47 protein-coding genes are annotated in these 57155 nt (G+C 44.7%); 23 read left to right on the top strand and 24 right to left on the bottom strand.

Annotated features, from left to right (window positions below; translation table 11 throughout):
- The 5 genes from MKHDV_RS16870 to MKHDV_RS16850 form a co-directional block, all read left to right on the top strand.
- A partial coding sequence (locus MKHDV_RS16870) for a WbqC family protein (RefSeq protein ID WP_160717389.1) occupies positions 1 to 575 on the top strand: 575 nt, incomplete at its 5' end.
- Positions 562 to 1608: a pseudaminic acid synthase gene (gene pseI / locus MKHDV_RS16865; protein WP_254060506.1), complete on the top strand. Its 1047-nt coding sequence runs from the start codon at positions 562 to 564 to the stop codon at positions 1606 to 1608. The genes MKHDV_RS16870 and pseI, both read left to right, overlap by 14 nt.
- A 14-nt stretch (positions 1609 to 1622) precedes the next feature.
- Positions 1623 to 3014, top strand: a complete 1392-nt coding sequence (locus MKHDV_RS16860; protein WP_160717385.1) for a hypothetical protein — start codon at positions 1623 to 1625, stop codon at positions 3012 to 3014.
- A gap of 47 nt (positions 3015 to 3061) precedes the next feature.
- The gene (locus MKHDV_RS16855; protein WP_216846954.1) at positions 3062 to 4297 is read left to right on the top strand and encodes a lipopolysaccharide biosynthesis protein; all 1236 of its coding nucleotides are present in this window, start codon (positions 3062 to 3064) and stop codon (positions 4295 to 4297) included.
- Between the two features lie 90 nt (positions 4298 to 4387).
- On the top strand, positions 4388 to 5563 hold the full coding sequence (locus tag MKHDV_RS16850; RefSeq protein WP_160717381.1) for an O-antigen ligase family protein: 1176 nt from the start codon (positions 4388 to 4390) through the stop codon (positions 5561 to 5563).
- A 621-nt stretch (positions 5564 to 6184) separates the two neighbouring features.
- Here the strand turns inward: MKHDV_RS16850 and MKHDV_RS16845 are convergent.
- The 6 genes from MKHDV_RS16845 to MKHDV_RS16820 form a co-directional block, all read right to left on the bottom strand.
- Positions 6185 to 7297, bottom strand: a complete 1113-nt coding sequence (locus MKHDV_RS16845; RefSeq protein WP_160717379.1) for a glycosyltransferase — start codon at positions 7295 to 7297, stop codon at positions 6185 to 6187.
- A 3-nt stretch (positions 7298 to 7300) separates the two neighbouring features.
- Complete coding sequence (locus tag MKHDV_RS16840) at positions 7301 to 8365, bottom strand: glycosyltransferase family 1 protein (RefSeq protein WP_160717377.1); 1065 nt, start codon at positions 8363 to 8365, stop codon at positions 7301 to 7303.
- 151 nt (positions 8366 to 8516) lie between these two features.
- Positions 8517 to 9494 (bottom strand): exopolysaccharide biosynthesis polyprenyl glycosylphosphotransferase, encoded by a 978-nt coding sequence (locus MKHDV_RS16835; protein WP_160717375.1) that lies wholly within the window; start codon positions 9492 to 9494, stop codon positions 8517 to 8519.
- A gap of 972 nt (positions 9495 to 10466) precedes the next feature.
- On the bottom strand, positions 10467 to 10667 hold the full coding sequence (locus tag MKHDV_RS16830) for a hypothetical protein (protein WP_160717373.1): 201 nt from the start codon (positions 10665 to 10667) through the stop codon (positions 10467 to 10469).
- A gap of 212 nt (positions 10668 to 10879) precedes the next feature.
- Positions 10880 to 12226: a sigma-54 dependent transcriptional regulator gene (locus MKHDV_RS16825; protein ID WP_254060505.1), complete on the bottom strand. Its 1347-nt coding sequence runs from the start codon at positions 12224 to 12226 to the stop codon at positions 10880 to 10882.
- A gap of 42 nt (positions 12227 to 12268) precedes the next feature.
- Positions 12269 to 14158: a PocR ligand-binding domain-containing protein gene (locus tag MKHDV_RS16820; RefSeq protein ID WP_160717371.1), complete on the bottom strand. Its 1890-nt coding sequence runs from the start codon at positions 14156 to 14158 to the stop codon at positions 12269 to 12271.
- 363 nt (positions 14159 to 14521) lie between these two features.
- On the opposite strand from MKHDV_RS16820, the gene MKHDV_RS16815 reads away from it, so the two are divergent.
- Genes MKHDV_RS16815 through MKHDV_RS16805 form a run of 3 tightly spaced genes read left to right on the top strand, consistent with a single transcriptional unit; the run spans position 14522 to position 18353 of the window.
- Positions 14522 to 14923, top strand: coding sequence for a heme-binding protein (locus MKHDV_RS16815; protein WP_160717369.1), 402 nt, complete (start codon positions 14522 to 14524; stop codon positions 14921 to 14923).
- Between the two features lie 24 nt (positions 14924 to 14947).
- Positions 14948 to 17335 (top strand): glycyl radical protein, encoded by a 2388-nt coding sequence (locus MKHDV_RS16810; protein WP_160717367.1) that lies wholly within the window; start codon positions 14948 to 14950, stop codon positions 17333 to 17335.
- A gap of 52 nt (positions 17336 to 17387) precedes the next feature.
- Positions 17388 to 18353 (top strand): glycyl-radical enzyme activating protein, encoded by a 966-nt coding sequence (locus MKHDV_RS16805; RefSeq protein ID WP_160717365.1) that lies wholly within the window; start codon positions 17388 to 17390, stop codon positions 18351 to 18353.
- A 102-nt stretch (positions 18354 to 18455) separates the two neighbouring features.
- Here the strand turns inward: MKHDV_RS16805 and cutC are convergent, their stop codons facing one another.
- The 4 genes from cutC to MKHDV_RS16785 form a co-directional block, all read right to left on the bottom strand.
- The gene (gene cutC / locus MKHDV_RS16800) at positions 18456 to 20900 is read right to left on the bottom strand and encodes a choline trimethylamine-lyase (RefSeq protein ID WP_216846953.1); all 2445 of its coding nucleotides are present in this window, start codon (positions 20898 to 20900) and stop codon (positions 18456 to 18458) included.
- Between the two features lie 265 nt (positions 20901 to 21165).
- The gene (locus MKHDV_RS16795) at positions 21166 to 21693 is read right to left on the bottom strand and encodes a MerR family transcriptional regulator (protein ID WP_160717361.1); all 528 of its coding nucleotides are present in this window, start codon (positions 21691 to 21693) and stop codon (positions 21166 to 21168) included.
- Positions 21694 to 21837: 144 nt separating this feature from the next.
- Positions 21838 to 22464, bottom strand: a complete 627-nt coding sequence (locus tag MKHDV_RS16790; RefSeq protein WP_216846952.1) for a hypothetical protein — start codon at positions 22462 to 22464, stop codon at positions 21838 to 21840.
- Positions 22465 to 22775: 311 nt separating this feature from the next.
- Positions 22776 to 23615, bottom strand: a complete 840-nt coding sequence (locus MKHDV_RS16785; RefSeq protein WP_160717359.1) for a substrate-binding domain-containing protein — start codon at positions 23613 to 23615, stop codon at positions 22776 to 22778.
- 207 nt (positions 23616 to 23822) lie between these two features.
- Here MKHDV_RS16785 and MKHDV_RS16780 point away from each other — a divergent pair, with 207 nt between their 5' ends.
- Positions 23823 to 25460: an L-serine ammonia-lyase, iron-sulfur-dependent, subunit alpha gene (locus MKHDV_RS16780; protein WP_160717357.1), complete on the top strand. Its 1638-nt coding sequence runs from the start codon at positions 23823 to 23825 to the stop codon at positions 25458 to 25460.
- A gap of 263 nt (positions 25461 to 25723) precedes the next feature.
- On the opposite strand, the gene MKHDV_RS16775 is transcribed toward MKHDV_RS16780, so the two are convergent.
- Genes MKHDV_RS16775 through MKHDV_RS16765 form a run of 3 tightly spaced genes read right to left on the bottom strand, consistent with a single transcriptional unit; the run spans position 25724 to position 28620 of the window.
- The gene (locus tag MKHDV_RS16775; protein ID WP_160717355.1) at positions 25724 to 27202 is read right to left on the bottom strand and encodes a tripartite tricarboxylate transporter permease; all 1479 of its coding nucleotides are present in this window, start codon (positions 27200 to 27202) and stop codon (positions 25724 to 25726) included.
- 11 nt (positions 27203 to 27213) lie between these two features.
- Positions 27214 to 27672, bottom strand: coding sequence for a tripartite tricarboxylate transporter TctB family protein (locus MKHDV_RS16770; RefSeq protein ID WP_160717353.1), 459 nt, complete (start codon positions 27670 to 27672; stop codon positions 27214 to 27216).
- Positions 27673 to 27678: 6 nt separating this feature from the next.
- On the bottom strand, positions 27679 to 28620 hold the full coding sequence (locus MKHDV_RS16765) for a tripartite tricarboxylate transporter substrate binding protein (RefSeq protein ID WP_160717351.1): 942 nt from the start codon (positions 28618 to 28620) through the stop codon (positions 27679 to 27681).
- A gap of 585 nt (positions 28621 to 29205) precedes the next feature.
- Here MKHDV_RS16765 and MKHDV_RS16760 point away from each other — a divergent pair.
- From MKHDV_RS16760 to MKHDV_RS16700, 13 genes are all read left to right on the top strand, one after another.
- Positions 29206 to 30558, top strand: a complete 1353-nt coding sequence (locus MKHDV_RS16760; RefSeq protein ID WP_160717349.1) for an ABC transporter substrate-binding protein — start codon at positions 29206 to 29208, stop codon at positions 30556 to 30558.
- The gene (locus MKHDV_RS16755; protein WP_216846951.1) at positions 30489 to 32954 is read left to right on the top strand and encodes an ATP-binding protein; all 2466 of its coding nucleotides are present in this window, start codon (positions 30489 to 30491) and stop codon (positions 32952 to 32954) included. Before MKHDV_RS16760 ends, MKHDV_RS16755 begins: the two co-directional genes overlap by 70 nt.
- A 2-nt stretch (positions 32955 to 32956) precedes the next feature.
- The gene (locus tag MKHDV_RS16750; RefSeq protein ID WP_160717345.1) at positions 32957 to 34306 is read left to right on the top strand and encodes a sigma-54 dependent transcriptional regulator; all 1350 of its coding nucleotides are present in this window, start codon (positions 32957 to 32959) and stop codon (positions 34304 to 34306) included.
- A gap of 1598 nt (positions 34307 to 35904) precedes the next feature.
- On the top strand, positions 35905 to 36222 hold the full coding sequence (locus MKHDV_RS19010; RefSeq protein ID WP_254060504.1) for a hypothetical protein: 318 nt from the start codon (positions 35905 to 35907) through the stop codon (positions 36220 to 36222).
- Positions 36185 to 36481, top strand: coding sequence for a RimK/LysX family protein (locus MKHDV_RS19005; RefSeq protein ID WP_371416040.1), 297 nt, complete (start codon positions 36185 to 36187; stop codon positions 36479 to 36481). Before MKHDV_RS19010 ends, MKHDV_RS19005 begins: the two co-directional genes overlap by 38 nt.
- A gap of 60 nt (positions 36482 to 36541) precedes the next feature.
- Complete coding sequence (locus tag MKHDV_RS16735) at positions 36542 to 38107, top strand: UUP1 family membrane protein (protein ID WP_160717341.1); 1566 nt, start codon at positions 36542 to 36544, stop codon at positions 38105 to 38107.
- Positions 38108 to 38110: 3 nt separating this feature from the next.
- A complete protein-coding gene (locus tag MKHDV_RS16730) occupies positions 38111 to 39052 on the top strand; it encodes an alpha-L-glutamate ligase-like protein (RefSeq protein ID WP_160717339.1) in 942 nt (313 codons plus the stop codon).
- Positions 39027 to 39884, top strand: coding sequence for a hypothetical protein (locus MKHDV_RS16725; RefSeq protein WP_216846950.1), 858 nt, complete (start codon positions 39027 to 39029; stop codon positions 39882 to 39884). The genes MKHDV_RS16730 and MKHDV_RS16725 overlap by 26 nt, the downstream gene beginning before the upstream one ends.
- 140 nt (positions 39885 to 40024) lie before the next feature.
- On the top strand, positions 40025 to 41320 hold the full coding sequence (locus MKHDV_RS16720) for an amino acid permease (protein WP_160717335.1): 1296 nt from the start codon (positions 40025 to 40027) through the stop codon (positions 41318 to 41320).
- Between the two features lie 40 nt (positions 41321 to 41360).
- The gene (locus tag MKHDV_RS16715; protein WP_160717333.1) at positions 41361 to 43664 is read left to right on the top strand and encodes an Orn/Lys/Arg decarboxylase N-terminal domain-containing protein; all 2304 of its coding nucleotides are present in this window, start codon (positions 41361 to 41363) and stop codon (positions 43662 to 43664) included.
- Between the two features lie 220 nt (positions 43665 to 43884).
- Complete coding sequence (locus MKHDV_RS16710) at positions 43885 to 44376, top strand: aldehyde dehydrogenase family protein (protein WP_160717331.1); 492 nt, start codon at positions 43885 to 43887, stop codon at positions 44374 to 44376.
- Between the two features lie 31 nt (positions 44377 to 44407).
- The gene (locus MKHDV_RS16705; RefSeq protein ID WP_160717329.1) at positions 44408 to 45313 is read left to right on the top strand and encodes an aldehyde dehydrogenase family protein; all 906 of its coding nucleotides are present in this window, start codon (positions 44408 to 44410) and stop codon (positions 45311 to 45313) included.
- Positions 45314 to 45344: 31 nt separating this feature from the next.
- Complete coding sequence (locus tag MKHDV_RS16700; RefSeq protein WP_160717327.1) at positions 45345 to 46580, top strand: iron-containing alcohol dehydrogenase; 1236 nt, start codon at positions 45345 to 45347, stop codon at positions 46578 to 46580.
- 94 nt (positions 46581 to 46674) lie between these two features.
- Here the strand turns inward: MKHDV_RS16700 and phnN are convergent, their stop codons facing one another.
- The 9 genes from phnN to phnG all read right to left on the bottom strand — a co-directional run bounded on the left by phnN (position 46675) and on the right by phnG (position 54291).
- A complete protein-coding gene (gene phnN / locus MKHDV_RS16695; RefSeq protein ID WP_160717325.1) occupies positions 46675 to 47256 on the bottom strand; it encodes a phosphonate metabolism protein/1,5-bisphosphokinase (PRPP-forming) PhnN in 582 nt (193 codons plus the stop codon).
- A gap of 1 nt (position 47257) precedes the next feature.
- Positions 47258 to 47962: a DUF1045 domain-containing protein gene (locus tag MKHDV_RS16690; RefSeq protein WP_160717323.1), complete on the bottom strand. Its 705-nt coding sequence runs from the start codon at positions 47960 to 47962 to the stop codon at positions 47258 to 47260.
- A 64-nt stretch (positions 47963 to 48026) separates the two neighbouring features.
- Complete coding sequence (locus MKHDV_RS16685) at positions 48027 to 49193, bottom strand: alpha-D-ribose 1-methylphosphonate 5-triphosphate diphosphatase (RefSeq protein ID WP_160717321.1); 1167 nt, start codon at positions 49191 to 49193, stop codon at positions 48027 to 48029.
- Entirely contained in the window at positions 49190 to 49888 is a 699-nt protein-coding gene (gene phnL, locus MKHDV_RS16680; protein WP_160717319.1) for a phosphonate C-P lyase system protein PhnL, read from the bottom strand. Before phnL ends, MKHDV_RS16685 begins: the two co-directional genes overlap by 4 nt.
- A 172-nt stretch (positions 49889 to 50060) precedes the next feature.
- Positions 50061 to 50912, bottom strand: a complete 852-nt coding sequence (gene phnK, locus MKHDV_RS16675) for a phosphonate C-P lyase system protein PhnK (RefSeq protein WP_160717317.1) — start codon at positions 50910 to 50912, stop codon at positions 50061 to 50063.
- The gene (locus tag MKHDV_RS16670) at positions 50905 to 51849 is read right to left on the bottom strand and encodes an alpha-D-ribose 1-methylphosphonate 5-phosphate C-P-lyase PhnJ (protein ID WP_256370015.1); all 945 of its coding nucleotides are present in this window, start codon (positions 51847 to 51849) and stop codon (positions 50905 to 50907) included. The genes phnK and MKHDV_RS16670 overlap by 8 nt, the downstream gene beginning before the upstream one ends.
- 108 nt (positions 51850 to 51957) lie before the next feature.
- The gene (locus tag MKHDV_RS16665) at positions 51958 to 53238 is read right to left on the bottom strand and encodes a carbon-phosphorus lyase complex subunit PhnI (RefSeq protein ID WP_160717315.1); all 1281 of its coding nucleotides are present in this window, start codon (positions 53236 to 53238) and stop codon (positions 51958 to 51960) included.
- Positions 53229 to 53840: a phosphonate C-P lyase system protein PhnH gene (phnH, locus tag MKHDV_RS16660; protein ID WP_160717313.1), complete on the bottom strand. Its 612-nt coding sequence runs from the start codon at positions 53838 to 53840 to the stop codon at positions 53229 to 53231. The genes MKHDV_RS16665 and phnH overlap by 10 nt, the downstream gene beginning before the upstream one ends.
- Position 53841: 1 nt before the next feature.
- Positions 53842 to 54291 (bottom strand): phosphonate C-P lyase system protein PhnG, encoded by a 450-nt coding sequence (phnG, locus tag MKHDV_RS16655; RefSeq protein WP_160717311.1) that lies wholly within the window; start codon positions 54289 to 54291, stop codon positions 53842 to 53844.
- A gap of 132 nt (positions 54292 to 54423) precedes the next feature.
- On the opposite strand from phnG, the gene phnF reads away from it, so the two are divergent.
- A complete protein-coding gene (gene phnF, locus MKHDV_RS16650; protein ID WP_160717309.1) occupies positions 54424 to 55179 on the top strand; it encodes a phosphonate metabolism transcriptional regulator PhnF in 756 nt (251 codons plus the stop codon).
- A 34-nt stretch (positions 55180 to 55213) separates the two neighbouring features.
- On the opposite strand, the gene phnE is transcribed toward phnF, so the two are convergent.
- Both phnE and phnD read right to left on the bottom strand, forming a co-directional pair.
- On the bottom strand, positions 55214 to 56311 hold the full coding sequence (phnE, locus tag MKHDV_RS16645; protein ID WP_160717307.1) for a phosphonate ABC transporter, permease protein PhnE: 1098 nt from the start codon (positions 56309 to 56311) through the stop codon (positions 55214 to 55216).
- Positions 56312 to 56514: 203 nt separating this feature from the next.
- Positions 56515 to 57066, bottom strand: coding sequence for a phosphate/phosphite/phosphonate ABC transporter substrate-binding protein (gene phnD, locus MKHDV_RS16640; RefSeq protein WP_254060503.1), 552 nt, complete (start codon positions 57064 to 57066; stop codon positions 56515 to 56517).
- Positions 57067 to 57155 lie beyond the last annotated feature (89 nt).

Here is a 57155-nt window from a genome sequence, read left to right as displayed (position 1 = left end):
CTGATTCCAAATGGTTGACAGTTCCGATCAGCTCTTCAAGCAGGGCGTTAATATGCAATACAAAGATACAGGACAGTCAGTGGATTACCGATCATATTTCGGTAGTGAAAAGGTATTACGCTGATGCGAAGTACTATGACAGTTCTCTTCTGGATATGCTTGAAAAAAGAATTTTAGAGACATTCCTTGAGAGTGATGGGGATTATACAAGGGTCATTCGTAGTCAACTCGAAGTGCTGTGTTCCTACTTAGGGTTTACCCCTCAGCTAGCTCTTGCCACGGATATAGAGAAGCGAGGGGAATGCGCTGATTACGGGCCCGAAAAGATAAGAGATCTTTGCGTGCTAGCCGGAGCTACGGAGTATGTTTCAGGAGGTAACGGGAAAGCGTATGGGATTGAAGAGGCGTTTCAAGATTCAAATATCGCCGTGCGCTATCATCACCCTGAACTCATAGAGTATGCACAGCAAAACTCAGAGTTTGTACCATTTATGGCTTGCCTTGATACGTTTTTTCACCTTGGTCCTGATAGATGTGTAGAGATCGTAACAGGAGATTTTAGTGTCGCAAACTAACTTTTTTAAGAAAATGCTTAAAGAACAACATACTTATATTGTAGCTGAACTCTCGGCTAATCATAATAGCAGCATAGAAAGAGCTGAAGCAATCATCAAAGCAGCAGCTGACGCTGGTGCTGATGCCATTAAGCTGCAAACGTATACTGCAGACAGCTTAACGATTCCGTCGTCGCAGCCGTACTTCAAAATTGAAGGCACATCCTGTTGGGCTGGAAGAACATTTTATGATTTATATGAAGAAGCATATATGCCGTGGGACTGGCACCAGCACCTTAAGACTCTCGCCAATGGGCTGGGAATGGATTGTTTCTCAACTCCATTTGATAATACAGCCGTTGATTATTTAATGGATGTGGGTGTTCCTTGTTTCAAGGTAGCAAGTTTCGAAGTTATTGATATCCCGTTACTTAAAAAAATTGCTTCGACTGAACTGCCTGTAATTATGTCTACAGGTATGGCAACGCTTTCTGAAATTCATGAGGCGGTCAGCACGTTACGGGAAGGCGGTTGTCCGGAAATTGTATTGTTAAAATGCACTTCCGCTTATCCAGCTTTACCGGAAGAGGCTAACCTTTTGACAATTCCAAACTTGGCGCAAACGTTTAATTGTCCTGTCGGGTTGTCTGACCACACGCTGGGCTCTGCGGTAGCTGTGGCTGCGGTGAGTCTTGGCGCTAAAGTAGTGGAAAAGCATGTAACGCTTTCCAGAGCAGATGGTGGGCCGGATTCTAGTTTTTCTATGGAACCGCATGAGTTCAAACAGTTGGTTCAAGACATCAGAGTTGTTGAAAAAGCGTTAGGTCATGTCAACTATGAGCTGACGGAGAAGGAAAAAGAAACTGTAGCTGTAAGACGTTCTCTTTTTGTTGTTAAGGATATGAAAAAAGGGGAGTTGTTTACTTCGCAGAATGTACGCTCGATTCGTCCTGGAAATGGCTTACACCCTCGTTACTTAGAGACTGTAATTGGGCGAAAAGCGAGCACTGATCTTGAAATGGGTACGCCAGTGAGTTGGGACATATTACATTAAAGATGGATGAGCATATGAAAAATATTGCTATAGTTGAAAGCTACTTGACTACGCGAACATGGGTTGAAGCTATAAACAGTTCTTCTTTGTTGGTTCCTTACATTCTCTGCGCCCAGAAGACGGAATTGGACTACTATACAAAGCATGGAATTCCAGCTGAGCGCATCTGTGATATTTCTATGCAGAAGTTTGAGAGCTTACAGCATGAACATGCTGAGCTTTATGAAATAGCTTTGCGTTATGAAAAGCAGTTCTCTGTGAAATTAAATAGAATTATTTCGATGGATCGTATTCTTAAGGAAAAGAGCTACGAACAGGCTCTTTGTTATTTAGGATTTATCGCTCAAAGCGTTGATTTGTTCCTGACAAAGCATGATGTTAGCGTCATTTTTCAAGAATCAACGTGGGCTCAAGAGATTGTGATTGCAGAGGTTGCCAAGGTTTTAAAGATAAAAAACTACTTCCCTCAGACAGTCCGTATTCCTTCATCCCGAAGTTGTTTTTTTGAATATCTGTCACCCGATGATATGTACCAGCGAGAAAATGCCTGTAACATGGAAGAGATTGCATCTGATGCCTTTTCTGCTGTTGTGAATAAAGGGGAAAAGCCCGATTACTTTTATTTAGAAGAACCAGCTAATATTGCAAACAAGCAAAATCTTATTTCACTTTTTCGACAGGTACGCATGATGGTATCCGGGAAAAAGAACTCAATGTGCACCCCAAGTTTGCATCAGTTGATTCTTGATAAAGTAAAAACGGCTATTTTACGAAAAGCTCTGCTTGAAACATCCGTTGTCTTTCCAGCTGAGATGGTAGTGCCTTCTTCGTACATATTAATAACCCTGCATGTTCAACCTGAATCAAGCATAGACGTTTATGGGAACACCTTTGCCAACCAGATAGAATTTATACAGGCAATATCAAAAACCACTCCTGCAAAATATAAGATTTTGGTTAAAGAGCATCTTCCCTCTGTAGGTTGCCGACCTAAAGGGTTTTACAAAGAGTTATCTAAAATTTCTGGCGTGGTGTTAGTGAGTCCTAAAGAGGACAGTCACCAGCTCATAAAGAAAGCCAGCATGGTAATTTCAGTTACAGGCACAAGCTGCTTTGAGGCTGCGTTGCTTGGGGTTCCCGCAGTAACGGCCAGTAAAATGTATTTTAGTGACCTCATGGTGGTGGATCAATTTAATCCATACAAAGATTCTGTAGAGGAGCTGCTTTCGTTGAGCAGTAAGATCGAGAATTCTCCACAAAGCAGGATCAAAAAACTTGAGCGCATTTTGTGTAATAGTTTTGAAGGAAACTTTGCTGATAGCCGTAGTTTTGAGGCTGTGACAGAGCGAGAGAATCTAGAAAAAATACGATTTGCATTTGAAGAGGTCGTTGGCTGTTTTTCTTAATGTGCCTGTAGCCACCAACAGTTGTGATAAGCAAATTGGAGTATTATTTGTTTTTTCAACGCATGACGAATCTTGCCATGAGAGGAGCAACATTAGTTTCTAAATTGCTTCTTACACTTTTTTTGGCAAAATTCTTTTCACTCAGTGACCTTGGGTCATATGGATTAATTTTAGTTACTGTGGCGTACTGTAACGAAATAGTTGGTGGCCAGTTCTATTCATATACAACAAGGCTATTGGTTAAGACGGAAGAGGGCCATAGCTGGATCATTCAACAACAACTCATCTTTCATCTATTGATGTACTTACTTTTGATTCCTGTTGCGTCATATTTGATTTTTTCTGAAATAATTCCCTTTGAGTTATTTGTATTGATTTTTCCCATAATGCTGGCGGAACATATTTCTCAAGAGCAACAACGGTGGCTAATAGCGCTATCAAAACCGCTACAGGCAACATTATTGTTGTTTCTCAGAAGTGGAATCTGGCCGATTGTTTTGATCATTCTATGTCTGATAGTTCCAGAATTTAGAACATTGAAAGTACTCTTTTGCACATGGTTGGCTGGTTCTGCGACCTCATGTTTTCTGGGAGTATTGTTTATACAAAGAGATATTGAAATTAAGCGGATTAAGACCGTTGATTTTCAGTGGATAAAAAAAGGCGTGTTGAGTTCTTTGCCCTTTTTATATTCGACGCTAATTGCACAAGGGGTCTATACCATTGACAGGTATTTGGTTGACCGGATTGGTGGAGCTGAAATTTTGGGTGTTTATACCTTATTTTTCAGTGTCGTCAGCGCGCTTGTCCCTTTCGCAGACGCTTGTATTTTCCATTTCAACTATCCTCAACAAATCAAAAATTGGCAGGAAAAGAAATACACAGCGTTTTTTGGCCTTGCCCAAAAAATGTATTTGCATATTTTCTTGCTCGTTCTCGTTTTCATTCCTGTTTGTTATCTCTTTATATACGGCTACGTAACGTGGTTGAAGAAGGATATTTTCTTAGAAAATATGTATCTGTTACCAACGCTGCTTGCTGCTGTTTCATTACAAGTGTTCGGACTTGTCTCACATTATCAATTGTATTCGGTGGGTGCTGATCGAAGTATCATTATAAATCAGAGTATTGGCGCGTTGGTTTTTGTAGGCACTGTGTTTACGCTAAGCGGCCTCCTGAAGGTTCAAGCAATTCCTTTAGGAATGGTATTTATGAATCTTACAGTGCTATTTCTTAATAGATCGTCTGTGAAACATGGTGTGACGAGCCTCGTTCCTGCCTAGGAGAGTGTCTTTTGAATTGTTACCTACCATATACTGCCGCGATCAATTGTATAGAACGGCCATTTTAAGGCTACAGAGTCCTCCGTAGCCTTGCTGGTTGCAATCGCGTACTTCTGGGCAGGCGCTGACACCATTGCGGTATCATTTCCATTTGGGCAGTTGAAGCTTGCAACAGGAATCTTTTTGTGCCTGTATTTTTTACTTGGCAGACATATCTATTACACAAGGGGAGAGTTACTTTGTGTAATCGGAATAGTTGCTTCGTGTATATTCAGCTCGCTGTATTCGGTAGAACCTTCAAGAAGTATTGCCTACACTTTTCTGCTGCTCTTCAATATTGTTTGTGTGGCGAGCGTGGGGAAGGCTCTTTTTTCATTGAGTCCTGAAGGGTTTAAGGCAGGGCTGGTTCTCTGTGCACGGGCTCAGATTTTAGCAGGTATTTTAATTGCAGCATTAGGCTTGCAAGCAAGGGTCTCTCTTTTCTTTTACGAGCCTTCTTTTTGGGCGATAGCGTTGACGCCATATCTCTATATTACAGCTAAAAAACATATAGCAGTAAGTTGGCCTGACTGGATATTGATTCTCATGGCGGTACAAATAACCATGAGCGCAAATTTGATGTTGCTAGTTTTGGTAACAATAATTGTAAGCAACCTGAGTTCTCTTTCGATCAAGTCGGTAGTACGGATGGGGATTTTTTTGACTATCATGGGGATTGGTCTTGGGCTGTATGCTCAAATAAGCGATGACCTAGTTGCAGTGACTGTTCGAAGAATTTTGGAAAGTGATAATGTCTTCCAACAGTGTGTTGAGCGGGGTGGAAATCGCTATCCAAGAATGCTGGTCGCTCTGGATGTGTTTCAGAATAATGTCATTCATGGCATAGGCCCGGGAGCGTACGCCAGTTTTGATAAAGCTGAAGCAATCAGAAATAGTTATCCAGATTTTTTCCCATACCATAATATTGCACACTCTCCTGCAACAAACGTATTTATTGAGATGGCCGCCGAGGGCGGGATACTTCTTTTGTTATCTTTTCTGTGCTATTTATTCTGCGGCCTCAGGGGCAAAGCGACAGATGCAACATTGCGGAATATCGTAGTAGTTATGTTGATTGGATTGCTTCTTGAATCTAGTATGCAACGAAGTTATTTTTGGTTGTTGCTTGGAGCCGCTTCTTTTACGTACAGTGGTGACCAACCCAAAACCGAATCTTGGCGGGTGCGGCGGAGAAGGGCTATTCGCAAGAAATTACTTGAAGTTTGAGGAAAATCCACCTGACAAATAATTATTCCTAAAAGTATAATTTTTGATCATCAGATGAAGCCATGAATGAAAAATTGCGGTCGCTTTTAACAACTATATTTTCATGCTGTTAGCAGAAGGCGTCTTTGTGGCGGGATCGTAGCGGCATCCACGATTGAAATTTTGATTTGGCAAGGCGTCTGGTGTCGTAGAGAAGTTTGAAATGAGAAGTGGCTAGCCAGCCGTGGGTTGTGCTCTGCAATAGAGCTTTCCTGACTACGCTGGATTTCAGCAATAAAATTGAATCATATGATGAATGGTACGAAGAAAGAGCTCTACATTTGTAGAGCTCTTTCTATGGAGATAGTGGAGGCTGTTACCCACTTGAAGATCTGGCCGTTCCCGTTATTAACTCAGACCTAGTGCGAAGCCCCACTTGTTATTGATTATATTTTGATTCATATATTATTTGAATACTTTCTTTAATAAGTGATGAGGGAATTAAGTTCAATTATTACCTGCGTTTTAGTCACAATCACAATCGTATGGGGTTGCTTTGAGTTGTTCGGTTAGGTTGTAACAAAGAACAACTCAAAACTGTTTTTTCTAGATTCAATATCAGTTAAGAAATTGCAGTAACATTTACAGTAGCTGACTGTAGAGTGTTAACGTGCGGTTCACCATAACAGATGAAGAAAAGTTATTCGTAAAGTGTTGTTGAATAGTCTTTTGAGGAATTGGATTGTCACAAAGCTCTACTATTGCATCACGTAACGCTGTAACGTTTTTAGGTGAAACGACTCTTCCTGATATACCATCTTTATTAACCCATCCTACTCCCGAACCGGGAATGGAAGTCGACACCACTGGCTTTCCTAAGCTCATAGCTTCAAGTTGAACCACGCCAAATGCTTCAGAGCGTTCAATGGATGGAAGGCAGAAAACATCGCAAGCTGAGTAGTAATCGCCTAATTCTTCTGTCGATATCTTTCCTAAAAATTGAACTTTTTCTGTAAGACCATACTGCTCAACCTGTTGATACAGTTCAGAGGATAAATTCCCAGTGCCGCCAAGTAGTATGATGTAGTCTTCAGGCAGCTCTTTGGCAGCCGAGATTAAGTATTTAAAGCCCTTATAGTATACATGCCGTCCTAAGGAAAAAACAATTTTCTTATTCTGATATCTTGATCTGATGGCTTCAACACCGTCACTTGTTGTTTCAAGTTTGTCCGGGTCGATACCGATTGGGATTATCGAAATTTTATGCAGGAACTGCTGTAAATCTGAAGAAGATTTTGCGTAGACCTCACTCGTAGCAATAATTCTGTTTGCACGCTTCAATAGCCAGTTTTGAAGGGGCTGATACAGAACTTTTAGTTTTTTCTGTTTAACAATATCACTATGCCAATGAACCACAACATGAGCGCGTGTAGGAAAGAAAAGTAGTGCGATGTTTGCTAATGGATTAGGACAATGGACGTGAATAACATCGTATTTTTTTCTGCTTTTTATCCAGTTTAGAATATAACTGAGAGAAAAATACACACTCGCAAATTTAAAAAAAGAAGCGCAGCGCGTGACATGCACGCCGCGAACATCATCAAAAGAATCTTTTTTTCCTACCTCGTTAACGCATAATACATCGCTAACATGTCCTGCCGCTTTAATTCCTAATGCAAGTTCATAAGATACACTTTCAATGCCACCAAAAAACGGAGGGAAGAGTTTTCCTAGCTGTAGTATTTTTTTGCTCATGTTCTATCCCTCATGCGTAAGGTTCTGATGGCCAGTAGAAGAAGACTGCTTAAAAATAGTTAATAACTTTTCTAAGTTTGCTTTCCATGTGTATTTGTTAAGAATTTCATCGTAATGGTTTGAAGAGTCGAAGGACTTTAGATTCTTCCAAAAAGAATTGAGATGGTGCGGATTAAAATACGTTACGCTGTCTCCGGCAATTTCTTGAAATGGAGGAATGGACGAGCATGCAATTGGTAATTGGTAGGACATAGCTTCGAGCAAAGGTAAACCAAACCCTTCATAAAAAGACGGATATACAAATAAGCTCGCGTGTTGATACAGTTGATCTAATTCAGCATCAGAAATTTTACCTGTAAAAATAATACGGCTGTCATCAATCATTATATCCCGTTCTTTCGTGCGGAACCCTTGATGATCGCCCACGATTACCAGTCGGTGTGTGGTACACCATTTACTTTGCAAGAATGTTCTAGCTAAGTTCATGATGTTCTTATGAGGCTTAATATTTCCAACGGTGAGTATATAAGGAGAGTCTACGGGATATGTTGATTTTGTATGGTTGGGTTGCTCTTTAACAGACAAGCCATTCGAGACGACAGACACTTTATCGTCGAAGAGGCTACAGAACCACTTGCTGATTTCTGAGCGCGTAAAATTTGAAATGGTGACAACTTGCCTGCTTACAACAAGCTGAAGGAGCATTATCGCCCAATACGCTATCGCAACTCGTGTACCAAAAACTTTACGTTCGGATACAGGGCAGAGGTCATGAACTGTTGTTACGACAGGAACTGAAGAGAAAACGGGGGGGATAGAAAGAAAAGGACAAAAATAAATATCGGAATCTTTAATATGCTTGCGCAAATAGAATAAGTTTTTCCAAGAATATCTACCGAATTCAATTGTTTTTACGTGTAAATTCTTAAAGCCGAACTTTGAAGCATCATTTTTACTAAGTAAAACCACAACGGAATAGGATTTATCATTAAGCAACGTTAATAGTTCGTTAGTGTAAACACCGATTCCAGAATGATTAATCATACGTCCGTCAACAACTATATTCATTTGTAAAGCTTCCCTTATTAGTGTTGCCCTATAATATGTCTACTGATGATGTATAATGGTATAAAGTTGTATAGACTCTTTCTAATTCTTTACAAAATTTTTAGATATTGCAGTAATAATGCATTTGATATTTGCTATAGTAGAGAGAAGGCTATCGTCCCATCCTGAATAAGACAGTCTTGACGGTCCATAGAAGAATTTTAATGTCTAAGAGCATGTTGTGGTGCTTAATGTAATACGTATCGTATTTATGCTTCCACATCGCATCTTCAACTGAAGCGCCGTATGCATATTTTACTTGTGCCAAGCCTGATATTCCGGGCTTGATGGTGTGGCGGAAGCGGTAGTACGGGATTACTTTTTCTAATTCATGGATAAAAACTTCTCGTTCTGGGCGTGGACCAATGAGAGACATCTCGCCTTTGATGACATTGATGAGCTGAGGTAGTTCATCAATGCGCGTTTTTCGTATAAAATTTCCCACCTTGGTAACTCTGCTGTCATTTTGAGAAGCCCACTGTGCCCCATATTTTTCAGCATCAATGCTCATTGATCTGAACTTGATCACATCAAATTCTTTGTCATGTTGTCCTGTTCGGCGTTGTCTAAAAAGAACAGGGCCTTCTGATTCGTATTTGATTGCCAATGCGGTGAGCAGGCAGATTGGTAATGTGAAGATTAGTAGTAGTAAGGCGAAAGTTACATCAAATATACGTTTGATGAAGGCGTGCCGTTTGCGAGATAAAATGGGAAATGCTTTTTGATGAAGAAAGTACTGCTCGTGTAATAACTCTATTTCAGTATATCCCAAGTATCTGTCTAAAAAGCATGTAAGCGGTTCGACCCAAGCCCCAGTTTTAGTGGCGTCAATTAACTGATTTTGCTGCACTGCTGGCAAGTTCCAGCTCTTAAAGTGGCAAAGAATAGAATCAGAGTCGAAAGAAGCAGAATACTCGTTAATTCTATGCAAAATATTATTTTGCAAAAGAGTACTATGTATCCGTTCTTTATCTTTAACAGGACAAAAAACAAAAATAGTCTGGTCGTTTTTTTGTACGCCAGTATGCTTACAATCTGCTGGTAACTGGCAAGCTTCTTTAGTAGGTGCACTGATTCGAGCAGTTATCATAAATTTCTCCGTTAGGCGGATAGCTGTGTAATGTATTGCCGCCAATTTGTTAAAATTTATTTTTTTAAGTGTCTGAAAAAATGGAATAAATTTTTGTTTTAAGCACTTTGTAAGTGCGGATGTTCTTATGGGGTTTCAAGTTCAGGATTAAATATAATCCTGTGTGAAATATTCAGAGGAAGCATCCTGTTCTGTGCTGCGATTTTTTGGTTCTTCGCAATTCGCAGCAACATCAGCTAACCTGAATAATTGCATTTTTAACCACCTTAGACCGCGTTTGTTTGATCTGATTTGTTAATGAGAATGAACATGTCCGAAAGGGACGTAGTTCAAGTGGTAAAAACTCTTATTTTTTCACCCTGTAAAATAAAGATATGTAAACAAGATAATAGAATAAAAAAGTTGAGCTGTACATGATAAAAAATACTTATGCTCAGAAGTTGTAAATGAATCAGTGATGAGTATTTATGAAAAGAAAAAACAACTCTAAAAGAGAAAGTATAATTGAAATAATATAAAAAATGATACGATTAGAGTTGGATAAAGAGATCATAAGAGTAAAGTGCAGTGTCTGTGGTGAATTTTTGATAGTTTTGCATTGATTCGAGCACGAGATAATCTCAAATTCTCAATGTGTTGTCGGATGGATGACGAAGAATCTCACGATATGTAATTTCATCTAATTTTGTGTTGTAGGTATGCGCGACGTGACTCCACTGGGAATGGTGAAGTCTTTGAAAGAATATGGGCGAATTGTGATTAGATGCGTAAAGACGCAGCTTCGGAGTTTGAAGATAGCGAGGATGTGTATTTTCTGAATTGGATCAGTGAGGATAGAAAAGGTGGTTAGCCAGCAAAGATGGCAAGGATGGCAGAAATGGTAGGGACGAGCATGGTATGTGGAAGATATTGGGCAATAAAAAAGCAACGAGAAAATTCCCGTTGCTTTTATTAATGATCTAACAATGTTTGCTAAAGAGATTCACAGTCGTGAGCAATTCTGAACTCACATTCGGCCTCAGGCTCTGGTGTTCCTGCTGCATCAGCAGAGATAAGGTTTTGCTCCGGATTGCTCATGATGACGTTAAAACACGCTTCGCAGATGACTTTTGTAGGGTATTGTTCACCGTCTTTTTCAGCGCACATCTCTGGAGAAACTTGAACGTATTTCATATATGTCTCCCTTACTAAATTTTCTTTGACTATAGATCTAATACGATATGCGATCAATAAAAATGTATTTTTGCTGTCTACATATGTAACAAAAATATGTCATTGGCTGCTTGGGACAGCGTTAAGAAACATGCTGTTATGAAAAATCTTTTTAAATACAGAAAATTACATCTTTAACACATGTGTGCTTAGTCTAACTCTCTGTAATCTTATTACTCTCGCAGATACTTGCTTATTGCCTGACGTGTCACTCCTATAAGCTGCGCAGCGCCGGATTGGTTGTTGTTTGCGCGTATGAGGGCTTCGTTGATGAGAGCTGCACGAATTTCTTTTAATGAAGGAAGGGTGGAGCCAAATGTAACTGGAGCTTCAGGCTGTTGTGCTTTTGCAGATTCAGGTTGGTAATCGTAGGAGTGGGTGAGAAGTCTTTGCACGTGCGTAGTGCTCAACAAACCGTCAACACAGGTGCCTGAACAATCTAGTATGAGGTTTTTCAGCTCTCGTATGTTTCCCGGGAACGTGTATTGCGATAGGTAATCTGCGAGTTCCGTTGGGTTTGATGTAACCATTTTTCCTAAATTGATTTCTGCTTCATGCACAAAATGTGAGATGAGTTGAGGAAGGTCTTCCTTGCGATCCCGAAGGGGCGGTATGTGCAGTAAATGCCCTCGCAGTCTGTAGAATAAGTCTCGCCTAAACTGGCTGCTTTCTTGTAATTCGTTGAGGTTTTGGTGGGTAGCAGCGACAATACGTGCAGAGGAACGCTTTGCCATATCTGACCCAAGTGGCAGATATTCATGTTCCTGAAGAAGGCGTAGGAGTTTTGTCTGTGAAGCGAGGCTCAAGTCTCCAATTTCATCAAGAAACAGTGTGCCGTTCTTTGCTTTTTCTACAAGCCCCATTCGGGGTTTTGTTGCTCCTGTATAGGCTCCTTTAGTGTGCCCGAACAGTGTGTCTGCAACTATATTATCATCAAGACCAGCAATGTTGAGAGCAACAAATTCTCCAGTACGTCCACTGGAGTTGTGCACAGCTCTCGCTACCAGCTCTTTGCCGACACCACTTTCTCCTGTAATGAGTACAGGGCGGGATGTTTCAGCAATTGCCTCAATATATTGGAAGATGGAATGCATTTCTTTATTTTGCGTAACGATATTTTCAAAATACTCTGGGTGGTCCAGCTCTTTTTTGAAAAAACGTTCTCGAAGTGAAGAGTTTTCCTGTCGTAGCTCAAACATTTCGATGGCGTGACGAACTGCGGCGATGAGAGTGTCGCGTTCTTCAGTCTTAACTATAAAATCAAAAGCACCAAGGCGCATGCAGTTAACAGCACTTTTTACCTGATTAAGTCCGGAGATTACAAGGATTGGAATATTAGGATGCTGGGTGACTATTTGTGGAATAAGCTCTTCGCCTGACAGCTTGGGCATCATAAGGTCAATCGCAACCGCACAGAATCTTTGTGATGCCAAAATGGAAAGCAGCTTGCTACTGTCGTTTTCTGTTACAACATTACCTATCCCTTTAGAGCGTAGAGTTGTTTTGAAGCTGGCGAGCATGAATCTTCATCGTCTACAAGCAAAATAGGGTGTCTTGGATAGTTATCGGACATCTTTTTCTCCATGGTCAGCAATTGGTAGATGGAGTTGTGCAATGGTGCCCCCGTCGGGGTGAGGCATGAATTGTAGGGTTCCGGAATGTTCCTGCACAATGGCTGAAGAAACGGATAAGCCGAGACCTGTACCTCCGGAATCTCGCTTTGTCGTGAAAAACGGATCGGTAATTTTCGATAATAAATGTTCAGGAATACCGCTTCCTGTGTCGACTACGACAATTTCAACTGTTCGTAAGTCTTCAAGATATTGCGATGTGACGGTGACGTTGTCGTCTTTGTCGATAAGAGCCTCGCAGGCGTTAACGAGTAGATTGATGAAGACTTGTGAAAGGCGCTGTCTGTTGCCCTGTACTGGTGGAAGGTTCGTAGCGAGGTTGGTGGTAAAGCTGTTAGTGTGCATTGAAATTAGTTTTTCCAGAAGAGGAAGAGAGCTGCGGATCATGTCGTTTATATCGACGTCCCACATTAATTGGCTTGGCTCAACACGTGAGTAATCTTTCAGGTTGTTAACGATTCCCTTGATCCGTGATGCGCCGTCTTGCATACGGGAAACTAGGTTCGGTAGCTCTTCCCGTAACGAAGAATATTCTAATCCTCCTGCCAGAAAGTCCCCGTTCTCTTTGTAATAGTCGTCCAGGATAGGCGTAATGCTTTGCCAAACGTCATTAATGAGCGGCAAGTTCATTGTCATAAAGCTGTTGGGATTGTTGATTTCGTGTGCAACGCCCGAAACTAAAACCCCCAGCGAGACCATTTTATCTGCCTGAATAAGTTGCTGCTCTTTTTCCTTTGCCTCTTGCTCAGACTGAATGCGCTGAGTGATGTCGCGAACAGCACAAACACGAACGTTTCTGCCTTGAAACGTAATGTTTCGCTCTTGCACTTCACAGATTATCGACAGCGTATTTTTGCATTGAAATTCCCCCTGAAACCATAAATTCCCACCTTGCTCAGAATATTCACGAATTGCTTCTCTAAATTCAGGTGCAGCAAGAGAATTGATTGTCCTGCCTATGAGTTCTTCCCGTGTGAAACCAAACAGGGTGATTGCGGCTTTGTTCGCTTCCAGTATCTTTCCTTTGTGGTGGATAAAGATTGCCTCAAAAGTGGAATCGGAAAGTTGTCTGAAGCGTTCTTCACTTTCTCGCAATGCATGTTCCGCTTGTTGACGTCTGGCAATGGCTTGCGCTTGTCGGTAATTTTGTTGTGCAAGCGTGGAAAGCTGATTCGCAATGAGGCACAGTGCATTACATACCTTGTAGAATTGTTCTTTAGGCATGATTGGTACGTTGTCATATGCTGTTCGATATGCCTCTTCATCTGCTCCAATCGCCTTAGCGTACGCAATAATCTTTTGATCTGGTTCTGAAGATGTTCGACGCTGCCCAATAATCCAGTTTGCAATGTGGCGTTTGCCTACATAAATGCTTGTTCCGCCGTCCAGAAGTCCGCTGCTTAAGCATGGTCGCATGATAGGTTCTAGGGGATTAAGCGTCCCGAATGCTGCGTCTGAGCGCATACAGTTTTTTAGTCCCAACTTAGTCTTGCGAATAACATCATTACACAGGCTGCAGAAACCACTCGGTTTAGTGATTGGTCTTCCTTCAGGGTCTGTAATGATTGAAGCCACATTGGTTGCTTCTGCAAAGGAATCTTGAATTTTCTGGATCGCAGTAAGATCAAAAATATTTTCGAATTTGAAATGAATTTCTTCGGGAAGAGGAGTGTTTGATTCGGGCGGAAAGTCGCAGGATTGCCCGAGGTTTTTCCACAGGGTTTCTTCTGCTTCAAGCAACGTAATGCGTTCTTGGAGTGACGCTATTTCTCCATGTAACGACAATAGAACATCATTATTGCGTGCGGTATTTGCAGGCATACATTCTCCAGATGCTAAAGCGTGTAAACCATGTGTCAACCAAACAAACACAGCAGGTTAACGTAGATGGTTAGCGAATATCTACGTGAATACAAACAGATAGCGCGAAGGAATGTCAACTGTGGTTTACAAAAAGAAGGGCTTTTTAACCTGTGAAACATATTTTTTTAGATTAACCATCTGATATGTAATATTAAATTTAGTTTGGAATAAATCTTCCTATAAACATGTGAGATACGCTCTTGGTTGTTACGAAGTTTTGTTTGGCGGTGCGTCGGATCAGGTTACATCTTAATAATTAGATGTACATTTGCCTGTAGATGCTCTGCTGAGATTTTCAGAACAAATGTTACGGGAGTTCCAATGGATATATCAAAAGATACAGCATTACGAATGATCACAGCTGCTGAAGAGAAGGCTGATGAGTTAGGTGTCCCAATGGTTATTGCCGTTGTTGACAGGGGTGGAAATTTGATTGCTCAGGTTCGTCAGGATGACGCTCTGTTGGCTAGTATCGATCTTGCCTTGAATAAAGCCTACACCGCTGTGGCTGTAAAGGTTTCCACAGAGACTCTTGGAGAACTCGCACAACCGGGTCAGAGTTTGTATGGAATCCAAACAGACAAACAGGGTCGTTTTGTGATTTTTGGTGGTGGACTCCCTGTAGCACATGAGGACGTAATTATTGGCGGAATTGGTGTGAGTGGTGGAAGTGTGGAGCAAGACATTGCTTGTGCCAATGCTGGCTTGAGTGCGTATTGTTAACAGGGAATATGTAAGGAGAAATTTATGACGACTAATCCCCCGAAAATGGTGATCCCGAAACTGTATGGCCCAACAGACCGCGTTTCTCTGGCGCTTGACCGTTTCGTTAATACTGCACCAGCAATTTGTGCAGAGCGAGCTGTTCTTTTAACTGAATCTTACAAGGCAACAGAAGGGCAACCAATTGCGATTCGTCGCGCAAGGGCATTGGAAAACGTGCTGACAAACATGTCCATCTTTATACAGGATGGGGAACTAGTAGTCGGTAACCAGTGCAGTATGCCGCGTTCTGCTCCCATTTTTCCAGAATTTTCCTGCAAGTGGGTAGAAGAAGAGCTTGATCGTCTGGAAAAAAGAACAGCCGATGTTTTTCTTATTTCTGAAGAAACAAAAGATAAGCTTCGCAGCGCGTTCGCATATTGGGATGGTCGAACTACTAACGAAATAGCAGCAGCATTTATGCCTCCAGAGTCATTGGAAGCGCATAACGATGTTGTCTATACAGTGGGTAACTACTTCTATAACGGTGTGGGACATATTTCTCCTGATTACAATAAAGTACTCACTGAGGGTATTCTCTCAGTAATTGCATCTGCTGAAGAAGCCATTGAAAAGTTGGATTTCACCGATGCTGAGGCTCAAAATAAACGTCGTTTTCTTGAGTCTGTAATTATCGCAAACAAAGCTGTTATCGTTTTTGCAGAACGTTTTGCAGTTCTTGCAGAAGAAAAAGCTGCAACCTGTGATGGCGACCGTAAAGAAGAGCTATTAGAGATTGCTCGTATCTGTCGTCAGGTTCCTGCGCACCCTGCGACTACATTACAGGAAGCACTGCAGGCATTCTGGTTTGTGCACCTTGTTGTACAGATTGAGTCAAACGGACATTCGATCTCCCCTATGCGCTTTGATCAATACATGAATCCGTTCCTGCAGGAAGGTTCTACCTCAGTTGAAAGAGCGCAGGAACTGCTCGATATGCTGTGGGTTAAATTCTCTGAATTAAATAAGGTTCGTGACGAAGCTTCCACTATGGCTTTTGCTGGCTACCCAATGTTTATGAACCTCATTGTTGGTGGACAGTCCCGTGATGGTGCTGATGCCACGAATGCCATGTCTTTCCTTGTGCTGCAGGCTAGTGCGAACACAAAATTATATGCTCCTTCTCTTTCCATCCGTATTCATGAAGGTACACCTGATGTTCTGTACAAACGTGCCGCAGAGGTAAGCCGCCTAGGATTAGGATACCCAGCATATTACAACGACCGTGTAATTATTCCGGCTCTTCTTGCTAGAGGTCTGAGTAGAGAAGACGCTCGAGATTATGGCATTATCGGCTGTGTAGAACCACAGGTTGGCGGTAAGACAGAAGGGTGGCATGACGCTGCGTTCTTCAACATGTCTAAAGTTATCGAACTTTGCTTGAATGACGGTGTGGACAGACGTACCGGCAAGCAGATTGGACCTAAGAGTGGTAAGCTAGAAGACTTTACGAGCTTTGATGAAGTTATGAAGTCTTACGAAGCCCAGACAAGTTATTTCGTAAAGCTCATGGCTGCGGCGGATAACGCTGTCGATATGACCCATGGCAAGCATTGTCCGCTACCGTTCCTCTCCGGATTAGTAGAAGACTGCATTGGTCGCGGAATGTCTCTTCAGGAAGGTGGCGCTATTTACAACTTTACAGGCCCACAGGGTGTTGGAGTTGCTAACGCCGGTGACTCTCTTGCTGCAATTAAGAAGCTTGTTTTTGAAGATAAGTTGATTACCGCTAAAGCGTTGCAGGAAGCATTGCACAATAACTTTGAAGGGCAAGAAGATTTGCGCCTTATGCTCGTAAACCGCGCCCCTAAGTATGGTAATGATAACGACTTTGCCGATGCCGTCGCAAAAGAAGCGGCAGGCATCTATTGCAACGAAGTAAACCGGTACAAAAACCCGCGCGGTGGCAAGTTCCAGCCGGGTCTGTATCCTGCTTCTGCAAACGTGCCGCTTGGTTCTGTTGTAACAGCGACTCCTGATGGCCGCATGGCTTGGAGTCCGCTCGCAGATGGTGTTTCCCCTATCTCAGGCTACGACAGTTGCGGTCCGACGGCATCAGTGTTGTCCGTTGCTAAACTTGATCATGAAATTGCATCAAACGGAACATTGCTTAACCAGAAGTTTCATCCCTCAGCACTCGAAGGTGAAAATGGTCTGGATAACTTGAAAGCAGTGACTGAAACGTACTTCCAGAATGGTGGTTTCCATGTTCAGTATAACGTAATCAGCCGTGAAACGTTGGAAGAAGCTCAGGAAAATCCAGATAGCTATAAAGGGCTTGTAGTCCGAGTTGCCGGATACAGTGCATTCTTTACAGCGTTGGATAAATCACTTCAGGACGACATTATTGCCCGTACCGAACAGACCTTCTAAGCAACGCCGCGGAGTCGGGGTATCCGGCTCCGCGTTACAAAGGACATAGAACATGACGTGGAAAGAACGCCAACATTCCTTTCGGTTGTCTGACAAAGATAACGCTGCATTAACCGGAACAGTCTTTGACATTCAACGGTTCTCTGTTCACGACGGTAACGGGATTCGAACATTAGTCTTTCTTAAAGGATGTCCACTGCACTGTAAGTGGTGTCAGAATCCGGAATCAATGAGTCCGAAACCGGAGTTGATGCGTCTTCCTCATTTATGCATCGGATGCGGAAAATGCATTGAAAAATGTCCGGAAAACGCCTTGTCTGTTGATGCGCAGGGCGAGTTTATTATTGAGCGTGATAAGTGCACATACTGTGGAGAGTGTGTTGAACATTGTTACGCTGGATCGATGACTATTGTTGGTCGTTTCATGACAGTAGATGAGGTGATGGATGAAGTGGAGCGTGACCGGCATTTTTATGAGACGTCCAACGGAGGCGTAACATTTTCCGGTGGCGAACCGACTATGCAGTCAGAGTTTTTGATTGAATGCTTACGCGAGTCTCAGCGTAGGGGCATGCACACTGCAATTGAAACCTGTGCAATGACTACCTTTGAAACATTTCAGAAAGTATTAGAACATACAGACTTAGTACTGACTGATATAAAGCATATGGATTCTGACCAACATAAGGCGCTTACAGGAGCGCCCAATGAGCAAATTCTAATCAATATTGCTAACGCTGCGACGATGGGGAAGAAACTGCGTATTAGAGTTCCACTTATTCCGGGTTGCAACGATTCTGTGGAAAATATTGAGGCAACGGCTAAGTTTGTTTCATCACTTGGCTCGGCCGTTGAATCACTTGATATTCTGCCATACCACAGGCTTGGTGAACCGAAATGGGAGCAGTTGGAGCGGACATATCCACTGCACGGTATTGAACCACTCGATAAGGCTATCGTGCACAGTATGAAGGATGTTGCCAGCAAGTATGTGGCGCATGTAACAGTAGGGGGGTAGATCTACTGTTAATGACGGTGAAGTACTCTTTTGCTTCGATTGTAATAAAAAAGGCATCAACATTGATGCCTTTTTTATTATGATTTTATCGTTAGGTGCTGATTAATTATTGTAGCCTAGCATAGTACGGCTAATAATTTCGTCCTGTACTTCTTTGCATAGTTCTACAAAGAAAGCACTGTATCCAGCCACGCGGACAATGAGATCTCGGTACTCTTCAGGAGTTTTTTGCGCTTGGATGAGGGCTTCGTTATCAAGGTAGTTAAATTGCATTTGCGCGTTGCCTAACATTGATGCCGTTTGCAGCAACGCAACTAAGCCAGCTTTCTCTTCAGGTGATTCTAGGGTTCCTTTCAGCAGCTTAAAGTTGTGTGACATTCCGAGGCTCATGGATTCTACGTTGAGTTTGCCCACAGAATTGATGATCGATGTAGGACCATTCTTATCTGCGCCTTGGGAAGGGCTCATGCCGTCTGATAACGGAGCATTTGAGATGCGTCCGTTAGGAGTAGCTGCAATCATTTCCCCAAGTGGAGTGTTGAATGACTGAGACAACGTGCCGTGAATTAAATGAGCATATAATGTTTTGTGCTGATTGCTTGTTTTTTCTGTGAAGTCGATGAGGTCTGTTGCAATCATGTCGGCGTAATCATCATCGTTCCCGTATTTGGGGGCGTTAAGACAATCAACCTGTACCTGTTCATACCCTTTCCAGTTTGCATTAAGCGCTTGTTTCAGTTCTGTAAGAGTGTATTTCTTTTCATCAAAAACAAGCTTTTTAATTGCTGCCATACTGTCAACGTAGGTACCCAGTCCGGCAAATATTGTACCCGGGCCACCGTACATAACAGCGCCACCGGCAGTAACGTCTTTGCCGTTTTGCATGCAGCCATCAACAAATAATGACATGTACGGCGTAGGCATTGTGTCGCGGACAAGCTCTTGGTTAATAACCGTGCCTTGCGCTGTTAGGTCTAAAATATGAGCGATCTGCTTTTTGACTGCGGCATCAAAATCTTCATAGGTCTTAAACTGCGAAATGTCGTCGGTATCCAGCCCTACCTTGCTACCGTAAGATTCCAGCACACCGTGATTGAAAACAAATTCAATAGCGACAGGCCACTGCGTAAAACCGCCTGCTGTCCATTGGTGGATCCGTCCGGATTTTTGTGGCTCAACACAACCCATGAGGGAGTAGTCGCGGGCATCTTCATAATCGAACCCTTTTCGGAGCATCATCTTTATGTGCGCATCGTCGAAATGACAGGCAGGCATTCCACTACCAGCTTTAATAACTTCAACAATTTTTTGCAGATATTTTTGCGGAGACTGATTGTGGATTCGGCAGGCAAGAGAAGGCTGGTACACTCCTACTTTGCTAACAGCATCCATGACAAGGTATGTCAGGGCGTTGGTTCCGTCGCCGCCTTGTCGTTTAGTTCCGCCAACACAAAGGTTGATGAATGGCATATAGCCTGCGAAATATTGAGCTGTTGCTCCTGGAGTATACCAGATCATTTCAGAGCATTTGAGGATGAAGCAACTCATTAATTCGAAGGCATCTGCCTCTGTTACTCGACCAGAATCTATATCGGCTGCAAAACATGGATAGACGTATTGGTCAAAGCGACCAAGAGAAGTGCTACACTGGTTTTCTTCCAGCAAGAAGAGTGACTGGATAGTCCAGATGGCTTGCAGAGCTTCATGAAAATTTTTGGGTGGATTGGCGGGAACAGTGGCATTAACTTCGGCTATTTTTTCAAGTTCTGCCTTGCGGGTAGGGTCTTGTTCTTCCTGTGCTAATTGCAGTGCATAAGCAGAAAGACGATTTGCATAACTAAGGATTCCATCACAGATTTCGAGCGCTGCTTGGTAGTGATGTATTTTCTTTGTGTCGTCTTCGGTTGCATCAGCCTCTTTTGGTAATTGGGCTAGATGCATTTCCGCTTCAGCTCTTACGCCGTTAATTCCCTTGGTAAACAAAATGATGTCATACCCAGGGCTTGTGTCTCCACCTCCACTAGTATGATGGTAGGTCAAGTCGCTTACACAGGCTTCGGCAGAGAATTCCCATAATCCCTTTTCTCGAAAAGCATCCTCACATGCTTCATCAAGAGACCGGCCTTCCCAAAAAGGAAATAGCTCCTCGCGCATTATCTTTTTATCTTCTTCACTAATCTCGTACGGATCTTGAGCACGGGTTCCTATGGTGTCCAGCTCGTCCCGAAGCCATTTCCATGCTGTATCAGGGGAGAATGAACCGGCACGAGGTTTACCACAAGGGTGTCCTACAATCAGCTCACCGTTTTGAATTCTCAACGGTGCAGTTTCGCAGGCTCTTTTAAAACCTTTGGCACGACGCACATTGATTGGCAGGTTAGGATGTTCTTTTGTGACCTCAGTGTACGCCAGAGCGCGTCCTATGGTGATACTTGGCTTCACCTTCAGGTAAGCATCTTTAAGACGCTGAATGCGTATAGGTAGCTGCGATGCGCTGCTGGAGTTGTCCGTAAGGTTGTTGTTCTCGCGAGATGTTGTGCAGGTCATAAAAAGATTCCTTTGGTTTGCTAGTGCTTGATTACAGTCTGTTGCGCCTGAAGGTTTCATTGTGCGAACGCAATAATTTTGAGCGTTGGATTGAGTCTGTTATATTCTGAGGTTGCACTATAGCGAATAGGTTTTTTTTGTGAAGCCCCTCCCGCAGGGGCAGAGTTTACATAAGTGTCAGGTAGCAATTAAAAACGCCGCACAATAATGTGTAATTGTTGTGCGGCGTTCGTATGTTTTACAAATAGTAATGCTAGGTTTTGAATTACGATTTTTTTTTGGTGGAACTGCGTATCTTCTTTATTTCATCTGGTGAAATATTGAGGGATTCTAAAAATTGCTGATGTGCCTCAGGTTCCATTTTTTCAAACTGCTGATGCCAGTTGTGCATGTCTTGATCGCTCAAGCCTGCAGCCTTCATAATGCTGCTCCAACGTTTTTTGGTAACCATCTGGTTTTCTAACAAGTCAGGATGCTTAAGAAGGGTCATGATGGCTTTTTGCTGCAATCTGAGTTGCTGTATCTCTGTTTCAAGAGCCTTGAATTGGTTGCATAGGATTTGCTCCTGTGTTGCTTCATCTTCTCGATCTAAGAGTTCAGATAATTGCGCGACAGGTAATCCAAATGACCGGTACGCTATGATCGTTTCCAGTTTTGAAATTTCTTTTTCACCATACCAGCGATAATTATTTGAAGAGCGTTTTGTCGGCAGAAGTAAACCCGCTCGTTCATAATAGAGAATAGTGGTTCGTGATATACCAAATTTTTTAGCCAGTTGGGAAACTGTGAGCATCGTACTATCCTGTCATCGTAAGTATTTATATTGCAGATTCACATTGGGCAGCAAAAAGGCTTTTTATTCTATCTGTTATACTTGGTGACCGCCATCGACTTGCACTGACCCATTACCGGATTGTCGCGGTCACCAAATTATTCGTTAGGACTGAGATGCGAAATATTTGATAAGGAGTGTTTCCCATTCATCAATGTACTTTGAGTAATCTTCCGCAGTGAAGGTACTGATGAATTTGTTACCTTTTTCATCAATGCCGATGTATTGGTAGCTAACCTGAACTTCAGTATTCGTAGCGTCTACAGGAGTGCATTTTACAGTCACAATGCCTACCTTGTCGTTCGGCTCCACTTTGTAAAACTGAATAAAATATGTTTCTGGATCATGTCTTTTTACAAGCCAGATAGCTTTTGTGGAAGCATGGTCATGGGTTTGAGTCAGGAAAACATAATCTTCATGTAATTCTGTAGATCCCATAACGTTTTCATATTTCCAATCGGGAACCCACAATGTTTCGCCTTCCGCACTAAATAGTGGAAAAAGGACATCCGCCGGTTGGTTCATTGTAAAATTTTTGGTGTAGGTTACAGACTGCATGGTGTCTTCCTGTCTTTTTTGTAGCTCTTTAATTTGTGAGGTGATCTCGCGATGCCCAAGCTGATAGGGTGGCTGAGCGCTGCTGGCACTTGCTGTCAGTGCTGTCAGTGCTGTCAGCGTAACGGCAGCCAGTATAACGACAGTGAAAAACAATGTAGGTAATTGTTTCTTCAATGCTGGAACTCCTGATGTTGAACGATGCCACACGGCAAAGATAGTTATCAGGCCTACACCGGTAGACGGGTCAAGCGGAAAGCCTACGATTTGTTGTAACGGTGATCATGAGCGTGTGATTTGTGCTTGTTTGCTGAGTCGTGATGAAGGATCAGGGTACGTTGCGGCATGGTCAGATGGGTGTAATAACTAAGTGCGACACCTCAATAAAAAAGCAGTTATGGATGATGTCCATAACTGCTTTTTATGATCGGGTACTCCGCTAAGTAATACGGAATATTGAAATAATCTGTGTGCTACAAAATGTACTCTTAATGATCGTACTGAGATGCGTAGGCTGCATCGTTGTACATGGCTTCACCGTGTTCAGCTTTACCGAAGGTTCTGAGTAAGTTCTGGCCTTCCTCGCCTTTGAGCAATTCGATAAATTTCTTTGTAACTTTTGCCTGTGGGCCTGTAGGTGAAAGCAGAGCGTGATATGTGTTGATCAACATAGGATCGCCCTTGAAGAGTACTTTAAGGTTTTTGATATCCTTTTTTGTGGCAACCCATGTGGAAGAGTCAGTCATAAAGTAACCTTTGTTACGGTCAGCTTTAAGCAAAGTAGCCTGCATGAATTCATGGGTAGTCTGGTACCATTTTCCTTTCGGAGCGATGTTGGCTTTTTTCCAGATTCTGAGTTCTTTTTTGTGCGTGCCTGAATTATCGCCACGTGAGTAGAACAGTGCACCTGCTTTGGCAATGTTACCGTACGCTTCAGCTACGGATTGAGCCTTTGCGATGTTTGCAGGGTCAGCAACTGGCCCAACCACGTAAAATTCGTTTGAACCAATGAGGGTACGCATTCCAGCCCAGCCATCAGCAACAGCTTTTTTCTCAGCAGCCGGAGCATGAACCATGACGATGTCTACTTTTCCTGCCTTAAGAAGCTTTAAGGATTTTCCTGATCCAGCTTTTTTCCAACACATAGTGGTGTCGTTTGTGCTGTTAAACTTGTCAGCTAATGCTTCAAGAAGACCCAATTCGCCGGGACTTCCTGTTGCAAGCGTGAAGACAGTGTTGCCATTGCCGTATGTGGCTTTGCAATCATTTGCTGTTGCTGTGAGCGGAAGGGCGAACAGTAACAGGGCGATGATAAAGAGTTTGCGCATAAGGGATTCCTTTTCGAGTATGTTAATATTCACTGATTGAGTGTTATTATTCTCTCTTTGCCAAATTAGGAAGAGGAATTAGTGAATGGAAGAGTAATATATTGCTATTAAAATGGGACGATTTTGCCCATCATCTACTGTGCGGTGTCTGTTCAACTGGTTCTGGGAAGTTAGTATGGAGATGCTGACGCAATATAAGGAAGCGATATGAAAAAATTACCATCAAGCATTTTTAATGACGTAATTGGTCCTGTTATGGTCGGGCCATCCAGTTCTCATACAGCCGGCCCTGCCCGTATCGGCTACCTTGCAGGGCAATTGTGCGGCGGCAGGCTCTCATGTGTGAAAGTGATGTTTGAAACGAATGGTTCCTTTGCCATGACATATAAGGGGCAAAAGTCTGATCAGGGTTTGGCCGCAGGTTTGTTGGGGATGCTCCCGCAAGACCCGCGCTTGTCTGATGCGCTTTCTCTTATCAAGGCAAAGGGAATTGAACTGGTCGTTGAGGTAAAAGATTTTGAAGCCGATCACCCTAACACTGTCTTGTTGGAATTGATGGATGAGAATGGCGGAACTGTTTCTGTAAGCGGTCTGTCAATCGGTGGAGGGTGCATTGAGCTGAATGAGATAAATGAATGTCCAGTTTCTTTGGCTGGCGACTACTACGAACTTGTAATTTTACAGTCAGGCAGCAGTGCTTCTTCTATGAAGAGTGTGTGTGATGACGTGGAGTCGTTGTTACGTGAGGCGAATGTTGTCGCGCATGGTAATAGTATAAGCGAAAACGGCAAAGCTGATGATACATGGCGAGGCGTTATTGTTATTCACACACGACAACAGGTTCCACAGAATCTGTTGGATACAATAAAGCTCCGTTTTAGTGATGCCAGTGTTCGTAACATTACTCCGGTAATGCCTGTGCTTGCATCTGCTGACTGCGAGGTGCCGTTCACCCGCGCTGCGGCAATGCTGGATTGGTGTGCAGAACATGATGCACCGCTATGGAAAGCTGCTGCGTTGTATGAGGCAGCCCGCGGAGGGGTGAGTGTCTCTGAAGTGTTAGAAATGATGGAACGAATAATTCGAGTGATGGAAGAAGCGGTTGCAATTGGTCTGGCTGGTGACTTTACAATGAAGGGTTTCCTGAGCCCTTCTGCAAGCAAACTTCGCGATGCTGTGATGAATGGCAAATTTATTCCAACCGGTATGCTGGACATGGCCACCGTGATGTCCGTGGCTGTGATGGAGCTTAATGCGGCGATGGGCTGTGTAGTGGCTGCGCCGACTGCTGGTTCTTGTGGTGTGCTGCCTGCGGCGGTGTTCAGTATGCTTGATCAGCTTGAGGTGCCGCAAGATTCTAGAGTGGAAACAGCAGCAAAGGCAATGCTTGTTGCCGGACTTATCGGCGTGTTTATTAATGAGCAGGCAACATTTGCAGCAGAAGTATGTGGCTGTCAGGCAGAATGTGGTTCCGCAGCCAGTATGGCCGCAGCGGCAATGGTTGAAATGGCTGGCGGATCAACAGAAGCAGCTTGTAATGCTGCGGCACTGGCTATGCAGAATTCATTGGGACTCATTTGTGATCCTGTGGCAGAGCAGGTGGAAGTTCCTTGCATCGGTCGTAACGTCGCTGCAGTCAGCAACGCTGTAACTGCCGCTAACATTGCGATGTACGGATTCCGCGGAACATTACCTCTTGATGAAGTTATCTGCGCTATGTGGGAAGTGGGAAATGCATTGCCGGATACGTTGTGCTGTACCGGTAAGGGCGGTTTGTGCACCACTCCGTCAGGTATTAGGCTTAAGGAAGAAGTGGATAAGAGAATGTTTGGCTCGAAGCCTTAAGAGCAATTGGGTCTGCTATGAAAATTTTGAACTTATGTGTGAGTAAAATGCGTTGTAATATCCGCATGTAACTTCCAAATTATTGTTTTGGAACGCATGTTATTTCTTGAAAGTAATCCCAAATTATAAAGATAAAAACCCCCTGCATCAATTGATGCAGGGGGAAAGTCATAGTGTGTCACTCTAGGCGATCTAGCTTTGTCGTAGAATAGGTAGGGAGAACGACAAAGTGAAATCACTTGATAAGACTAGTGTGTGGCGTTTTACACTGACTTTGTACGATGCTTTTTGAGAATATTGATGAGTGGTGGCACTAACAGCAGGAAGATGATGAACCACAGTACAATTGCTTGCGGGCTTTTAAAGAAGATAGCTGCGCTACCTCTGCTCATAATAAGCGCCTGTGCAAAGCCTGTTTCGGCAATTGGTCCAAGAATAAGTCCGAGGATAAGTGCGCCAAGGGAGAAGCCTGTTTTGTGCAGAAGAACAGCTCCAAGGCCGAAAAGCAGACAGAGGAAGACATCAAGCACACTGTTGTTCATTGAGTAAGAACCAAGAACTGAAAACAGGCAAACAACAGGAATCAGCAGCTCAGTTGGGGTGAGTGCGATTCTTGCAAAGTACGGTGCCATGTACAGTCCCAGAATCAAAAATACGATGTTGGCAATGAACAGAGAGAAGATGAATGCATAGGTCATTGACCCGTAGGTGGTGAATAGCTCTGGACCCGGAATCAGACCGTGAACCAGCAAGCCACCAAGCAATGCCGCAGCAACACTGTTGCCGGGAATGCCAAGCGTAAGAGTAGGAATCAACGAACCGCCTACGCAGCCATTGTTGCCTGCTTCCGCAGCTGCAATACCTTCTGGATTACCCTTGCCGAACAGCTCAGGAGTTTTAGAACGGCGTCTTGCGATGTTATAGGAAAGAAACGCCGCAATTGTTGCACCTTCACCAGGCAAAATTCCTACAAGAGTACCGGTAAGAGAACCGATGCTGATGTATTTGAAAATACCTTTTGGCATAGGCTCACGCTTGATCTCGGTAACGAGTGCAGCGTTATCTACAACACTTCTTTTACCGGTCAGGGAAAGCATCTGCGAAATAGAGAACAGGCCGATGAGTACCGGCATAAATGCGACACCGTCGTATAAGTCTGTCAGTCCTGCTGTGTAGCGGAGCATTCCGGAGATAGGATCAGTGCCGACAACAGCAATGATCAAACCAATCACACCGGAGATAAGGGACTTGATAAGGCCGGTCTTTTCGTCAGCCATGGAAACAAGACCCGCGAGTCCGAGAATCGCAAGCAGGAAGTATTCTGGCGGTCCAAAAGAGAGTGCAAAGGTTGCAAGGATTGGAGCCAAAATTAACAAAATGATTGTTGAGAATACCCCCCCGACGCAACTGGCAATAACAGAAATTTTAAGCGCCAAGCCCGCACGACCTTGCTGTGTCATCGGGTAGCCTTCCAGTGCGGTTGCAACTGCTGCCGGAGTGCCCGGTGTGCGCAGGAGAATTGCTGGAATAGAGCCGCCGTACATGGCACCACAGTAGACGCCACCCATAAGAACAAGACCGATGAGTGGATCAAGGGTAAAGGTGACAGGGATTAGTAGCGCAACTGCCATAGTCGCTGTCAGACCCGGCATACCGCCGATGATTACGCCGGAAATAGTTCCAAGAACTACAGCAAGCAATGGCAAAGGTGCCATCAGGGAATATATTGATTCTAAGATCATACGATGTATCCTTATCCGAACAAGCTACTTGTCGGGAGAAAAACTCCAAGCAATTTTTCGAAAACGAGGTAGACGAAAAGTAAAATTCCTCCAGAGGTCAGGCTGATAAGAATTGGTTTTCGTGCTCCAAGTAGAAGCATAGCTACCGGAAGAAAAACTGCTGATGCCAGATAGAATCCTAAGAACTCAAATGAGGCAGCATAGACAAATAACAGGATGCATAGTCCCCAGAATCGGCGGGGAGCGTCTGCCATGTTAAGAGGTGCCTTTTGGTTGTCCTGTCCTTTTTTTTTGGACGCAAAGAACAGCTCTGTAAGGCATAGAATGCCAAGAGAAATTCCCAAAAAGCGAACATATGCGGCTGTCGAGCCCTGAACGAATTTTGGGTACGCTGCGGTGCTGTTGTAAAGCAGCACCGCAAGTACCAAAAATCCGCCGAGAAGCAATAACTCAGCAAATCTTTTTGTCATATTGTATTACCAAGGGTTCTTGTCGTAGAAAGACTGTGTTTCTGTCTGAAGACCTTCAAGGTATGTGCGGTAGTCTTCACCGGACATTGGCAGCTGGCTGTAAACGTTTCTTTTGCAGTCAGCGATGAAGTTAGGATCGCTGTTAATTTTCACGAGAAGAGCATCAAGCTTGGTAAGGATGTCTTTATCGATGCCAGCAGGTGCAACAAAACCGCGGGTAGCAGTCATGTTTACAGTGTAACCCTGTTCAGTAGCAGTTTTAACCTCTGGAAGAACGTCGGAACGTTCTGCATTGAGGAGAGCGATAACACGAGCGGTGCCCGCTTTGTGCTGTGCCTGCATCTGGGAAAGGTTCATGATGCTTGCATCTACATGGCCACCAAGAACCAGCGCTTTCTGCTCAGTAGAACCTTTTGTTGGAAGAAGGTTGAAAGTTATATCAGCTTTGTTTTCAAATTTTTTGGCAGCAATAAAGTCATCGGAACCAATGCCGTTAACAGCAACGGTCAGCGGGTTCTCTTTTGCCATTTTGATGAAAGAAGCGAGATCGGTGATCGGGCTGTCTTTAGGAACAGCAATGAGTAATGGATCGTCTACAGCGTTACCCATTACGTGGAAGCTATCGAGAGTGTAGCGAGCACGTTTGGATACAATGTGAGATACGATCTGAGTGGTAAAAACTAAGCCGATGGTGTGGCCGTCTTTTTTAGCACGAGCGATAGCTTCAAAACCTTTCTGACCGCCAGAACCAGGAACGTTCTGAACTACAAAATTAGCGTCAGGCCAGTAGTTTTTTGCTGCATTAATAAAAATGCGAGCGGTTGTATCAGTTGATCCACCAGCTTTGGAAGGAACAACAATTGTGATTGGCTTGCTTGGGTATTCAGCCATAGCATACATAGGGAAGGCAAAAACGAGTGCCATGAGTAATGCTAAAATTCTTTTCATTACATACTCCGTGCTTTGTGTGCGGCATATATCCGCCGGTTAACAATTACAGCCGGCAATCCATCAACCGGCAGCATCATAATTGTGCAAAAAAAAAGAGAGTTGGTTATAGCTCCCCTCTTCCTACCGTGACAAAATTTTTCACAGTACTTGTCATTATTAATCAAATATTGTGCCATCGAGAGATGTGAGGGTAATGTTCTAGTTTTGTTGTAAATGACGAAAATGTTAGCATTTTTAATAGATATAATTTGGGTCGTTTTTGACACCTTCGTGTTCTAAAATGACCCGTTGTTTTTTCTAAAGGGAAGCATTTGGTTGAAGTGGGAACTTTTATTGAAGACAGAGGAGCGGGAGTTGAGTCGAAGAAAATTTACGAAGGGGATAGAACGTTGCGTGAAGTTTGGTAGAAAATTCCGAACGTGCTCTTGACCCATGTTAGAAACATTTTTATACTTTCGCGATTGCCGCTTAGTGTTATTATAAATTTTTATATAAATCATATTTTACAAATGTTTATATGTAGCACATCCGAATGCAGGTACACTGTTCATGCAGGTTTGCGGTACCATCTGGAGGTGAGTAATGAACGTTGGCTTCTTAAGGGGAGTTCGATACGTCTGCTGGTGTATGGTCGGAGTCGTTTGTGCTCTACTTTTTTGCGGGATTGTACCTGCTGCGGCGAAAGCCGTTCAATCGTCTTCTTTGCGAATAATTACTTCTTATCCTCCCGATTTTTATGAACCGTTTATTGAACGGTTTAAGTCTCTCCATCCTGAAATCAAGGTTTCGATTTTAAATAAAAAGACGGCTTCTGCCGTTGCTGAGTTGTTGCGTGGAAATAACAGAAACTTTGATGTGTTCTGGTCATCGTCACCCGATGCATTTGAAATTTTGAAACAGGGCAACATGCTGAGGCACACAGAGCGGGCGCGGCAGTATAAAGCAATGCGTGTTGAAGGATTTTCTGTAGATGATCCTGACGGCTATTTTTACGGATTTGCGTTGTCCAGCGTTGGGTGGATGTGGAACGATTCATATTTAAAAAATGAAAACATTGATGCTCCGAAACGCTGGCAGGACTTAGAAGATTCAAAATATTACAGCCATGTGGTCATGTCGACCCCTTTGCGGTCAGGAACGACACATCTTATTGTAGAAAGTCTTTTGCAGAAGATGGGGTGGGAAAAAGGCTGGGCGTATCTGCTACGCATGTCCGGTAACCTTGTAACTCTTTCTGCTCGTAGCTTTAGTGTGACAGAGGGGGTTAAGAGCGGACTGTATGGTGTGGGACTGGTCATCGATATTCTGGGTCGTGCGCCGGATGTAAAGGATGTGAAGTTTCGATACGGCGAACCTGTTCTTTTGATGCCTGCGGGGATTGGGGCACTAAAAAACAGTGTGAATTCTCGTGAAGCAGAAATTTTTATAGACTTTATGCTGTCGCCGGAAGGGCAAGCTGTTCTGCTTAAGCCGCAGATTCGTCGTCTTCCTGTTGCTCAGCAGATGTACGACAGCGGCAAACTTGCACAGTCTCAATTGTTCAAATTGATCAAGGAAGGCAAGGCAAAGCCGTACAATTCTTCCTTGTCGCAGGTGCGCTACAACCTCGTGAATAATCTGTTTGAAGAATTTATTACATATAAGTTGTTAGAGCGGCGTCAGCTTTGGAAGCGTTTGCTTTTGTTGGAAAGTCAATATGCTGCGAATGATCCGTATTTTCTTTCAGTAAAGAAAAAGACGCACAGTTTGCTTAGTGAGATTCCTGTAACTTACAAGCAGAGTCTGGACCCTGTGTACAATGCAATATTTTTTAATTTGTTTACGGGAACACCGAGAAGTCCAGAACAACAGCAGCAGATAGAGCAGTGGCAGCAGTTTATAGAAAAGCGATTGAAAAAAGCCAACAAGCTGTTGGATTCAGTGCAAAGAAAGTAATGATACCATCGTTTTTTACTAAATTAGGCATTTGGGAGCGACTGCTCCTTGCTTTTGGTGCAATTGCGGGGATGACTGTGCTGGCGGTTTTGACAGCGCTTTTTCTTTTGGACAGTTCAAGCGAAATCTTTGCAACAATTACAGAAAAAAACTTGCCGGAATTAGCGCAAGTCGCTGACGTGGCAGAGACTGGCGGACAAATTATTGCGATCGCGCCTAATCTTGCCTCGGCACCGGATGAAGAGACCCAAAAACGGATACGCGCAGATCTTGATTTGCTGTTGCTGCAATTCAGTCGTGAGGTAGGGCTTCTTGAACATACAAACCCTCAGCTTCGCCGTGGAATAGATGACCTGCTTGGGCGCTTGAAAGACAACCTTGTCTCATTGCAGATTGTTGTAACGGATCGGTTACGAGAGGAGAAGCGCCTCCAAAAGCATATGGAGCGCTTGCGCTGGCTTTATTCTGACATGCTTGAGGAGATTGAGCCGCTCAGTCAAGATTTAAACTATAATCTTGATGCTGAAATTGATCGAATCCGTAGCGCAGCAGGGCAGGGCGAGAAAAATATTTCAGCTGCAAAGCTTCGCTCCAATCGTCGGTTTAAAAAGATAGTTGATCGTATAGGTAATAATGGCGATCTGCTGGTGAGTTTATTGCTACAGGCTTCTTCTGCACAGATGGATGCTCAAGTTGATAACTTGGCTGCTCTTGCAAGTGACACCATTGTCTCTCTACGGTTTAGCCTCGAGCATTACTCGGACGAGGCAAGTGCGCTTACATTGCATCAGGTGTTTTCAGAAGTGCTGACTCGGGCTGAAGGGCCGGATGGTGTTTTTGCTTTAAAAAAGAGAATTATTGCAAATAATATCAAAGGGCAGGATATCCTTGCTGAGAATGCTCGAATTGTGGGGCAGCTGCGTACTGTCATCAGAACGGTTGTAACACGTACGCAGGCTGAAGCGTTGAATGCGGCGGCTGTGACCAAGGGCAAGTTGGAACGTGCCCGGTGGGCACAGCTTGGACTGGTTTTTTTAAGTTTGATTCTTGCCGTCTGTGTTTTGTGGTTTTATGTGCGCGGCAGTATTGTGGCGCGACTCAATGCCTTGGCGAGCAGTATGCAAGCCATTGCCGGAGGAGAACTACAATACAGCATACCGGAAGCTGGCGATGATGAAATTGGTAAGATGGCAGGTGCGCTGCGCGTCTTCCGCGACACTGCTCAGGCGGTAGAAGAGGCAAATTCTCAGGCTATTATTGATAACGCCGCGGTAGGACTTGTTATCGCTGACCCTGATGGAACCATTCGTTTTTTCAACATGATGGCTGTCAGCTTATTTAATGCTGATCCACAGGTGATGATCGGGCAGAACCTGTCTTATTTCGTGTCAGTACCGGAAGAGCAGGCATTTTGCGATGCGTGTTCTCTGGCATTTAATTCTGAGAATAACGGGCAGATCGTGAACGTGTATCAGGGCGTCAAAAGCGACGGTTTTGAATTTCCGATAGAGGTGGTCATTCGTCCTGTTCAGCAGCGGAACCAGCGAAGCTTGATGATTACCCTGCATGATGTGACAGAGCGTGAAAAGGCTCAGGAGCTATTGCAGAAGAGGGTGCGGGAAAAGACTGATCATTTGAGTGTAACAAACGCCAAACTCCGTCAGGAAGTTAAAGAACGTCGCAGGGTGCAGGATGAATTAGTGCAGGCCGGTAAATTGGCGGCTCTTGGTCAACTTTCAGCAGGAATTGCTCATGAGTTGAACCAGCCATTGTCTGCGATCCGCTATTATCTGCACAATGCCCGACTGCTTCTAGAGCGCGGACAGATTGAAGTTCATCAGGAAAACATCGACAAAATTGATAACCTGAGTGCAAGAATGGCCACGATGATCAATCACTTGAAAAAGTTTGCTCGTCTTCCTTCAAACAAGCTGCATCCGGTAGAAGTGGTTCCAGTTATCGAACAATCACTGGCTTTGCTTACGGCGAGAATTGTTGAAGATAACATTGTTATCGAACCGCGTTACAAAGAGCAGTCATACATCATTACCGCAGAAGATATTCGACTCGAGCAGGTGCTGGTTAATGTTTTTGGTAACGCCATTGATGCGGTGGGGCAACAGGGCGAAGGGGAACGAAAGATTTCTGTTGATGTTATTGAAGCAGAAGAAACCATTTCTATTGAAATTACCGATACAGGGGCGGGGATTCCGCCAGAAGTTAAAGAATCAATTTTTGACCCGTTTTATACGACCAAAGAGGTCGGTAAAGGACTCGGGCTTGGACTTTCTATTTCCTATAACATTGTGAAGGATATGAGAGGGGAGATTAGCGCCACTAATGCTGCAACTGGTGGTACTAAATTCATTCTTTCATTTCAAAAAGCTGCTGGATAATTATGACTCCGATTGGTGAAATTTTCTTAGTCGATGACGAAACTGAAATTCGACAGGCGTGTCAGCAGACCTTTGAGCTTGAAGGGTATGCGATAAAAACCTTTAGTTCTGGGGAAGAGGTTCTGCCGCATATTACTCCCGACTGGCTCGGGGTGGTAATCAGTGATGTCAAAATGCCGGGGATGGACGGGCTTACACTTTTGAATCGCATCAGGAGTATTGCGCCTGATCTTCCGGTAGTGATTTTAACAGGCCATGGCGATGTGCCAATGGCTCTGGATGCAATCCGTTCCGGAGCGTATGATTTTTTAGAAAAGCCAGCACCGCCTGAATACTTGATTGAGGTCGCTAAACGTGCGTTAGAGGCTCGTCGTCTTTGTCTTGAGAACCGTAATTTGAAACAGCGTCTTGCTGTCGATTTCGATTTGGAATCACGGATTCTCGGTTCGTCTGCTGAGATCAAACAGTTGCGTCAGACTGTAAGTTCATTGGCATCGATTGATGTAGATGTCCTTGTGTTAGGCGAAACTGGTGTAGGCAAAGAGCTTACAGCCCGTTCGTTGCATGATTGCGGAAATAGACAGAACGGCAAATTTGTTCCGTTGAACTGCTGCGCTATACCGGGCAGCTTGGTGGAGAGCGAATTATTCGGTCATGAGCGCGGTGCTTTTACCAACGCTTCCAGTCGACGAATTGGTAAGATTGAACTCGCTCAGGGCGGAACTCTTTTTCTCGATGAAGTTGAGTCCATGCCTCTTGATATACAGGTTAAACTGTTACGAGCATTGCAGGAACGTGTGATCGAACGTGTGGGTAGTAACCAGCTTATCCCTGTAGATTTCAGAGTCGTTGCTGCGTCTAAAATTGATTTGCGTGAAGCTGTCAGTAATGGAACATTCCGAGAAGATTTATTTTTCCGTCTTAATGTTGCCCGAATAAATGTCCCGCCGTTACGCGACAGGGCTGAAGATGTTATGCCGTTGCTTCATTACTTTATGGGCGTGATGGCAGATCGTTTTAATAGACCGGCACCAGACGTCGCGCCAGAAGTGAACAACCGCCTTCAGCAGTATCCATGGCCGGGGAATGTGCGCGAGCTGCGTAACGTAGCTCAGCAGCTGGTTCTTGGCTTACCGTTGGATCTTTCCGGTGAGAACGATGCTGGTTCAAGCGATGTTCCCGCCTCCGGTGTTGCCGTTCTTGATGAACTTGTAGAACGCTATGAAAAGCAACTTATTGTTGATGCGTTGGTTCGTAATGACGGGCGCGTTGAGAAGACCGCAGTAGAGCTGGGAATTCCGCGAAAACGATTGTATTTACGAATGCGAAAGTACGATCTGCGAAAAGAATAGTCACACACGTAACGCCGCTTTTATCTTAGGATAAAGGCGGTTTTTTTGTTTTACAGCTGATGCAATTGCTGCAAAAGTAGGGCGTTAGAATTGTTGTCTATTAAGTTAGTATTTATGGTTAGTACCAGCCTCTCAATTACTAATCGGGAACCATAATCATCAAATGAAGTTGAAAAGACAAAACACAGTTGGCTCTTTCTGTAATGTATTGGCATGGGTTCTTTGTTTTGCGTATCTTGCGGTTTATCTTTTTGAAATAGTTGTATTTTGGATAGAAACAGAGAGTCTTTTTGAACTTGGGAGGCTTCTGCCCGATGTTCTATTACTGATTACAATTGTTACATTGTTTGCTTCTAAAGAAGATCGAGTGTGGGCAGTTCCCTCTAGTATTTTTGTCACCGGGTGGTCGTGCCTTTTATATGCATGTCTGAAGCAGAAGTTGGGTTTGGTCTTGCTTGTAGGTGCTTCTTTTCATTGGGCGATTGCTCTCATTGTTTATCTTTTATTCAGATATGCTCAAAGGGTGGTTCCACATATTGATGACGGAGAAGTTTTAAAGACGGATGAGGGACGGAAGATTGGAGTGTTGATAAAGCTCGCTTTTGGGGGATGACAATGAGTAATCAAAAAATTTTCTTTGAACCTCGGTACGTAGTGTTCATATTTTTTATGGGGTGTTAAGGAACATGCATATGAATATGAGGACGGGCGCAAAGGTCGTTGGATATGTGTTTAGTATTTTGTATGTGCTCTGGACAATTGAACTGATTAAATTGTTTTTATTGAAACATGATGGTGAGTTCGACTTCATAACTCACACACATATGGGAATTACCTTACTGCTCATTATTTCTTTACTTCTCCCCTACGAGAAAATGCGTTTTTTTTACTCCGCTATGTATTTCGTTGAGCGGGTTTTTCTTTTTTAGGTTTAAGTGTTTTCATAGAGTGTTTTGATGGAATGATGGCGGGAGTGATGGGGGGTCAATTTTTATTTGTGCAGGCGTAATCTTTTTTTATCTTTTTTTTTGGGAACCGACAAANCATCATATGCCGCATAACGGTACTTCTTATTTTGATGCAGGCAAAATTAGTTGATTCAATACTACAAAAAATATCCAGACTACTTTTTTGCCCCGATACGCTGTTTATCATCCCTGCCAATCTTTTGGCGGGGATTTTTTTTTATGAAAGCGGGGTGAAAATAAATATTTTTATCTACATGAAAAAGCCTAGATAATACTGTGTTGATCTAGAGTGTTAGGATGGGTAGAGAAGCCTTTTTTATAAAATTTGTAAAAAAATATTTTTTGAGAACATCGTTCACTCCGCGCCATACCCTGATGTAGCCGCATGTTCTGAGTAATGTTATGTGTAGTTATCCACGCTGTTTGATTTACGATAATTGTTGTACTGTATCTCAAAATATAACGGACGAAAGGCCGATTTGACGAAAAGTATAGCAACGAGTACTTACCGACGATGTGCATTACGCAATACTTGTTATAGATTTCCTGACTATTTTGGAAACAACAAGAAATTTTACTGTTATTATAGATCATTTCGCGTAGTGCTGTAATCTTATACAGGATGTAATTATGTACTATACATGGTGCCTGGCGATTTTGCTTATATTTAACACCACAACAGCCTTTGCTGAGTTCCAAGAAAATGTATCCTCCTCAATTTCCTCTCAAGAGAATGTTCTGGCAGTAGCTTCTGCCGCGACTGAATCCACGAAAAAAAATAAGCTTATTGCAGGATACGTAGAAACTGCTTCCATTAGCATTTGTGGTCAAATGCTTCCTATCGAAGTTGATGCAAAGCTTGATACCGGTGCAGATAGCACTTCTTTTCACGCCACAGATATTGTGATTAATAAAAAAAAGAAAAAAAGTAACCTTCACCAGTTTTGATAGTCACGGTGAATCACGGCGTATTACCTGTCCGTACATACGTACCGTTCGGGTAAAAAAACGTCCTTCAGGGATTGATTTACGACCTGTAATTGCGGCACAAATCCGCATTGCATCTAAAGTAATTGATGCTCAAATCAACCTGACGGACAGAACTAATTTTGCCTACAAACTCCTCATCGGTCGCAAGGATTTGCGTAAGGGTTTGCTGATTGATTCCTCACAACGGTATCGATTTGGTAAACCTGACACTCCTTAGTGCTGGTGCTATTTTTAGCGCCAATGTGCTAACTATTCTTATCTTCTCGGATCAAATTTAATGAATAAATTACAGTTAAAGCTGCTTGTCGGTATATTGCTGGCAATCGGGCTCGGCGTTTTTAGTTACAAAGTTTTTGTGTTGGGATTCCCGCTGGTTCCTGCTGAAAAAACATCCGCATGGAATGTGGAGGCTCATGTCGCTTTTGACGGAAAAGACAGCCCCGTAAAGGTAGTGCTCCAGACGCTTAACCGTGTCTCCGGATTTGCCGTTACGGATGAATTTTTTATTGGTGCAGGGTACGGACGCCAACGCGTCAGCCAAAAAATTACAGACGAAAAACTGACTAATGAAGCCTATGATCAGAACTCCGTAGTAATCTGGTCAAAGCGTTTAGCAGACGGAAAGCAGGATCTTATTTATTCTGCGGTACTTCGTCCTGAATCTTCAGATGAATTCCCGACATGGAGCCCTCCGCAGGATATTCCGGAACTTCGTGATCCGCAATTTGCTGAAGCGGAAGGTGTTGCTGCCAATGCACTTATTTCCAGAATTGGTAAAGAATCTGCTGATATGGAATCTTTTGTTCCTCTTCTTATGCAGGAATTGCAGAATCCGAAAAAGAATTCCAATGCTGCCTATCTTCTGCGCAATGCAAAAAATAGCCGCGGCATAGTTAATGTTGCCGTTCGATTACTGCACCTTGCCGGTATCCCCGCGCAGTCAGTACATGGCATCACGCTTGGAACATCCAGCGATGCGCGTATCAGCCATTGGCTTGAACTGTATCAAGACGGTGCATGGCATATGTTTGATGTCGCAAAAGGTGTGTTCAGTACGCCGGTGAAATTTGTGCCTTGGTGGCGCGGAGATGCGCCGCTGGCTGAAATTACAGGTGGTAAAGATTTACAAGTTTCACTTTCTGTAGTTCCTGATGCTATTGACGCCATGAAGAACGTTGTGGATCGCATTGAAACCACCCATCCGACATTCTTTGACTACTCGCTATTTAGTCTGCCAGTTCAGGCACAAGCTACCTACAGAGTCATTTTGCTTATCCCGATTGGTGCCATTCTTTTGGTATTCTTGAGAAACGTCATCGGGTTTAGTACCTTTGGTACGTTTATGCCTGTTTTGATTGCTCTTTCTTTCAGGGAAACGCAGCTGCTTTGGGGCGTTGGAATGTTCTCAGTGGTTATTATGCTTGGTCTTGGTGTGCGTTTGTATTTGGAGCATCTAAAACTGCTGCTTGTTCCGCGCCTAGCCTGTGTTTTAATCACCGTTGTCTTGCTTATGGCAGGAATCAGCGTTGTGTGCTTCAAGCTTGGCATTCCGCGTGGTGTGTCTGTAAGCCTGTTCCCGATGGTTATTTTGAGTATGACCATTGAACGTATCTCAGTGATGTGGGACGAAATGGGCGCAGGAAAAGCAATTCAACAGGCTGTAGCTTCTATGGCTGTTGCTGTGCTTGCGTATCTTGTTATGACAAACAGCTACGTGGAACATCTTTTCTTCGTGTTCCCCGAACTCTTTTTAGTGCTGCTGGCGCTTACTGTTCTATTGGGTCGATACACTGGTTATCGTCTGCTAGATTTGGTTCGCTTCCGCACATTTCTGAGAGGGTAGCCTATGTTCAGTTTCTTTAAAAAATTAAAAGCACATGGCATTGTGGGCATGAACGCCCGCAATGGAGCCTATGTGCTGCCTCATAATCCGCGTAAATTGTATCCTCTTGTGGATGATAAGGAGACGACTAAGCGTCTCACGCAAGATGCCGGACTAAATGTTCCGGAAATGTACGGCGTGTTCCGTGCGCCGCATGAATTAAAGCAATTACCAGCGATGTTGGAAAACCTCGACTCGTTTGTAATTAAGCCTGCGCGCGGTGCCGGTGGTAACGGGATTTTGGTAATCACCGGAAAACTCGGTTCTCATTTCTTGAAACCGGATGACTCTTTTGTTTCCACAGAGGAGATTCATTTCCATATATCAAACATCCTTAGCGGCATGCACAGCCTTGGCGGCATGCCTGATAAGGCTTTAGTAGAATATTGTGTAAAGTTTGATCCGATATTTAAAGGAATAGCATATCAAGGTGTTCCTGATATTCGCATCATTGTGTATAAGGGTGTACCGGTTATGGCAATGTTGCGATTGCCCACCCGTGAGTCCGACGGTAAAGCAAACCTTCACCAAGGGGCTATGGGCTGTGGCATCGACATTCGTACCGGAAAAACAACCCATGCTGTGTGGAAAAATAATAACCATGCATCACATCCGGATACCTTGCAGCCTATTTCAGGTGTGCTAATTCCAGGTTGGGAAGAATTACTTCGACAGTCATCGTTAGGATACTCAGTGACAGGCCTTGGATACCTTGGTGTTGATATTGTGCTCGATAAAGACCTTGGGCCGTTGATTCTGGAATTGAATGCCCGTCCCGGGCTGGCAATTCAAGTTGCAAACAAAACAGGCTTACAGAGCAGATTAGACAAGGTTGAGGCAGCACACCACAATTTGCACTCCGAAAAAGAACGGGTACAGTATGCAATGGATAATTTTGGTTCATAAAAGCTGGCGACATTCCCTGTATGCATGTCTTTTTATAGCATGTTCATTTATTGTTACAGGGTGCGCTAATTTTCAAACGGCGTCTTCTCAGTCTGGCGCAACTCCACCACCTCAAATTGTCGTGGCGAAACCTTCTCCTCCCAAGCTTGCTGCTGGCGAAGTTATGATGCGTGTTGATTTGGCTGAAATCCCGCAAAAAAATAGCATTCGTAAAACGAACTCGCAGACAATGAAAGTTGGTCAACGCGAAACTGTTGTCGCAGGTGGCGATATCTTACGCGTGCTTCAGTATAATGAAGAGGTTCTCATTTTACCTAAAATGAGTCCTAATAAAGATTTTACCATCAGACTCAGCAACCCAGTTATATCTACTGCTGCTGAAATAGACACAACCATTGCCGGTTATTCAAATGTCACATACGAGCTGTTGACCTCTTCCCTTACAGGAGATGTTTTGCTGCTTGATACGGTTTTTGCTGTTCCGGATAAAAGTGGACGTCTTTCAAAAGACTTTTTCATGCCGACAAGCAAGCCGAATGTGTACAAAAAGCTTGTCGCAACAGTAAAGCCTGCTGATGTTACCTTTAAACATATTACTCGAAGTAAAGTTATACCGTCATCTGAAACACATTATGTCATCAGATTTGTGAAGAAAGAGGGTATGGCTGTTCACTTTGAAGTGCGAACACTTAAAGGTGGCAGCAGACCGCGTGTTATCAATAGAAAGCCTATTTCTGTACCTCTTGGAACACCGATAATTACGATTAAAGGGCACGAGTTTAAAGTGCATACCATTACTCCTGACTTTATCGATGTTGAACGCTTGAGCTAGGTGTTCTGAGTACGTTTACCAACCAGAGCTTATTCATAAAACGGATGAGCCAACGAACTTCAGTAATAAAGGATGTAAATTCTTTGGTGCCGTAGAATCAGAAATCTGTAGAAAGATTTTTTATTCATAAAGGGCTCGCCATGGAAGCATCTAAACACAAGCTTGGTCTTGTCGGAGCTATATTTTTTATTGTTGCCAGTCTTGCGGGGAGCGGAGTGATCGCTCTGCCGCAGCAGCTGGCAGCCATCGGCTCAATTACCTTGCTCTCGTTCCTGCTTGTAACAGCAGGGGCGTTATGCCTGACGTTGGTGTATGTGAGGGCAGGGGCATTGTTTGATGATCCCAGCCCAACAGGACTGTCCACGTATGTGAATCCCATTCTGGGCGCAAAAAGCGGGCTGTTCTACGTATATTCAAACCTCATTTCCAACGTTTCCATCCTCATCGCCGGACTCGGCTACATCACATACTTTGTTCCCTCGCTGAATCATCCCATTGTACTGGGGATCGTTGTTATCTGCCTCATCTGGGTGTTTACACTCCTTTCCTTACGCGGAGCCAAGTTCGTTACACTTGTTGTCTCCTGCTCCGTTACCGTCCTTCTTTTATCAGTCTTTCTGACAGCTTTTTTAGGCTGGTTCTCGTTTGATGTTCATCTGTTTGAACAGAATTGGAATGTGACTAACCTGCCTCCGGGCAAGGCTGTTCTTTCCGGTTTTGCGGTGCTTCTTTTTTCCTATGTTGGGGTTGAGGCAGTTGCGAACAACTATGAACATGTGAACAATCCTAAAAGAAATGTACCAATCGCCACAATCGTCGGGTTCGTCATTGTTGCGATACTGTATATTGTCTCCACAACTGTGATTGAAGGAATGTTCACCGCCAAAGTTATCCAGAATCAGCCAGCTTCATTTTCATTATCCATTGCACATATTTTTAATTCGGAACTGCTTGGTCAGTTGTCATCGATTGTGATGGCGATTGCCTGTCTTTCCAGTTTTCTTGTGTGGAATATCTCTGTTGTTAGTGCTGCGAAAACGAGTGCGGATAAGGGGTTTTTGCCTAAAATATATTCGTACACCAACAAGTACAATGTAGGCAGCCGTGGGCTGTTGGTTAATGCAGCCATTATGACGCTTGTTGAGCTTGGGCTTATGTTTTTAGGCAGTAATATTGCTGTGGCATTTAATCTGACAGTAACCATCTCCGTCCTTCTCGTATTGTTCCCGTACTTCTGGTCTGGCATTGCCCTTATTAAGAAAGGGTTTGAGACAGGCAAGCACTCCTATTTTGATATTACGATAGTTTCGCTTTCATCCATTTTCATATTGTCTGCTTTTGAATCAGCAAACTTTGCAGAATTGTGGCTTGTAATTGCGTGCGTGATGGGTGCCCTTGCCGGGTACGTGTTGGTTTTTGCCATACAATCAAAATAAATCAGAATCCAATATACGTTGTTGAAAGTAGGAGAGCTGAATGAAACTTACTAAAGAAGATTGGCCGATACTTATTGTCTCCAGCCTTTTTGATGTGAAGAACGATGCAGGGAACAGAGTTCGGGAACTAGAGCAGGCGTTGGTTTCAGAACAGAATTGTAGCGTGCTTCGAGCATACTGCTACGAAGATGCAGCGAATATTGTGCATAGTCGTGCTGATATTGGAGTCATAGTCATAGACTGGGATATTAAAAGAGAGCCCATGTCTAAAGTGCTATGTGGAACACCTGAAGCGTTGTTGAAAGAGATTCGTACCAGAAACAAGAGTGTGCCGGTTTGCCTGCTGACTGATAAAGCGGCACAGGGGAACGTTTCTACAGAATTGCTTGGTATGCTTGATGAAGTGTTATGGAAGCATGTGGACACGGTAGATTTTCTTGCGGGTAGAATTGAAACCTTGCTGCTTGAATATATTAAGCGCATCAATCCTGTGTTTTTTTCAACGCTGGTACAATATGCAGAGGCATATAAGTACGCATGGCATACTCCCGGACATATGGGGGGCGAAGGCTTTTTGAAAAGTCCCGCTGGGATTGGGATGTATAAATTTTTTGGCGAAAATGTATTCCGTGCAGACTTGTCGATTTCTGTACCGGAGCTTGGATCGTTACTTGATCATGATGGTGTTGTTGGTGATGCAGAGCGTAATTCAGCAAAAACCTTCGGCGCAGATTTTACATATTATGTGCTCAACGGAACATCCAATGCCAACCAGATAATCTGGCGTTCTCAGGCTGTGCGTGATGACATAGCCGTTGTTGACCGTAATTGTCACAAGTCGCTTAACTATTCCATGGTCATTACAGATATCTATCCTGTGTACATGCAGCCGCGTCGTAATCATCTTGGTATTATTGGTCCGTGCAGACTTACAGAATTCAGCAAAAGTACAATCCAAAAAAGTATTAAGAAAAGTACGATTATTCCTGATGCTAAAAAAGCAGCTGTTCCTGTCATGTCCGCTCTTACCAATTCTACATACGATGGCATGTGCTACAACGTGTCTACCATCAAAGAGCAGTTGGAAAAGAACGTAAAGAATATGCATTTTGATGAAGCATGGTATGCCTATGCGAAGTTCCACCCTATATACGAAAATCATTTCGGGATGGCTGAAACACCGCATAAACAACACCCGCCAATCTTCTGTTCTCAATCTACTCACAAATTACTTACAGCATTTTCCCAGTCGTCCATGTTGCATGTTAAGCATGGCAGTCATGTGGAGATAGACCAGACAGAAATGAACGAATCGTACATGATGCATGGCTCTACATCTCCTCAGTACAGCATGATTGCATCACTGGATGTTGCGACAAAGATAATGGAAGACAGCGGAGAAATTTTGCTTGCAGATTGCATCCATGATGCCGTGGTGCTTCGACAAAAAATAGCCTGCATTGCTGATGAAATGAAAGATAATGACAGTTGGTTTTTCTCCATGTGGCAACCGGAAAAGGTTGAGTTTGAACATACCCTTGTGCCGTTTACACAGGTTCCGGCAACGTACTTGAGCACAACGCAGGAACCGTGGGTTCTGGAGGCTAAAAACAACTGGCATGGTTTTGATGATATAGAAGACAACTTCGTAATGCTTGACCCTATTAAGTTGACGATAACCACACCTGGGTTAAACACAGACGGCACTTATCAGCGTACGGGCATACCGGCAATGATCGTGACGGACTATTTAATCCGTCATGGAATTGTGTGTGAAAAAACAGATTACTATTCGTTCCTGCTTCTTAATTCTATAGGCACAACAAAGGCCAAGCAGGGGACTCTGTTGACTGCGTTGCTTAAATTTAAAGAATGCTATGATCATAACATGCCGATGGCTGTGGTCTTTCCAGATCTCGTAAAGCAGTACCCGCATGCATACAAGGAATTAGGATTACGGGATCATTGCGATAAAATTCATGCGTATTACAAAGAGCATAACTTGCTGGGTAAAATGCATGATGCATTCGAAATTATCCCGAATCAGATCATGAAGCCTTCTGATGCCTATCAGCAAGTGGTTAAGAAAAATGTAGAGTATGTAACGCTGAAAGAACTGCCTAACCATGTGGCTGCTGTTATGCTTGTTCCGTATCCTCCGGGAATCCCGATTCTTATGGGCGGTGAGATAGTGGATAGTGCGGCACAGCCTATTTTAGATTATTTGAAAACTCGGGAAGCATTCGAAAATCACTTCCCGGGGTACGAGAGTGATATTCATGGCGTCGAACGCTTTGAGAAGGGCGGGCATAAGTATTTCAAAACGCTTTGCGTGAAGGCTTAGCCCGTGTCTCTACGAAGCCTCGGTTGAAGATAGCAGAAATAGAACTCCCCCAAGCCTACGTGGTTTGGGGGAGTTCTTATTGGAAAAGTACAAGGCGGCGTGATTATCTAATTACATATGATGCGTTGAATCGAGAGTCTGTGTATTTTAGAGGCGAGAATCGAAAAGTTTACGGGATGGATTGGTGAAGACTTCGTACATATGAAACTATGAGGTAGTAATGTCGCAGGATCAAAGCTTAAGGTTAATTGAACCTACAGAGTTGTTGGAACAGCACCTTAGAATAATGCAAGATGCTGTGAATATTGAGCCATTCATGCCGTATGATGAAAGAATACGGCATTTGCGTGCCCTGCGTAAGTTGTTGGTTGTCCATCAGCTTGAGATAGCACAGGCGATAAATAAAGATTTTGGTAATAGACCGGAACAGGAAACCAAACTTGCGGAAATATACGGATCTGTTTCAAACATTGATGATGCCGTGCGTCATTTAAAAAAATGGATGAAACCTCAAAGAAGATCGACAGGCATATGGTTTAAACCGGGGAAAAGTCGCGTTATCCCTCAGCCTAAAGGTGTGGTCGGAATTGTTACGCCTTGGAATTATCCTATTTTCTTAAGCTTTGGGCCTTTGACGTCAGCGATTGCAGCAGGAAACCGTTGTATGTTGAAAATGGCTTCTAACTCTGAGCATTTAAAAAAACGTTCTTGAACCGCTGTTTAAAAGATATTTCTCAGAAGATGTGATTGCGTTCCTGCCGAATGCTTCTGCACGCGTATTTTCAGCGTTGCCGTTTGATCACCTTATTTTCACAGGCTCAGCCATTACCGGCAAGCAAGTGATGAGTGCGGCTGCAAACAACTTAACTCCTGTGACGCTGGAACTCGGCGGCAAGTCGCCAACTATTATTGATAAAGATTTCTCTACGAAACTGGCGCTTAAACGAATTCTGTTTCTAAAATATTTGAATGCAGGGCAAACATGCATTTCTCCAGATTATCTTTTTGTACACAGTTCGAAGGCTGAAGAGGTTATCCGCACCGCTCAAAAGATAATGAAGAAGCGGTATTCGAGTATACGTGATCCGAACTATACCTCGATCATAGATGAAAAGGCGTTCCTGCGTTTGCAAGCATATGTCCATGAAGCAGAAGGAAAAGGGTGTGATGTGCACGATCTGCTGACGGGAGAGAGGTTTGATGAAAGCGCACGAAAATTTATGCCGATGTTTGTTGAAGCAGAAACGGATGATGATCTGGCATTACTTAATGAAGAAATTTTTGGTCCGATTATGCCTATTATCACCTACGATTCTATTGACGAAGTGTTGGACTATATCAATGCACGCCAACGCCCGTTAGCTTTGTATCTCTATTCTAATGATAAAGCGTTGGTTGATAAGGTGTTGTATTCAACACTGTCCGGCGGAGTTTCAATTAACGACTGCGGCTTGCACGTGTTGCAGCATGATATGCCGTTTGGTGGCGTCGGGCATTCGGGAATGGGGCAGTATCACGGATACGAAGGTTTCTTAGAATTCACAAAACTGCGTCCCGTTTTTTATCAGTCCAGATTTGCGCAGACACGCTTGTTGTATCCACCTTATGGAACCTTTTTCAATAAGATATACAACATGATGGTTCGGTAGCCATGCGTGATGAGAAGTAAAAGGGAATAGTATGAAAACAGATACGTTTAAAATAAAAAGAACTTTGTTTAAGCAGTATGCAAAACTGGCAAAGCCTGTTTTTAAATTCTTGCCTATTCCGATAGCACAGCAGCTTAGTGGTGATCATTGCATGTCTGAAATGGTTACCGTTTTACAAAAGAAAAAGGTTAATCGTCCTGTTATTATTACGGGTAAAAATTTCAGCAAGCGCCCAGAGTTCGATTTATTGACTGACGCGCTGGAAGACGCAAATGTCGACTACTACCTTTTTAATGGTGTTACGCCAGACCCAACTTTCAACGTTGTGGAAGAAGGCATAGCCGCTTGTATGAGCCATCGTTTTGATTCTGTAATTACTATTGGCGGCGGGTCTTCAATGGATGCTGCTAAAGTGATAAACACCTGTGCGCAGAATGGATACAACCCACGAAAAACCACAGGCATGTTTAAGATACGCAAGAAGGGCGCTTTCTTTGTCGCGATTCCTACAACTGCTGGAACCGGCTCTGAGGCAACAATTGCTTCAATAATTTCAGAAGATGATACCCACCAGAAAAAACAAGTTATCAGTACAGCTTTGATCCCAGATTTGGTGGTGCTCGATCCGCGCTTGATGCTTGGGATTCCTTCCACGTTAACAGCAGCAACAGGCATGGATGCGCTAACTCATGCTATTGAAGCATATTTGAGTGGCTTTGCAACGCCGGAGTCAGAGCAGCGTAGCATTGATGCGACAAAGCTTATCTTTGAATTTCTACCCCATGCCGTTGGTGATGGAGCCTCTGATCTGGTTGTCAGACAAAAAATGGCAGAGGCATCCCACTTGGCGGGACTCGCCATAACAAGGGCAAGTGTTGGCTGGGTTCATGCTCTGGCGCATCAATTAGGTGCATTTTATGGAATACCTCATGGCTTGGCGTGTGCCATTGGCTTGCCGCCTGTTTTGACCATGTATGCGGAAAAGGCACCGGAGAAGATGTCGAAGATGGCAGACCAACTGGGAATTGCTGGCGCAACAGAGTGGGATAAAGCATATGGATTACGGGATGCCGTTGTAAACTTGTGCCAGCAGATTGGAACGGTTCCTGAGCCGGAGATGATACAGGTTGAGGACATTCCTGAAATGAGTGAAGGGCTGCTGCGTGAATGCTATATGAGCCCGTTTGCAGTTCCTGCTTACTTTGATTCAGAGGGCGAGTTGCACACCTTTATCCGTGAGATCTTTATGGCTCCGTCTGAGGACTAAGCAGGCTGTACGAACTCTACTGTATCGACGAAATGCAGAGCACGGGAGCGTGCCGTTCTTTTCTACAATTTGATAAGAAAAAACTCCCCCAGACTTATGCGGTTTGGGGGAGTTTTTCGTTGCAGATAATTGTGTGCAGTTGGTCAACAGCCGATTCAATGGTGCTGTCGTTCATGACAATGGCGGTTTGCCGTCCACTGTCGGAACCAGCGGAACAGGTGGCATTTAGCTCTGTGTTTTGACGCAACCGTTGAATGATTTCTGCTTCTGTTTCGCGCTCCCGCCTGTAGAGACGTTCTGCGATAATATCTTCCGGTGCGGTAATGAGCACTGGTTGCAGTGCAGGGTACTCTTCGCGTGCTTGAGGAAGATAGGCGCGGGAACCGTTGATAACGACAGAGATGTCCTGAGTCAGCCAGTTGTTGATTTCTATCCCGATGCCGTAATTACGTTCGTGGCTGTGCCAGTGCAGGGCAAAGCTGTTTGCAAGCAACATGCGGTGAAATTCTTTTTTGGAAAGCGCCACATGGTTTTCGCCAGTAGGTGTGACAGGGCGGGTAATGTATCTATGTGCCACGATAACCGGCTTGTCTTCTAAACGTGAACGAAGTGTGTTGAGAAGCGTATCCTTGCCGACTCCGGAAGGTCCCATAAGATAAAAAAGTGTACCTGCCATTTTATTCCTCACTTACTCCAGTTAATGGAACGCGTGCGTATTCTACAAACGGGGTCTTTCTATCTGGCTGCATGTAAATGGTAACCTCGTTTACGGGAACCGGTTGAGTGAGATATGGATTAAGTATGTGTTCAAGTTTTTCTTTGTAGGCGCGTCGTACCCTGTCGTCGATTGTGCCGGTGAGGGTCATGTGGAATCGATATTCTTCCAGCACAAAAGGGTAGCCGAAACGACGTAAGAGCCGTTCCTGCCGCTCAGATAATTTTTTATCAAGATGCCGTTTCAGATCGAAGCTAGCGAGTGGAGCGCGTAGATCGTCGAGCTTGCGAACTAGGTCTGAGTGAAGTTTTACAAGTTCAAGATATCCAGCAGTAGGAGTGAGGGCTAAAAATCCACCAAAACAGTTTATAGCAAGGCCGGAAAAGGCAAAGGGTGCATGGTCGGCGCAGATCTGTTTAACGTCCTTTGTAAATTGCTCAGGCGTGCAATTTTCTGCGAGTTCAAACGGAGCACGTATTGTTCCGTGAAAACCGTACCAGCGTGGAGATTCAATAATTTGATAATATTCTTGTTTGAAAAATCCTTCAGGGATTTCCTTGGGAATTTGTCCATAACGGAGTGCTGTGCGCCCCAGCCAGAGAGCTCCTGCTGATTCTAAAAGCGAATTACGCGGAGGAGTGTAGTAGATTGCGTAACGGGCAGTCATTGCGTCATCCTTGTGCGCTATTCACCTTCCGTTGTATGCGGAAAGCGAATAGCAGGCATGAGTTTTATAAAAGGCGTTTGCCGCCGCGCCATACGGTGCGTACGACAGGTACCGAGTCTATAGATTTTACACGTACAATGTCTGCACGTTTTCCAACAGAAAGTTCGCCTCTGTCATCGAGATTAAGCAGGCGAGCCGGATTACTGGTAACCGTGGCAAGCGCCTCGTGCAGCGGGATGTCCAGTGTCTCGTTGAGCATGAAAGCACCGTGAAGCAGGCTTGCGGGGACATAGTCAGAGGAGAGGATGTCCAGCAATCCTTCTTCAGCAAGTTCTCGTGCAGAGACATTACCGGAATGGGAGCCGCCGCGCACGACGTTCGGTGCGCCCATGACGATTCCTAACCCTTCCTCACGTGCTTTGCGCGCTGCTTCCAGCGTCGTAGGGAATTCGGAAATTGTCAGCCCTTCGCGAACAGCTTCTTCTACATGTTCTACCGTAGTATCGTCGTGGCTTGCCATTGGAATATTACGGCGGTGGCACATGGCAAGAAGTATGGCGCGGTTTTTTGCTGCGTTGCTTTCCTGCTCGTCCTTTAACTGGGTAACTAGCGTCTGGAACTGTTCATCACTCCAGTCGAGGCATTTGTAGTATTCGCGGTACTTGATGTAGTCGCAGAACTGACGTTGTCCCGGAGTGTGATCCATAAGTGATACAAGGCGCAAATTTTCCTCGTTCACGTATGGCTCAAACATTTCCATAACGTGCGGGTCGCAAATTTCGCAGCGCAGGTGGATTTGATGGTCTGCGCGAAGAATATCCTTTGTGCGAGCATCCCGAATGGCAGAAATGGACATGTCGAGAAGCGTATGTCGCATTTTGCCTTCGTTCAGTTGGCCGCAGCAGATTGAGTCCAGCACTGTTGTAATGCCGGAACCCACAACTTGCGTGTCGTGGGCTACAAGTGCCGCAAGAGAGGAAGGCCACAGTACCCCCGGGCGGGGTTGAAACTGGGTTTCCAGATGGTCTGTATGCATCTCAATTAATCCGGGGATAAGATAATCCCCCTGTACATCGCGTACGAGACTGCTTTCGCATTCACAGGTGCTGCCGACGTTGGATTTACCTTCGTCGATGGCAACGATAACTTCGTCTCGGACAACCACGGTGCCGAAGATGGTTTCCTGCGGAGTAACCACTTGGGCGTTGGTGAAAATTACTTCTTGTGTCATGCAGCGTGCTCCATAGATTGCATGTCAATCACACGGTCTGCCACAGCTTCGCGCACTTCGTCGTCATGGAAAATACCCACAACGGCTGTACCGTTCGCTTTGGCTTCTTTAATCAAGTCCACTACAATCTGCCTGTTTGCAGCATCCAGCGATGCTGTCGGTTCATCTAGTAAAAGGATCGGATACTCTACCGCAAAGCCTCGTGCTATGTTCACTCGTTGCTGTTCCCCGCCGGAAAAGGTTGCTGGTGCAACATTCCACAAGCGTTCAGGAATATTCAGCCGTTTGAGCAAAGTGCCTGCTTTTTCCAAAGCATCGTCCATGTTCCCCGTAAGTTCTTTTCGTGCGCCTGCTACAATATTTACAGCAGAAACGCGGGGGATAACCCGTAAAAACTGGCTTACATATCCGATAGAGTGCTTTCGCATTTCCAGCACTTTTCGTGGAGGCGCAGAGACTATGTCGATCATTTGTTCACGATGGCGAATGTTTATTGCACCGGAAATTGGTTTGTAGTTTGCGTATAACGAGCGAAGCAGTGTGGATTTACCCGCACCGGATTGCCCGTAAAGTGCAACGCATTCTCCTGCGTGAACTTGTAGAGACAGATTTTCGAAAACAGAAATAGTGGTTCCATTTTGGTTATGTAATACGAAATTTTTACACGCGTTTTGTACATCGATCATGACAGTCATACGTCATTTTCCTGTATTTTTATGTCGAAAGGTTAACGGTGATGATACGGCCTTAGTGGTATGGCGTTTCATGTCCAAGATAGCGTGCCGTTCAACAGATTCTATATTCACCAGACATAATCAACTTTAGTCAGGTGTAGCCAGATGTAGCCAGATCTAGTCGGGCAAGCAGCTAGACTTGTAAGATTGAGGACACCAGAAGTTGCGTGTAGTCGTGATGCGGATCATCAAGGACCTGATCAGTTAAGCCGGATTCCACCACGTGTCCGCCGCGCATAACCATGAGCCGATGAGCCAGTATTCGCGCCACGGCGAGGTCATGCGTCACGATAACAACCGCAAGTCCCATATCTGCCACAAGCTCTCGTAGAAGATCGAGAAGTCGTGCCTGCACAGAAACATCCAGCCCGCCTGTCGGTTCATCCATAAAGATAAGGCGCGGGTTGGAAACAAGGTTGCGGGCAATCTGCAATCGTTGCTGCATGCCGCCGGAAAATGTTCTCGGCAGGTCGTCCATTCTGTCTTGAGAAATTTCAACTCGATCAAGCCATGTTGAAGCCTTTGAACGAATGTTGCCGTAATGGCGCATTCCCACACCCATGAGGCGTTCCCCGATGTTAGCGCCTGCGCTGACATTGTTGCGGAGGCCGTCGCGTGGATGCTGATGTACGTAGCCCCATTCTGTACGCATAAGCATACGCCTGAGATGTTCGGGTGCAGAATGAATATCGCACAGGTCGCCACTTTTTTGCAGGTAATTCACAGCACCGTACGTGGGGCTGAGCCTTCCTGAAATGCAGTTAAGCAGTGTGGATTTTCCTGAACCGGATTCACCTACGATGCCGATAATTTCACCGGGATAGAGGTCAAAAGAAACATTCAGGCAGCCCGCTCTGTCGCCGTAATATTTGCTGAGTCCTTCAACGGAAAGGAGCGGCTGTTCTTCTGTTTCAAGAAGCGTGTTCGAAACTGCAGCGGCTTGAATGTTTGCGTCGGTAGTGGAGATGGAACGAAGGTTATGCATTCTTCAACTCCTTGTTTGTGTCGGTGGTCGTTGCGGCGGGGGAAGGTGTTGGCGCTGACATTGCCCCAACATGGCCTGCTGCGAGTCGCTTCTGGCAATAGTCACTGTCGGAGCAAACAAACATTCGGTTCCCTGCATTATCGAGGATGATTTCATCAAGGTAACTGTCTTCTGCGCCGCAGAGTCCGCATACTTCGTCCCACGATTGTACAGTGAACGGGTGATCTTCAAAATCGAGACTGTGCACCTTTGTGTAGGGCGGTATTGCGTAGATTCTCTGCTCGCGTCCTGCACCGAAAACTTGCAGCGCTGGACTGTTGTGCATTTTCGGGTTGTCGAATTTCGGGATAGGAGATGGACTCATAATATAGCGATCAGCAACCTGCACGGGATAATCAAAGCTTGTGGCAATGTGTCCGTGGTGTGCAATATCCTCGTACAACTTAACGTGCATGACGCCGTATTCTTCGTGAGCATGCATTTTCCGTGTTTCCATTTCGCGTGGCTCCATCCAACGTAGCGGTTCTGGAATAGGCACTTGGTAGATGAGAATTTGATCTTCTGTCAGCTGTTGTTCAGGAATGCGATGTCGGGTTTGAATGAGGGTAGCGTCAGCCGTTTCTTCAGTAGTTACAACACCGGTTGTTCGCTGAAAAAAGCTGCGGATAGAAACAGCATTTGTTGTATCGTCCGCACCCTGATCGGTAACTTTTAGCGTGTCCTGCTTTCCGATTATGGATGCAGTAAGTTGAATGCCTCCGGTTCCCCATCCATACGGCATCGGCATTTCTCTGCTAGCAAACGGAACCTGATATCCGGGGATTGCTACGGCTTTCAAAGTGGCGCGGCGTACCATTCGTTTTGTCTGTTCGTCGAGGAACGCAAAGTTGTAGCCTTGTTCAAGCGGTGGCTGTTTGGGCTGAGAATTTTCCGTCACTTCTTGAAGGGGCGGCGTTTCATTTTTTTAATTCTTGTTTTATCAACATTTGCTTTGTCAATGTTAGATCAGATGCAGATTTTGAAGCGTGATTTGTTGTGTGTGTCATTATGCAGCCCCTTTTACAGCGGGGTTTTTATATTGATCTGAGTGCGGGACAGTCTGCGCTGGAACCTGAGGTGGCTCATGCTGGGATGGCTTTGCTGAATCTTCTGCTGACGCTTTTGATGATGTCTGTTGTGACACCTGAGATTGCGTTTGTGATGCCGCCATTTCTGTGGCTTCGCGTTTGGCTTTGTTAGCTGTCCAGTTGCTTCGTAAGCGGCGCAGGATGTCCAACTCACTCTGAAAATCAACATGGTGCGGCAGCTTTAAGTGCTCTACAAAACCAGTTGCTTCGATGTTGTCACTGTGCATAAGAACAAACTCTTCGTCCTGCGCAGGGGCAATGATGTCTTCCTTCAATTCGTTACAACGCAGCGCCCGATCAACAAGTGCCATGGAAATAGCTTTTCGCTCTCCACTGCCGAAGGTGATACCGTAGCCGCGTGAGAACTGCGGCGGCGTTTCTTCCGACCCGTCGTAAATGGAAACAATCTCGCTTTCGGTAACAGTGATGTCCCCGATTGTGATGGGAAAGCCCAACTCTTCAGGAATAATTTCAACTGCTACGCTCCCTGAGCGAATTTCTCCCGCAAAGGGATGACCACCGGAGTTTTTAAAGCCACGTTGGGTCGAGTAGCCCATTGCCAGCACAAAGCCTTCATCTGCTCGTGTGAGCTTTTGTAATCTGATATCTCGACCAGCAGGCAGTTCCAATGGTTCGCGGGTTATGTCTCCAACTTGGCTCGATTCAGTATCGCCGACACCTTCCACGAGTCCGTCACTTTGGAGGAAGTCTAGAATGCGTGGTGTCTCTTCATTCGGGTTTGTTGAAACTTCTTCGATGCTAGTTGGTGGTGGAAATTCATTGTGCGTTGCATCATCAGCAAGGCTGAAGTCCAGAAGGCGATGCGTGTAGTCGAATGTAGGCCCGAGCATTTGCCCGCCCGGCATATCTTTGAACGCTGCTGAAATGCGGCGTGTAATCTGCATTGCAGATGTGTTGAGCGGGGTGGATGTATAGAAGCGCGGCAGGGTGGTGCGGTAAGCACGGAGCAAAAATATTGCTTCGATGCTGTCACCACGCGATTGCTTGAGCGCAAGGGCTGCCAGATCAAGATCATACAGAGAGCCTTCTGTCATGACTCTGTCGACAGCCAGACGCATCTGCTCTTTAATTTGTGAAACGGTAAGCTCCGGAAGCGCTGTGTCACCACGTCGTTCCGCAGCAAGGTATTGATGGGCGTTGGCGATGGCTTTCTCGCCGCCTTTGACAGCTACATACATGGTTTCTGCCTCCGGATGGTTGTTGTACGTGGAATGCAGGCGACCCCGTCGGGGGCTGCCAGTATGGTATCAAAACCTTGTGGAAATAGAGCCGTGTTTTCAGCCTGCGTTTTCCAGAATGATTCATGAAGCCCTGAAATTCGCAACGTTGTAGTCGTGGCTATTCCCGCCCCTGAAAGTTCTACGGTGTCACCTTCTGCAAGGGATTCAACCTGAATGACTAGCGTGGTTGACCTGTCAGGGAATTCAGAAGTGCCAATGGCAAAGAGTGTAAGATCCGGTAGGTTGTTCCCGTCAATAATCAGGGCAAAGGTTGCAGCTTCTGCTTTGTCTGTAAGTGCGCATCCGCAATGGAACTTCAGCCAGCACGGGAGACTTTTTTCTTCAGATTGAAGCCAGATTGCGGTGTCATTATCGAACAGAGTGAGCGCAATGGCTGCTGTAGTTTTGTTGCAAGACTCTGGAGCCTGCGGGAATGCTTCCGTGGATACAGGGATACACACCTTACCCGGTCGGGACATGGCGTCTAGAATGACTCGATACCATTGCTGGCTGTTGTGTACCGGATTAATGAAACCGGAAAGAATCTGTTGGCTGTTCATGCTAGTCCTCCCCGCGAACCATGGTGAAAAAGTCTACACGGGTGGAGGCAACTTGCTTTGCTTTGATTTGCTGCTGCTCCGTGAGCTTTTGTTCAAGTGGTGCGATGACGGTTTCTGTCAGTAGCGCATTGTGCGTAGGGTCTTGAAGCAGGCCGTCAAAGACTGCTGCCAGTTCTGCATGGTGCTTGTCGCGCCCTGCAATGTATGCGTGCCCGACAGTGTTGTTTATTGTCACAGCACAGCGGGTGAGTGTCATTTCTCCCATGCTGAAGGGGCTGCCGCTGCCATTTGTACGAGCGTGAATCATGACTAAGCCCGTCTCCGGTTGACGCAGGAACGTGTATTCCGGTTTATCTGATACTGTTCCCCACGCAGCCTGGATATCTGCAAGTGGCGTACGAGCAAGGACGCTCATCCAATGTTGTCTATTTTCAATTGGTATCTGGTTCATAGTTGTTCCAAATGGGTGAAAGTTGTCTAGATAACTCAACAAGTTGTTGTAACAAAATCGCCATACGTTCTCCTTGAATCGCGTGTACAGTTACGCTCTTACGCAAGTAATTTGCATAAAGGAGAATGCATTATGAAACATCAGGGAAACGAAACTGGGCGGCAAAAGCTTATTCGCGCACAAGGGGTGACTCTTTGGCATCAGATTCAGTCTGCGCTTGAGAAGGAACTGTTTGAAGGCGCGTATCCTGCCGGAGAAAAGCTGCCTACGGAGAAGCAGCTTGCGGAGAGGTTTAATGTGAACCGCCATACGGTGCGTCAGGCGCTGGCTGAATTGGTACGTAAAGAGCTGATTGTTGTTGAACAGGGGCGCGGTGCATTTGCGCGTAGGGACAAGCTTGAATATTTCCTTGCCCGCCGTGTCCGGTTTCGTGAAAACCTGTTGCGGCAGAGTAAGGTTCCTAGCGAAGAATTGCTGAAGCATGATGTGGTTTCTGCGGATTCTGTTTGCGCTAAAGCGTTGTGTCTTCGTCCCACTGCATCCCTCGTTCGGTTGCGTTCTGTGGGCAGAGCGGATGCATACCCGCTGTGCTGCACGACACAATATTTTCCGCAGGAGAGGTTTCCCGCCTTTGCCGATATCTACGCGGAGACTCGGTCTGTTACCGCAACCTTCCATGCCCTCGGTGTTTCCGATTATGTTCGAAAATCTACCCGAATAATGGCGAAGGTGGCAGATGCGGAAGAGGCGCGTATTCTTACATTGAGTCGTCATAGTCCTGTCATGGTGGTGGAGTCCGTTAACATTGATAGCGAGGGGACTCCCGTTGAATACAGTGTCTGCGTATGGGCTGCCGACCGGATTCAATTTGTTATCGATTCTGACTAGCATCAGGCGCTCTGTTGGTGTGTTGCGTGTCATGCTAGACAAATTTCCTGCGAATTTTACCGCAAAGATAGTCGATTACTGTAACCATAAGAATGACCATAATCATCATGGTGCAGACTTCGCGATACAGGTAGCCGTTGAGTTTATCGAAGATAAGGAATCCAAGGCCGCCTGCGCCTACAAAACCGAGGATAGTAGCACTGCGGACGTTTGTTTCAAAACGGAGCAGGCTGTAACTGGCGATGAGGGGCATAATTTGCGGCAGTACTGAAAATGCAATGGTCTGGATGGAACTTGAACCGCTGGCTTCAACAGCTTCAACCTGTCCCGGTTCAATGGCTTCAATGCCTTCACTGAACACTTTGCTGAGGATGCCGAAAGAGTGGATAGCCAGTGCAAGCACCCCTGCATAAGGGCCAAGACCGATAACGGCGACGAAGATCAGCGCCATGACGAACTCGTTAAAGCCTCGGCAAAAATCCAGTAAGCGGCGCATGGAAAACTGAATAGTATGGCGCAGTTTCTTTCGAACCGGAGAGCTGCCCGGAATAATGATTTTTAGTGTATTTCGCGCTGCAAACATGGATGCCGGAATGGATACCACAAAGGCGATCAGTGTTCCCCAAATAGCAATGGCAAGTGTTTCTACAAGTGCTTTTGTGTATTCAAGAAGGGGGCCTGTGCGCATTTCCGGCGGGAAAAACCCACCGCGTTTTTCATCAAGCACTCGTGCATATTCTTCTTCAACAATGGCCTGCTGCGTCACTGGATCAAGAGTCGCTATGCGCTGCTTAGCCAGTTCATCTCCTTGGCGCGCCATCTCGGTAAAATCCGTACTACCGGATGCTTTCATCCTGTTGCGTACCTCTGTCATGGCTTCTTGGCGGACGATAATGGCTGGAAGACGCTTTGCCTGTGCCATGGCAGCGTCTTTGTCGCTTGCTGTTACATCGTGTCCGAAAAGATATTCCGCAGCATTCTGACGCTTTTCATACAATTTTATGGGATCAATTCCACACCAGATATAGGTGATGGAGAGTACTGCCACAAAAAGTACACTCAGGGTTCCTAGAAGTGCCTTCTGTCCGAGGGATTTTCGAGGAGTGAGTTGATTTAACGTTACATCTGTCATTGTCTTCCTTTCATGAACTGAAAACGTAGATTGAAACAAACCTGCACATGGCGGTTGAGACTTGTGGGAGCCAAGCATTCATACAAGGGGGAAGTTTGGTTTTGCCTTGGCTCTACCTGCGTCCTGCAATGCACAGATTTGTCTCAATCTAGTAAAAAGGGTTTTGTCAGTTGCCTTGGCTAGTTAGCCAGTTAGCCAGTCGACTACTTGGCTGCGAGCTCTTTTTTCAGGCGTTTTAAGTAGCGCACGATGTCGTAGCTAGTGTCGTTGGTGAACTGGTAGCCACCGTTCTGTAATTTTTCGATACCGGCTTTGTCGGCGTTGAACATGAGCATTGCGCCTGCAAAGGCAGCTTTAAGGCTTTCAGGAAGGTCGCTGCGAGCAGCCATTGGAGCACCCGGGATAAGCTCTGAGCGCCACAGAATGCGGAAGTCATTCATGGAGACCTGACCTTTTTCAATCATGCGATCGAGATCGATATTGTTTGTGGCTGCTACTTCAACACCTTTGTTTTTTACTGAGAGGATAGAAGCCCCGTGAGAGCCGGAAAATTTGACCTGTTTGAAGAAGTTTTTAGGCTTAACGTTCATGTCGCGGGCAAATAGTACGTTTGGAACAAGGTAGCCGGAGGTGGAGTTAGGATCTGTGAAGGCGAAAACGTGGCCTTTGATGTCGGCGAGTTTTTTCATGTCAGAATCTTTGCGAACAATGATGATGCCGGTGTAGCCTGGCTGACCTTGTTTGTTCAGTTCCATAACGAGTGCCTGAGCACCTGCTTTTTCAGCAGCTTCTGTGTAACTTTTTTGGGCCGAAGTAGGCGAAGTCGATGTGCTTGTGGGTCATT

It is taken from the genome of Halodesulfovibrio sp. MK-HDV (assembly GCF_009914765.1).
Taxonomy (GTDB): domain Bacteria; phylum Desulfobacterota; class Desulfovibrionia; order Desulfovibrionales; family Desulfovibrionaceae; genus Halodesulfovibrio.
Note: the sequence above shows the minus strand (reverse complement) of the source record. Positions and strands in the feature narration are given on the sequence as shown.

Excerpts from the sequence above, each read along its gene's own strand:
- MKHDV_RS16860 (WP_160717385.1), top strand. The coding sequence starts at position 1,623 with ATGAAAAATATTGCTATAGTTGAAAGCTACTTGACTACGCGAACATGG.
- MKHDV_RS16845 (WP_160717379.1), bottom strand. The coding sequence starts at position 7,297 with ATGAGCAAAAAAATACTACAGCTAGGAAAACTCTTCCCTCCGTTTTTT.
- MKHDV_RS16840 (WP_160717377.1), bottom strand. The coding sequence starts at position 8,365 with ATGAATATAGTTGTTGACGGACGTATGATTAATCATTCTGGAATCGGT.
- MKHDV_RS16835 (WP_160717375.1), bottom strand. The coding sequence starts at position 9,494 with ATGATAACTGCTCGAATCAGTGCACCTACTAAAGAAGCTTGCCAGTTA.
- MKHDV_RS16830 (WP_160717373.1), bottom strand. The coding sequence starts at position 10,667 with ATGAAATACGTTCAAGTTTCTCCAGAGATGTGCGCTGAAAAAGACGGT.
- MKHDV_RS16825 (WP_254060505.1), bottom strand. The coding sequence starts at position 12,226 with ATGCTCGCCAGCTTCAAAACAACTCTACGCTCTAAAGGGATAGGTAAT.
- MKHDV_RS16820 (WP_160717371.1), bottom strand. The coding sequence starts at position 14,158 with ATGCCTGCAAATACCGCACGCAATAATGATGTTCTATTGTCGTTACAT.
- MKHDV_RS16815 (WP_160717369.1), top strand. The coding sequence starts at position 14,522 with ATGGATATATCAAAAGATACAGCATTACGAATGATCACAGCTGCTGAA.
- MKHDV_RS16810 (WP_160717367.1), top strand. The coding sequence starts at position 14,948 with ATGACGACTAATCCCCCGAAAATGGTGATCCCGAAACTGTATGGCCCA.
- MKHDV_RS16805 (WP_160717365.1), top strand. The coding sequence starts at position 17,388 with ATGACGTGGAAAGAACGCCAACATTCCTTTCGGTTGTCTGACAAAGAT.
- cutC (WP_216846953.1), bottom strand. The coding sequence starts at position 20,900 with ATGACCTGCACAACATCTCGCGAGAACAACAACCTTACGGACAACTCC.
- MKHDV_RS16795 (WP_160717361.1), bottom strand. The coding sequence starts at position 21,693 with ATGCTCACAGTTTCCCAACTGGCTAAAAAATTTGGTATATCACGAACC.
- MKHDV_RS16785 (WP_160717359.1), bottom strand. The coding sequence starts at position 23,615 with ATGCGCAAACTCTTTATCATCGCCCTGTTACTGTTCGCCCTTCCGCTC.
- MKHDV_RS16780 (WP_160717357.1), top strand. The coding sequence starts at position 23,823 with ATGAAAAAATTACCATCAAGCATTTTTAATGACGTAATTGGTCCTGTT.
- MKHDV_RS16775 (WP_160717355.1), bottom strand. The coding sequence starts at position 27,202 with ATGATCTTAGAATCAATATATTCCCTGATGGCACCTTTGCCATTGCTT.
- MKHDV_RS16770 (WP_160717353.1), bottom strand. The coding sequence starts at position 27,672 with ATGACAAAAAGATTTGCTGAGTTATTGCTTCTCGGCGGATTTTTGGTA.
- MKHDV_RS16765 (WP_160717351.1), bottom strand. The coding sequence starts at position 28,620 with ATGAAAAGAATTTTAGCATTACTCATGGCACTCGTTTTTGCCTTCCCT.
- MKHDV_RS16760 (WP_160717349.1), top strand. The coding sequence starts at position 29,206 with ATGAACGTTGGCTTCTTAAGGGGAGTTCGATACGTCTGCTGGTGTATG.
- MKHDV_RS16750 (WP_160717345.1), top strand. The coding sequence starts at position 32,957 with ATGACTCCGATTGGTGAAATTTTCTTAGTCGATGACGAAACTGAAATT.
- MKHDV_RS19010 (WP_254060504.1), top strand. The coding sequence starts at position 35,905 with ATGTACTATACATGGTGCCTGGCGATTTTGCTTATATTTAACACCACA.
- MKHDV_RS16735 (WP_160717341.1), top strand. The coding sequence starts at position 36,542 with ATGAATAAATTACAGTTAAAGCTGCTTGTCGGTATATTGCTGGCAATC.
- MKHDV_RS16730 (WP_160717339.1), top strand. The coding sequence starts at position 38,111 with ATGTTCAGTTTCTTTAAAAAATTAAAAGCACATGGCATTGTGGGCATG.
- MKHDV_RS16725 (WP_216846950.1), top strand. The coding sequence starts at position 39,027 with ATGCAATGGATAATTTTGGTTCATAAAAGCTGGCGACATTCCCTGTAT.
- MKHDV_RS16720 (WP_160717335.1), top strand. The coding sequence starts at position 40,025 with ATGGAAGCATCTAAACACAAGCTTGGTCTTGTCGGAGCTATATTTTTT.
- MKHDV_RS16715 (WP_160717333.1), top strand. The coding sequence starts at position 41,361 with ATGAAACTTACTAAAGAAGATTGGCCGATACTTATTGTCTCCAGCCTT.
- MKHDV_RS16710 (WP_160717331.1), top strand. The coding sequence starts at position 43,885 with ATGTCGCAGGATCAAAGCTTAAGGTTAATTGAACCTACAGAGTTGTTG.
- MKHDV_RS16700 (WP_160717327.1), top strand. The coding sequence starts at position 45,345 with ATGAAAACAGATACGTTTAAAATAAAAAGAACTTTGTTTAAGCAGTAT.
- phnN (WP_160717325.1), bottom strand. The coding sequence starts at position 47,256 with ATGGCAGGTACACTTTTTTATCTTATGGGACCTTCCGGAGTCGGCAAG.
- MKHDV_RS16690 (WP_160717323.1), bottom strand. The coding sequence starts at position 47,962 with ATGACTGCCCGTTACGCAATCTACTACACTCCTCCGCGTAATTCGCTT.
- MKHDV_RS16685 (WP_160717321.1), bottom strand. The coding sequence starts at position 49,193 with ATGACACAAGAAGTAATTTTCACCAACGCCCAAGTGGTTACTCCGCAG.
- phnL (WP_160717319.1), bottom strand. The coding sequence starts at position 49,888 with ATGACTGTCATGATCGATGTACAAAACGCGTGTAAAAATTTCGTATTA.
- phnK (WP_160717317.1), bottom strand. The coding sequence starts at position 50,912 with ATGCATAACCTTCGTTCCATCTCCACTACCGACGCAAACATTCAAGCC.
- MKHDV_RS16665 (WP_160717315.1), bottom strand. The coding sequence starts at position 53,238 with ATGTATGTAGCTGTCAAAGGCGGCGAGAAAGCCATCGCCAACGCCCAT.
- phnH (WP_160717313.1), bottom strand. The coding sequence starts at position 53,840 with ATGAACAGCCAACAGATTCTTTCCGGTTTCATTAATCCGGTACACAAC.
- phnG (WP_160717311.1), bottom strand. The coding sequence starts at position 54,291 with ATGAACCAGATACCAATTGAAAATAGACAACATTGGATGAGCGTCCTT.
- phnF (WP_160717309.1), top strand. The coding sequence starts at position 54,424 with ATGAAACATCAGGGAAACGAAACTGGGCGGCAAAAGCTTATTCGCGCA.
- phnE (WP_160717307.1), bottom strand. The coding sequence starts at position 56,311 with ATGACAGATGTAACGTTAAATCAACTCACTCCTCGAAAATCCCTCGGA.
- phnD (WP_254060503.1), bottom strand. The coding sequence starts at position 57,066 with ATGGAACTGAACAAACAAGGTCAGCCAGGCTACACCGGCATCATCATT.